At 72.1% G+C, this 57,671-nt stretch carries 46 protein-coding genes and 2 pseudogenes (2 of these 48 cut by a window edge); 15 read left to right on the forward strand and 33 right to left on the reverse strand.

The annotated features are described in order from the left end of the window. Nucleotides 1-1,074 carry the 5' portion of a histidinol-phosphate transaminase gene (locus tag ACXKR8_RS12720; RefSeq protein WP_458273010.1) on the reverse strand. Its footprint begins 24 nt before the window's first position, so 1,074 of the gene's 1,098 nt are visible here — the first part of the coding sequence; it begins with the start codon at nt 1,072-1,074; its stop codon lies beyond the left edge, outside the window. Further along, nucleotides 1,071-2,390: a histidinol dehydrogenase gene (gene hisD, locus ACXKR8_RS12725; protein ID WP_458273011.1), complete on the reverse strand. Its 1,320-nt coding sequence runs from the start codon at nt 2,388-2,390 to the stop codon at nt 1,071-1,073. The genes ACXKR8_RS12720 and hisD overlap by 4 nt, the downstream gene beginning before the upstream one ends. Nucleotides 2,391-2,468: 78 nt before the next feature. On the opposite strand from hisD, the gene ACXKR8_RS12730 reads away from it, so the two are divergent. Continuing rightward, nucleotides 2,469-3,212, forward strand: a complete 744-nt coding sequence (locus tag ACXKR8_RS12730) for an LON peptidase substrate-binding domain-containing protein (protein WP_458273012.1) — start codon at nt 2,469-2,471, stop codon at nt 3,210-3,212. 19 nt (nt 3,213-3,231) lie between these two features. On the opposite strand, the gene ACXKR8_RS12735 is transcribed toward ACXKR8_RS12730, so the two are convergent. Further along, complete coding sequence (locus tag ACXKR8_RS12735; RefSeq protein WP_458273013.1) at nt 3,232-3,990, reverse strand: hypothetical protein; 759 nt, start codon at nt 3,988-3,990, stop codon at nt 3,232-3,234. Nucleotides 3,991-4,136: 146 nt separating this feature from the next. Between ACXKR8_RS12735 and ACXKR8_RS12740 the strand changes: the two genes are divergently transcribed. The 5 genes from ACXKR8_RS12740 to dnaE all read left to right on the forward strand — a co-directional run bounded on the left by ACXKR8_RS12740 (nt 4,137) and on the right by dnaE (nt 11,590). Then, nucleotides 4,137-5,363 (forward strand): NYN domain-containing protein, encoded by a 1,227-nt coding sequence (locus ACXKR8_RS12740; RefSeq protein WP_458273014.1) that lies wholly within the window; start codon nt 4,137-4,139, stop codon nt 5,361-5,363. A 151-nt stretch (nt 5,364-5,514) separates the two neighbouring features. Beyond that, a complete protein-coding gene (locus ACXKR8_RS12745; RefSeq protein ID WP_462100481.1) occupies nt 5,515-6,480 on the forward strand; it encodes an ABC transporter ATP-binding protein in 966 nt (321 codons plus the stop codon). Beyond that, the gene (locus ACXKR8_RS12750; protein ID WP_458273015.1) at nt 6,477-7,280 is read left to right on the forward strand and encodes an ABC transporter permease; all 804 of its coding nucleotides are present in this window, start codon (nt 6,477-6,479) and stop codon (nt 7,278-7,280) included. The genes ACXKR8_RS12745 and ACXKR8_RS12750 overlap by 4 nt, the downstream gene beginning before the upstream one ends. Before the next feature lie 24 nt (nt 7,281-7,304). After that, nucleotides 7,305-7,976, forward strand: a complete 672-nt coding sequence (locus ACXKR8_RS12755; protein ID WP_458273016.1) for a hypothetical protein — start codon at nt 7,305-7,307, stop codon at nt 7,974-7,976. Between the two features lie 59 nt (nt 7,977-8,035). Next, nucleotides 8,036-11,590 (forward strand): DNA polymerase III subunit alpha, encoded by a 3,555-nt coding sequence (dnaE, locus tag ACXKR8_RS12760; RefSeq protein WP_458273017.1) that lies wholly within the window; start codon nt 8,036-8,038, stop codon nt 11,588-11,590. Nucleotides 11,591-11,968: 378 nt separating this feature from the next. Here dnaE and ACXKR8_RS12765 read toward each other — a convergent pair whose 3' ends face one another. The 3 genes from ACXKR8_RS12765 to ACXKR8_RS12775 form a co-directional block, all read right to left on the reverse strand. Then, nucleotides 11,969-13,303, reverse strand: a complete 1,335-nt coding sequence (locus ACXKR8_RS12765) for a M1 family metallopeptidase (RefSeq protein ID WP_458273018.1) — start codon at nt 13,301-13,303, stop codon at nt 11,969-11,971. Then, nucleotides 13,251-17,252 carry a Pls/PosA family non-ribosomal peptide synthetase gene (locus ACXKR8_RS12770; RefSeq protein ID WP_458273019.1) on the reverse strand — a complete coding sequence of 1,334 codons (4,002 nt, stop codon included), beginning with the start codon at nt 17,250-17,252 and terminating at the stop codon, nt 13,251-13,253. The genes ACXKR8_RS12765 and ACXKR8_RS12770 overlap by 53 nt, the downstream gene beginning before the upstream one ends. 242 nt (nt 17,253-17,494) lie before the next feature. Further along, the gene (locus ACXKR8_RS12775; protein ID WP_458273020.1) at nt 17,495-18,727 is read right to left on the reverse strand and encodes an MFS transporter; all 1,233 of its coding nucleotides are present in this window, start codon (nt 18,725-18,727) and stop codon (nt 17,495-17,497) included. A 138-nt stretch (nt 18,728-18,865) separates the two neighbouring features. On the opposite strand from ACXKR8_RS12775, the gene ACXKR8_RS12780 reads away from it, so the two are divergent. Continuing rightward, the gene (locus ACXKR8_RS12780; protein WP_458273021.1) at nt 18,866-19,336 is read left to right on the forward strand and encodes an Lrp/AsnC family transcriptional regulator; all 471 of its coding nucleotides are present in this window, start codon (nt 18,866-18,868) and stop codon (nt 19,334-19,336) included. A 36-nt stretch (nt 19,337-19,372) separates the two neighbouring features. Here the strand turns inward: ACXKR8_RS12780 and ACXKR8_RS12785 are convergent, their stop codons facing one another. The 5 genes from ACXKR8_RS12785 to ACXKR8_RS12805 form a co-directional block, all read right to left on the reverse strand. Next, complete coding sequence (locus tag ACXKR8_RS12785; RefSeq protein WP_458273022.1) at nt 19,373-20,965, reverse strand: Na+/H+ antiporter; 1,593 nt, start codon at nt 20,963-20,965, stop codon at nt 19,373-19,375. A 40-nt stretch (nt 20,966-21,005) separates the two neighbouring features. Next, entirely contained in the window at nt 21,006-21,473 is a 468-nt protein-coding gene (locus ACXKR8_RS12790; protein ID WP_458273023.1) for a GNAT family N-acetyltransferase, read from the reverse strand. Next, nucleotides 21,460-22,398 carry an RluA family pseudouridine synthase gene (locus tag ACXKR8_RS12795; RefSeq protein WP_458273024.1) on the reverse strand — a complete coding sequence of 313 codons (939 nt, stop codon included), beginning with the start codon at nt 22,396-22,398 and terminating at the stop codon, nt 21,460-21,462. Before ACXKR8_RS12795 ends, ACXKR8_RS12790 begins: the two co-directional genes overlap by 14 nt. A 39-nt stretch (nt 22,399-22,437) precedes the next feature. Then, entirely contained in the window at nt 22,438-23,145 is a 708-nt protein-coding gene (lspA, locus tag ACXKR8_RS12800; RefSeq protein ID WP_458274966.1) for a signal peptidase II, read from the reverse strand. Nucleotides 23,146-23,252: 107 nt separating this feature from the next. Further along, nucleotides 23,253-23,741 (reverse strand): TraR/DksA family transcriptional regulator, encoded by a 489-nt coding sequence (locus tag ACXKR8_RS12805; protein WP_458273025.1) that lies wholly within the window; start codon nt 23,739-23,741, stop codon nt 23,253-23,255. Between the two features lie 652 nt (nt 23,742-24,393). Between ACXKR8_RS12805 and ileS the strand changes: the two genes are divergently transcribed. Beyond that, complete coding sequence (gene ileS / locus ACXKR8_RS12810; RefSeq protein WP_458273026.1) at nt 24,394-27,540, forward strand: isoleucine--tRNA ligase; 3,147 nt, start codon at nt 24,394-24,396, stop codon at nt 27,538-27,540. Between the two features lie 70 nt (nt 27,541-27,610). After that, a complete protein-coding gene (locus ACXKR8_RS12815) occupies nt 27,611-28,156 on the forward strand; it encodes a Uma2 family endonuclease (RefSeq protein ID WP_458273027.1) in 546 nt (181 codons plus the stop codon). 19 nt (nt 28,157-28,175) lie between these two features. Here ACXKR8_RS12815 and ACXKR8_RS12820 read toward each other — a convergent pair whose 3' ends face one another. From ACXKR8_RS12820 to rsmH, 17 genes and pseudogenes are all read right to left on the reverse strand, one after another. Continuing rightward, the gene (locus ACXKR8_RS12820) at nt 28,176-29,228 is read right to left on the reverse strand and encodes an amidohydrolase family protein (protein ID WP_458273028.1); all 1,053 of its coding nucleotides are present in this window, start codon (nt 29,226-29,228) and stop codon (nt 28,176-28,178) included. 135 nt (nt 29,229-29,363) lie between these two features. Further along, nucleotides 29,364-30,626: a DivIVA domain-containing protein gene (locus ACXKR8_RS12825; RefSeq protein ID WP_458273029.1), complete on the reverse strand. Its 1,263-nt coding sequence runs from the start codon at nt 30,624-30,626 to the stop codon at nt 29,364-29,366. A gap of 46 nt (nt 30,627-30,672) precedes the next feature. Further along, nucleotides 30,673-30,963 (reverse strand): YggT family protein, encoded by a 291-nt coding sequence (locus ACXKR8_RS12830; protein WP_458273030.1) that lies wholly within the window; start codon nt 30,961-30,963, stop codon nt 30,673-30,675. 112 nt (nt 30,964-31,075) lie between these two features. Beyond that, a complete protein-coding gene (locus ACXKR8_RS12835; protein ID WP_380513064.1) occupies nt 31,076-31,657 on the reverse strand; it encodes a cell division protein SepF in 582 nt (193 codons plus the stop codon). 154 nt (nt 31,658-31,811) lie between these two features. Continuing rightward, nucleotides 31,812-32,570, reverse strand: a complete 759-nt coding sequence (locus ACXKR8_RS12840; RefSeq protein ID WP_458273031.1) for a YggS family pyridoxal phosphate-dependent enzyme — start codon at nt 32,568-32,570, stop codon at nt 31,812-31,814. Further along, nucleotides 32,567-33,313, reverse strand: a complete 747-nt coding sequence (gene pgeF, locus ACXKR8_RS12845; protein WP_458273032.1) for a peptidoglycan editing factor PgeF — start codon at nt 33,311-33,313, stop codon at nt 32,567-32,569. Before pgeF ends, ACXKR8_RS12840 begins: the two co-directional genes overlap by 4 nt. Nucleotides 33,314-33,392: 79 nt before the next feature. After that, nucleotides 33,393-34,643, reverse strand: coding sequence for a cell division protein FtsZ (gene ftsZ / locus ACXKR8_RS12850; RefSeq protein ID WP_458273033.1), 1,251 nt, complete (start codon nt 34,641-34,643; stop codon nt 33,393-33,395). A gap of 314 nt (nt 34,644-34,957) precedes the next feature. Then, the gene (locus ACXKR8_RS12855) at nt 34,958-35,749 is read right to left on the reverse strand and encodes a cell division protein FtsQ/DivIB (protein WP_458273034.1); all 792 of its coding nucleotides are present in this window, start codon (nt 35,747-35,749) and stop codon (nt 34,958-34,960) included. Then, nucleotides 35,742-36,836: an undecaprenyldiphospho-muramoylpentapeptide beta-N-acetylglucosaminyltransferase gene (gene murG, locus ACXKR8_RS12860; protein WP_458273035.1), complete on the reverse strand. Its 1,095-nt coding sequence runs from the start codon at nt 36,834-36,836 to the stop codon at nt 35,742-35,744. The genes ACXKR8_RS12855 and murG overlap by 8 nt, the downstream gene beginning before the upstream one ends. Nucleotides 36,837-36,842: 6 nt before the next feature. Then, entirely contained in the window at nt 36,843-38,210 is a 1,368-nt protein-coding gene (gene ftsW, locus ACXKR8_RS12865) for a putative lipid II flippase FtsW (RefSeq protein WP_458273036.1), read from the reverse strand. A gap of 40 nt (nt 38,211-38,250) precedes the next feature. Then, nucleotides 38,251-39,701: pseudogene (murD, locus tag ACXKR8_RS12870) on the reverse strand (UDP-N-acetylmuramoyl-L-alanine--D-glutamate ligase). Continuing rightward, on the reverse strand, nt 39,686-40,747 hold the full coding sequence (gene mraY / locus ACXKR8_RS12875; protein WP_458274967.1) for a phospho-N-acetylmuramoyl-pentapeptide-transferase: 1,062 nt from the start codon (nt 40,745-40,747) through the stop codon (nt 39,686-39,688). Before mraY ends, murD begins: the two are co-directional and overlap by 16 nt. Before the next feature lie 59 nt (nt 40,748-40,806). Next, a pseudogene (locus ACXKR8_RS12880) lies at nt 40,807-42,234 on the reverse strand (UDP-N-acetylmuramoyl-tripeptide--D-alanyl-D-alanine ligase). A gap of 7 nt (nt 42,235-42,241) precedes the next feature. Then, on the reverse strand, nt 42,242-43,894 hold the full coding sequence (locus tag ACXKR8_RS12885; protein ID WP_458273039.1) for a UDP-N-acetylmuramoyl-L-alanyl-D-glutamate--2,6-diaminopimelate ligase: 1,653 nt from the start codon (nt 43,892-43,894) through the stop codon (nt 42,242-42,244). A 16-nt stretch (nt 43,895-43,910) separates the two neighbouring features. Next, nucleotides 43,911-45,740, reverse strand: coding sequence for a peptidoglycan D,D-transpeptidase FtsI family protein (locus ACXKR8_RS12890; RefSeq protein WP_462100482.1), 1,830 nt, complete (start codon nt 45,738-45,740; stop codon nt 43,911-43,913). A gap of 193 nt (nt 45,741-45,933) precedes the next feature. Then, nucleotides 45,934-46,659, reverse strand: coding sequence for a cell division protein FtsL (gene ftsL / locus ACXKR8_RS12895; RefSeq protein ID WP_462100483.1), 726 nt, complete (start codon nt 46,657-46,659; stop codon nt 45,934-45,936). 41 nt (nt 46,660-46,700) lie between these two features. Continuing rightward, a complete protein-coding gene (rsmH, locus tag ACXKR8_RS12900; RefSeq protein WP_458273042.1) occupies nt 46,701-47,705 on the reverse strand; it encodes a 16S rRNA (cytosine(1402)-N(4))-methyltransferase RsmH in 1,005 nt (334 codons plus the stop codon). A gap of 478 nt (nt 47,706-48,183) precedes the next feature. Here rsmH and ACXKR8_RS12905 point away from each other — a divergent pair, with 478 nt between their 5' ends. The 5 genes from ACXKR8_RS12905 (at nt 48,184) to ACXKR8_RS12925 (ending at nt 54,389) form a co-directional block, all read left to right on the forward strand. Continuing rightward, nucleotides 48,184-48,732, forward strand: a complete 549-nt coding sequence (locus tag ACXKR8_RS12905; protein ID WP_458273043.1) for a beta-class carbonic anhydrase — start codon at nt 48,184-48,186, stop codon at nt 48,730-48,732. 8 nt (nt 48,733-48,740) lie between these two features. Next, on the forward strand, nt 48,741-49,355 hold the full coding sequence (locus ACXKR8_RS12910; RefSeq protein ID WP_458274968.1) for a HutD/Ves family protein: 615 nt from the start codon (nt 48,741-48,743) through the stop codon (nt 49,353-49,355). A 205-nt stretch (nt 49,356-49,560) separates the two neighbouring features. After that, nucleotides 49,561-50,547 (forward strand): AAA family ATPase, encoded by a 987-nt coding sequence (locus tag ACXKR8_RS12915; protein ID WP_458274969.1) that lies wholly within the window; start codon nt 49,561-49,563, stop codon nt 50,545-50,547. A gap of 1 nt (nt 50,548) precedes the next feature. Next, nucleotides 50,549-51,949 (forward strand): DUF58 domain-containing protein, encoded by a 1,401-nt coding sequence (locus ACXKR8_RS12920; RefSeq protein WP_458273044.1) that lies wholly within the window; start codon nt 50,549-50,551, stop codon nt 51,947-51,949. A 61-nt stretch (nt 51,950-52,010) separates the two neighbouring features. Then, nucleotides 52,011-54,389: a transglutaminase TgpA family protein gene (locus ACXKR8_RS12925; RefSeq protein WP_462100484.1), complete on the forward strand. Its 2,379-nt coding sequence runs from the start codon at nt 52,011-52,013 to the stop codon at nt 54,387-54,389. Between the two features lie 96 nt (nt 54,390-54,485). Here the strand turns inward: ACXKR8_RS12925 and ACXKR8_RS12930 are convergent, their stop codons facing one another. The 4 genes from ACXKR8_RS12930 to ACXKR8_RS12945 all read right to left on the reverse strand — a co-directional run bounded on the left by ACXKR8_RS12930 (nt 54,486) and on the right by ACXKR8_RS12945 (nt 56,792). Then, nucleotides 54,486-54,872, reverse strand: coding sequence for a DUF3040 domain-containing protein (locus ACXKR8_RS12930; protein WP_458273046.1), 387 nt, complete (start codon nt 54,870-54,872; stop codon nt 54,486-54,488). A gap of 238 nt (nt 54,873-55,110) precedes the next feature. Further along, nucleotides 55,111-55,863, reverse strand: a complete 753-nt coding sequence (locus ACXKR8_RS12935) for a methyltransferase (protein WP_458273047.1) — start codon at nt 55,861-55,863, stop codon at nt 55,111-55,113. 83 nt (nt 55,864-55,946) lie between these two features. Next, nucleotides 55,947-56,534, reverse strand: coding sequence for an SAV_6107 family HEPN domain-containing protein (locus ACXKR8_RS12940; protein ID WP_458273048.1), 588 nt, complete (start codon nt 56,532-56,534; stop codon nt 55,947-55,949). 33 nt (nt 56,535-56,567) lie between these two features. Continuing rightward, nucleotides 56,568-56,792: a DUF6504 family protein gene (locus ACXKR8_RS12945; protein WP_458273049.1), complete on the reverse strand. Its 225-nt coding sequence runs from the start codon at nt 56,790-56,792 to the stop codon at nt 56,568-56,570. Between the two features lie 253 nt (nt 56,793-57,045). On the opposite strand from ACXKR8_RS12945, the gene ACXKR8_RS12950 reads away from it, so the two are divergent. Then, nucleotides 57,046-57,315, forward strand: a complete 270-nt coding sequence (locus ACXKR8_RS12950; protein ID WP_462100485.1) for a Uma2 family endonuclease — start codon at nt 57,046-57,048, stop codon at nt 57,313-57,315. 13 nt (nt 57,316-57,328) lie between these two features. On the opposite strand, the gene pip is transcribed toward ACXKR8_RS12950, so the two are convergent. Then, nucleotides 57,329-57,671: the final stretch of a prolyl aminopeptidase gene (gene pip, locus ACXKR8_RS12955; RefSeq protein WP_458273051.1), read on the reverse strand. It continues 617 nt past the right edge of the window; the window shows 343 of its 960 coding nt (coding positions 618-960); its start codon lies beyond the right edge, outside the window; the stop codon is at nt 57,329-57,331.

The raw sequence follows: 57,671 nt of genomic DNA on the forward strand, positions 1-57,671 counted from the left end.
GACGGCGTCGAGGAAGGCGTCGTTCTCGGCGGGGGTGCCCGCGGTGACCCGCAGCCGCCCGGGGACGCCGTTGTCGCGGACCAGGACGCCCCGGTCGAGGATGGACTGCCAGACGGCGTGGGCGTTCTCGAACCGGCCGAACTGGACGAAGTTGGCGTCGGAGTCGGTGACCTCCAGGCCCATCGCCCGCAGCTCGACCACGATCCGGTCCCGCTCCGCCTTCAGCCGCTCGACATAACCGAGCAGGGTGTCGGTGAACTCCAGCCCCGCCAGCGCGGTGGCCTGGGTGACCGAGGACAGGTGGTAGGGCAGCCGGACCAGCTGCACCGCGTCCACCACCGCCGGGTCGGCGGCGAGGTAGCCGAGCCGCAGCCCGGCCGCGCCGAAGGCCTTGGACATGGTCCGGGTCACCACCAGCAGCGGACGGCCCTCGGTCAGCGGCAGCAGCGAGGGCTGGTGCGAGAACTCGATGTACGCCTCGTCGACGATCACCACCGTGGGCTTGACCGCCTGCGCCGCCTCGTAGAGCGCCAGCACGGTCTCGCGCGGGACGGCGGTGCCGGTGGGGTTGTTCGGCGAGCAGACGAAGAGCACGTCCGGGCGCTGCTCGGCGATGGCCGCCAGGGCCGCGTCGAGGTCGATGGTGAAGTCCTCGTTGCGCGGCCCCTGGCTCCAACCGGTGCCGGTGCCGCGGGAGATGAGGTCGTGCATCTGGTAGGTGGGGGCGAAGCCGAGCGCGCTGCGGCCGGGGCCGCCGAAGGTCTGCAGCAGCTGCTGCAGCACCTCGTTGGAGCCGTTGGCGGCCCACACCTGCTCCCCGGCCACCGGGAAGCCGGTGGAGCGGGTCAGGTACGCGGCCAGGCCCTCGCGCAGCTCCACCGCGTCCCGGTCCGGGTAGCGGTTGAGGCTGCGGGCGGCCTCGGCCACCCGCTCGGCGATCCGCTGGACCAGAGGCTCAGGGAGCGGATACGGGTTCTCATTGGTGTTGAGCAGCACCGGCACGTCCAACTGCGGTGCGCCGTAAGGGGACTTGCCCTTGAGCTCATCCCGGACCGGAAGGTCGTCGATCCTCATGCGCCGGGCACCGTCCAGTCGAAGCGGGCCCGCACGGCGTCGCCGTGTCCGGGCAGGTCCTCGGCGTTGGCGAAGGTCACCACGTGCTTGGCGACGTCGGCCAGGGCCTCGCGGGAGTAGTCCACGACATGGATGCCGCGCAGGAAGCTCTGCACGCTCAGCCCGGAGCTGTGGCAGGCGCAGCCGCCGGTCGGCAGCACGTGGTTGGAGCCGGCCGCGTAGTCGCCCAGCGAGACCGGCGAGTAGGCGCCGACGAAGACCGCGCCGGCGTTGCGGACCCGGGCGGCGACGGCGGTGGCGTCGGCGGTCTGGATCTCCAGGTGCTCGGCGGCGTAGGCGTTCACCACGGCCAGGCCCTGGTCCACGCTGTCGACCAGGATGATCCCGGACTGCTTGCCGGACAGGGCCGCGCGGACCCGGGCCTCGTGCCGGGTGGCGGCGACCTGCTGGACCAGCTCGGCCTCGACCGCGTCGGCCAGCGCGAGCGAGTCGGTGACCAGGATCGAGGCGGCGTTGGGGTCGTGCTCGGCCTGGCTGATCAGGTCGGCCGCGACATGGCGCGGGTCGGCGGTGTGGTCGGCGAGGATCGCGATCTCGGTGGTGCCGGCCTCGGCGTCGATCCCGATCCGGCCCTTGAGCAGCCGCTTGGCGGCGGCGACATAGATATTGCCGGGCCCGGTGACCAGGTCGACCTGCTCGCAGCGGTCCGCCCCCTCGCCCGCGCCGTAGGCGAACATGGCGATGGCCTGGGCGCCGCCGACGGCGTACACCTCGTACACCCCGAGCAGGGCGCAGGCGGCCAGGATGGTCGGGTGCGGCAGGCCACCGAATTCCTTCTGCGGCGGCGAGGCCAGCGCCAGGCTGGGCACCCCGGCCTCCTGCGCCGGGACCACGTTCATCACCACGGAGGAGGACAGCGGCGCCAGGCCGCCGGGGACGTAGAGGCCGACCCGGTCGACCGGCACCCAGCGCTCGCTGACGGTGCCGCCGGGGACGACCTGGGTGGTGTGGTCGGTCCTGCGCTGGTCCCGGTGGACCAGCCGGACCCGGCGGATGGACTCCTCCAGCGCGGCCCTGATCTCCGGGTCGACCTGCTCCAGCGCGGCGTCGACGGCCGCCCTGGGCACCCGGATCGAGCTGAGCCGCACCCCGTCGAAGCGCTCGGTGATCTCGATCAGCGCCTCGGTGCCGCGATGGCGTACGTCCTCGCAGATGGGCCGCACCCGCTCCACCGCCGCCTCGACGTCGAGCTCGGCGCGCGGGAGGACCGCGCGCGGGTCGTCGAGGGATCCTCTGAGGTCGATTCGCGAAATCACAGGCCCCAGTCTACGGAGCAGCGGAAACCTCCGTTCCGCTGTACCACTTTGTGGGACGCCCCGGTACGGGCCCGGCACATGGGGGGTCCGCCGACCCGTACTCTTGCGCTCGTGACCGAACGGCTCCCCCTCTTCCCCCTGGGCACGGTGCTCTACCCGGGCCTGGTGCTGCCCCTCAACGTCTTCGAGGAGCGCTACCGCCGGCTCGTGGCCGACCTGGTCGCGGGCCCCGAGCCGTACCGCTTCGGGGTGGTCGCGATCAGGGACGGCCGCGACGTCGCCCCGACCGGCGTGGACGCGGGCAACCAGGCCCTGGCCGGGCTCGGCTCCGACCCGGCGCACGCCCTGTACGAGGTGGGCTGCGTCGCCGAGATCGCCTCGGTCGAGCAGCGCAAGGACGGCGGCTACGACCTGATCGCCACCGGGACCACCCGGTTCCGGGTGGAGTCCTTCGACGCGACCGGCCCCTATCTCACCGCCGAGGTCGAACGGATGACCGAGGTGCCGGGCGACGAGGCGACCGTGCTCGGGCAGGCCGTGGAGCGGATGTTCCGGGCCTACCAGAAGCGCCTGGCCGGGGCCAGGGAGAGCAGCGTCGCCGGGCTGCAGGAGCTTCCGGACGACCCGATGGTGCTGTCCTACCTGGTGGCCGCCGCGTCGGTGCTGGACACCGGCGACAAGCAGCGGCTACTCGCGGCGGGCTCGGCGGTGGAGCGGCTCACCGACGAGCTGGCACTGCTGCGGCGGGAGAACGCGGTGCTGGCGAAGCTGCCCTCGCTGCCGGCCGTGGAGCTGACCCGGCAGGCCTTCAACCCCAACTGAGTCCCTCTGCGGCGGGCGGCTATTCGACGGTGACCTGGGCCGGGGTGGACCGCACCGGCTCGGCCCAGTAGGCCCCGGCGTAGATCAGGGTGTAGACCCCGGTCACGGTGGTCCTGACGTTGACGGCGATCATCCCGTTCTCGTCCGTGGTGGTCTCGGCGACCACGGTGGGGCTGACGCAGTTCTTGGGGCAGAACTGCACCTGCACCGGCTGCTTGGTGTTGGACACCCAGACCCCGCTGTCCCAGTCCGGCTTCTTCAGCTGGCCGCCGATGCCGATCAGGGAGCCCTTGGGCGCCGTGTGCGGCGCGCCGTACTCGGTGAGCACACCGTCCTTCTTGATCGAGAAGGAGCCCGCCTTCTCCTTGGTCAGCTCGTCCCCGTCGTGCGCGTGCACGGTCGCCTGGACGTACCACTGGCCGGCCATGTCGTCGAAGATCTGCTTCTTGGCGACGTCCACCGAGGAGGTCCCGGTGCACACCGAGATCTTGGCGGTCTTGGCGACGCAGTGGGTGGCACTGGCCGGGAGCACCGAGGTGCTCGGGCCCCACAGGCCCACCCGGTCGACCGAGCTGATGCCCGAGTCGTCCTCGGCGGTGATGCTGAAGACGATCTCCGAGCTGCCGGCCGGCCCGAGCACGACCGAGTTGTCGCCGTTGACCGAGACCCCGAGGATCCTGGCGTCGCCGCTGGACTCGTGCCGCTGGATCGAGGGGATCACCAGGACGCCCACCGCAAGCGCGCCCGAAAGCAGCAGCGCCGCCGACCTTCTCCGCATGATCTCCCGTACCGCCCTGTCGCCGATCCCTGTCGGAATCCATTGTCACCCGCGCGTACGGGTCGGCTCGCCTCCCCTGCCGGATACGCTGCGTTCGCGTTGGGTATGGGCCTGAAGTTGTGGACCCAAGAAAGCTGGTGTGGGACGTGGACCGCTGTGTCGTGCTGGTGGATGCCGGATACCTGCTCGGGGCTGCCGCCAGCCTGCTCGCCGGGGAGAGCTCGCGGTCCCGGATCACCGTGGAGCTCGGCGAGCTGATCGGACAGCTGCGGGAACGCGCCGAGGCCGAGACCGGGCTGCCGCTGCTGCGGATCTACTGGTTCGACGCCGCCCCCGACCGCCGTCCGCTGCCGGAGCACCGGCGGCTGCGGGTGATGCCCCGGGTGACCGTCCGGCTCGGCGCGCTGACCCGGGCCGAGGGCCGGATGGTGCAGAAGGGCGTGGACGCGGCGATGCACGCCGAGCTGTCCGAGCTGGCCCGCAACCGGGCCTGCGCGGACGTGGTGCTGGTCACCGGGGACGGCGACCTGCTGCCCGGGATGACCGCGGCCAAGGACTACGGGGTGGCGGTGCACCTGTGGGCGGTGCAGGCCGCCGACGGGGACTTCAACCAGTCCGAGGACCTGGTCGCCGAGGCCGACGAGCGCCGGGTGCTGGACCGCGAATGGATCACCCGTTCGGTGCGGCTGCGGGAGGTCGCCGCGTACTGCGCGCCGGCCGATCCCCGGCCCGAGTTCGCCAAGATCCTGTCCGCGCCGCAGCCGACCGCCGTCCCCGACCTGCCGCCGGAGTTGGCCGCCGCGGCCGGGAGCCAGACCGCGGCCAAACCGGTGCCGGCGGCGGTGTCGGCCGCTGCGGGGGCGTCGGCGGCGTCCAAGGTGCCGACGCCCAAGGAGATCGCCGCCGGGCTCAGCTCCGGGCGCGGCGCGGCCGCGCCGCCCGCTCCCCCGGCGCATTCGCTGCTGCGCTGGTCCTCCGAGCGCGGGCTGGTCGACCGGCAGGGCGAGAACGGCAGCCCGGCCGACGCCATCCCCACCCTGGCCCAGCTGACCACCGCCGAGCAGAAGTGGGCCGACCGGGAGGAGGACATCACCACGGTCGGCGGCGACCCCACCGAGGTCGGCCAGGTGTTCGCCCGGCGCTGGACCGACCGCCTCGGCGAACCGGCCCGGCTCACCGTGCTCTGGCCCGACTACCCGCGGATCCCGCACCGGGTGGACGGCGAGCTATTGCGGTACGCGGCGAGGTTCGGGCTCCTCGCCCACAAGGACGACCAGATCGACGAGCACGACCGCTACGCCATCAGGGCGGGGTTCTGGCGGGAGCTGGCGGGGCGGGTGCCGGGTGGGGACGGGGTGATGGTGGACGACTGAAGGTGACCGTCGCGGACGGTTGCTGTTCGCGCAGTTCCCCGCGCCCCTGGGGGGCTGCAGCGGTCCGTCGGGAATCGGACGGGGCACCGCTGGACGGGATCGTGCAAACCGGGCGGTACAGTCAGGCCCCGTGGACACCGAAGCTCCCCCCGTGGTGGCATGCGCAAGCGTCCGCGGCCTGACCAAGGAGTACCGGACCGGCCGCGGGGCGAAGACCCGCGCCGTCCTCGCCAACAGCGACATCTCCCTGGAGATCCGCCGCGGCGAGGTCTTCGGGCTGCTCGGGCCCAACGGGGCCGGCAAGTCCACCCTGGTCCGCCAGCTCACCGGGCTGCTCCGGCCCGATCGCGGCAGCATCGACATCCTCGGCCACGACATCGTCCGCCACCCGGAGCGGGCCGCCCGGCTGCTCGGCTACCTGGGCCAGGAGTCCACCGCGCTGGACGAGCTCACCGTCTCCCTCGCCGTGGAGACCACCGCCCGGCTCCGCGGCCTCAGCCAGCCTCAAGCCAGGGCCGAACGCGACGCCGTCCTCGCCGAGCTGGCCCTGGAACCGATCGCCGACCGGCCGCTGGCCAAGCTCTCCGGCGGGCAGCGCCGGCTCGCCTGCTTCGCCACGGTGCTGGTCGGCGAGCGCCCGCTGCTGGTCCTGGACGAGCCCACCACCGGCATGGACCCGGTGGCCCGCCGCGCGGTCTGGGCCGCCCTGGACCGCCGCCGCAGCGAGCAGGGCGTGACCGTGCTGCTGGTCACCCACAACGTCATCGAGGCGGAGACCGTGCTGGACCGGGTGGCCGTGGTCGACGAGGGCCGGATCATCGCCTGCGACACCCCCGGCGGCCTCAAGGCCCTGGTGGACGGCGACGTCCGGCTCGACCTGGTCTGGCGCGAGGAGGCCCCGCGGGACCTCCCGCTGGTGGTCGCCCTGGCCGCGCGCGCGGTCAGGAACGGCCGCCGCTGGACCGTGCGGACCACCCCGGAGGAGGCCCGCGAGCTGGTCGCCGAGGTCACCTCGGGCCCGGCCTTCGCCGCCCTGGACGACTTCTCGCTGAGCACCCCCAGCCTGGAGGACGTCTACCTGCTGCTCGGCGGCCGACACGAAGGACTCGCCCGATGAGTACCGCCCCGTTGAGTGCGGCCCCGACGAGCACCGCAGCCGTGCTCGCGCCCCGCGCCGCGCTGCTGCCCGCGCTGGGCGCGGTCTACCGGGCCCAGCTCTCCCGGGCCCGGGTGTCCAGGATCCCGCTGCTGTTCGTCGCCACCTTCCAGTCCCTCGGGATCATGGTGATGATGCGCGGGGTGGTCAGCACCGACGACACCGAGGCGGTCCGGGACGTGGTGGCCGGCTCCAGCGTGCTGGTGGTGGCCTTCGTCGCGCTCAACCTGCTGGCGCAGTACTTCGGCCGGCTCCGGGCCGGCGGCGGCCTGGACCACTACGCCACGCTGCCGGTCCCGGCCGCCTCGGTGGTGCTGGGGACGGCGGCGGCGTACGCCTCGTTCACCGTCCCGGGGACGCTGCTGACCGCCGCCGTGGGCTGTGTGCTGTTCCAGCTCAGCTGGGTCCACCTGTGGGTGCTGGTGCTGGTGGTGCCGCTGTCCGGGGCCGCGCTGGCGGGCCTGGGCGCCGCCTGCGGACTGCTCGCCGACCGGCTGGAGATCGCCACCCTGCTGGGGCAGCTCGGGATGTCGGCGGCGCTGCTGCTCGGGGTGCTGCCGCCGAGCCACATGCCGACCGCGATCCAGTGGGTCCGGGACCTGCTGCCGTCCACCTACGGCGTCGAGGCGCTGTCCCGTACCTTCGCGCCGCGGCCGGACTGGGCCGCGGTCGCGGGCGATCTCGGCGTCTGCGCGGCGGTCGGCGTGCTCTCGCTGGCCCTGGCCACCTGGGCCTACCGCCGTGCCGCCACCCGACCCTGAGGACGCCCGTGGGACGATGGCGCCGTGACGCTCCCTGACACCTTCCAGGACTTCCCCGCACCGCCCGACCAGGCCCCCGCCCGCCCGGCCCGCACTCTGCGCGCCCTGGGCGGCGAACTGCTGTGGGCCGTGCTGCTGATCGCCGGCGGCGCCCTGCTCGGCCTGCTGATGGGGCAGTGCTGGCACTGGCTGGCGCCCAAGGTGCCGCTGCACTCGGACACCACCGCGGTCTACCTGAACGACCCCGAGGGCGAGCAGGCGATCGGCGCCGACGGCACCTTCGCGCTGCTCGGGGCCGGCTTCGGGCTGCTGTCCGGAGCGCTCGCCTACCTGGTCACCCGGGCCCGGCAGGGCGGCATCGCGGTCGCCGTCGGCCTGGCCGCGGGCGGGCTGCTCGGCAGCTACCTCGGCTGGGGCGGCCCGAAGTCGGCCACGGCGTACCAGGCGGCGGTGCTGAAACTGGCCAAGTCGGTGCCCACCGGGCACACCTTCTACGGCCCGCTGCAGCTCACCACCAAGGCCGTGGTGCTGATCTGGCCGATCGTCGCGCTGATCGCGCTGATGGGCCTCACCGCCCTCTTCACGCCCCGTCCGAAGCTGCCCCCGCCGCCCTGGCAGGCGCCGGGACCGCCGGCCGAAAACCCTTCGCAGACGCCCTCCGAGACACCTGCTCCGGACGGTCCCGGCAGAGCCTGATCGCGCGCTAGGGTGGAGCCTTCCCCGCACCCGCCCCCAGCCCGAGGAGCGCCCTCACCGTGGCCGACAGCTTCGTTCACCTGCATGTTCACACCGAATATTCGATGCTGGACGGGGCCGCGAAGAACGGCAAGCTGATCGGCGAGGTGGAGCGGCTCGGCATGCCCGCCGTGGCCATGTCGGACCACGGCAACATGTTCGGGGCGTACGAGTTCCAGCAGATCGGCTCCAAGAGCGGGGTCAAGCCGATCATCGGGATCGAGGCGTATGTCGCCCCCGGTTCGCGCTTCGAGAAGAAGCCGGTGTTCTGGGCCCCCGGCGGCCAGCGCAGCGCCAACGCGGACGGTGAGGGCGGCAAGGACGTCTCCGGCGGCGGCCGCTACACCCATATGACGATGTGGGCCGAGAACGCGCAGGGGCTGCGGAACCTGTTCAAGCTCTCCTCGCTGGCGTCCATCGAGGGCTACTACATGAAGCCCCGGATGGACCGCGAGCTGATCGCCGAGAACGCCGCCGGGATCATCGCCACCACCGGCTGCCCCTCCGGCGAGGTGCAGACCCGGCTGCGGCTCGGCCAGTACGAGGAGGCGATCAAGGCCGCCTCGGCGTACCAGGACATCTTCGGCCGGGAGAACTACTTCCTGGAGCTGATGGACCACGGCCTGGACATCGAGCGCAACGTCCGCGAGGACCTGCTGCGGCTCGCCAAGGACCTGAACATCCCGCTGCTGGCCACCAATGACTCGCACTACGTCACCGAGGACCAGGCCGACGCGCACGACAACCTGCTCTGCATCGGCGTCGGCAAGAACAAGGACGACCCCAACCGGTTCCGCTTCAACGGCTCCGGCTACTACATCAAGACCGCCGAGCAGATGCGGGAGATGTTCCGCGAGCTGCCCGAGGCCTGCGACAACACCCTGGCCATCGGCGAGCGGGTGCAGTCCTACGACGAGGTCTTCACCTACGTCGACCGGATGCCGCAGTTCGAGGTGCCCGAGGGCGAGACCCAGTCCTCGTTCCTGCGCAAGAAGATCGAGGCCGGGCTGCAGGTCCGCTACGGCGGCAACCCGGGCCAGGACGTGCTGGACCGGATCGAGCTGGAGATGGGCGTCATCTCCCCGATGGGCTTCGACGCCTACTTCCTCGTGGTCGCCGACATCTGCCAGTACGCCCGCGACAACGGCATCCCGGTCGGGCCGGGGCGTGGCTCGGCGGCCGGTTCCATGGTCGCCTACCTGACCAGGATCACCGAGCTCGACCCGATCGAGCACGACCTGCTGTTCGAGCGCTTCCTCAACCCCGAGCGGATCAACCCGCCCGACGTCGACATCGACTTCGACGACCGCCAGCGCGACCAGATGGTCCGCTACGTCACCGAGAAGTACGGCGAGGCCTACACCGCGCAGGTCAACACCTTCGGCACGATCAAGGCCAAGGCCGCGGTCAAGGACGCCAACCGGATCCTCGGCTACCCCTTCTCCATGGGCGACCGGATCACCAAGGCCATGCCGCCGGACGTGATGGGCAAGGGCGTCCCGCTCTACGCGCTGTTCGACGACAAGCACCCCCGGTACTCCGAGGGCGGCGAGATCCGCGCGATGTACGAGAACGAGCCGGACGTCAAGAAGATCATCGACACCGGCAAGGGCATCGAGGGCCTGACCCGCGGCACCGGCGTGCACGCCGCCGCCGTGATCCTCTCGTCCACGCCGCTGCTGGAACTGATCCCGCTGCACCGCCGTGACAAGGACGGCGTGATCATCACCGGGTTCGACTACCCGTCCTGTGAAAACATGGGACTGATCAAGATGGACTTCCTGGGTCTGCGGAACCTGGGGATCATCGACCACTGCATCAAGATCGTCAAGCAGAACCGCGGCGTCGAGGTCACCACCGAGGGCCTGCCCCTGGACGACCCGACCACGTACGAACTGCTGGCCCGCGGCGACACCCTGGGCGTGTTCCAGCTGGACGGCGGGCCGATGCGGGCGCTGCTCAAGTCCATGCGGCCGTCCGAGTTCGCCGACATCTCCGCCGTCTCCGCGCTCTACCGGCCCGGCCCGATGGGCATGAACTCGCACAACAACTACGCCGACCGCAAGAACGCCCGGCAGGAGATCACCCCGATCCACCCCGAGCTGGAGGAGCCGCTGCGGGAGGTGCTCGGCCCCACCTACGGCCTGATCGTCTATCAGGAGCAGGTGCAGCGAGCCGCGCAGGTGCTGGCCGGCTACAGCCTGGGACAGGCCGACCTGCTCCGCCGGGCCATGGGCAAGAAGAAGAAAGAGGTCCTGGAGCAGGAGTTCGTCCCGTTCCACGCGGGCTGCAAGGAGCGCGGCTACTCGGACGAGGCGATCCAGGCGGTCTGGGACGTGCTGGTCCCCTTCGCCGGCTACGCCTTCAACAAGTCGCACTCCGCCGCGTACGGCCTGGTCTCCTACTGGACCGCCTACCTCAAGGCCAACTTCCCGGCCGAGTACATGGCGGCGCTGCTCACGTCCGTGTCGGACGACAAGGACAAGATGGCGATCTACCTCGCCGAGTGCCGCCGGCTGGGGATCAAGATCCTCTCCCCCGACGTCAACGAGTCCGTGGTCGACTTCACCGCCGTCGGCGACGACGTCCGGTTCGGGCTCAAGGCGGTGCGCAACGTCGGCATCCCGGTGATCGAGTCCCTGGTCGGCACCCGCAGCGAGAAGGGCAAGTACACCTCCTTCGCCGACTTCCTGGACAAGGTCGAGCTGCCGGTCTGCAACAAGCGCACCGTCGACTCGCTGATCAAGGCCGGCGCCTTCGACTCGCTGAACCACACCCGGCAGTCGCTGGCGGCGGTGCACGAGAACGCCATCGACTCGGTCACCGGGCTGAAGAAGCAGCAGGCCATCGGCCAGGACGACCTCTTCGGCTCGATCGACACCGGCGGCGACAGCAGCACCTCGATCGGCCTGGACTTCGAGCTCTCCGACCGGGAGTGGCCCCGCAAGCACCTGCTCAGCCTGGAGCGGGAGATGCTCGGCCTGTACGTCTCCAGCCACCCGCTGGACGGCGCGGAGCACATCCTCTCCCGCAAGCGCGACGTCTCCATCGCCGAGCTGCTGGGCTCCGGCCGCAACGAGGGCGAGGTCACCCTGGCCGGGCTGATCACCGGCGTGGACCGGCGGATCAACAAGGCCGGCAACGCCTGGGCCATCGTCACCCTGGCCGACCGCGACGGCTCGGTGGAGGTGCTGTTCTTCCCCAAGAACTACATGCTGATCCAGCAGGAGCTGATCGAGGACAACGTCGTCGCCATCAAGGGCCGGCTGAACGAGCGGGACGGCGCGCTGTCCATCTTCGGCTCGGAGATGGCCCCGCTGGACATCTCCTCGGCGGAGCACGGCGGCCGGCCGCCGATCCAGCTGAACATCCCGGAGCGGAAGATCACCCCGCAGCTGGTGGCCGAACTGCGCCGGACCATGCGGGCGCACCCGGGCGAGGTCCCGGTCCGGCTGCTGATGGAGGGCCGCAGCAAGAGCGTGCTCTTCGAGCTGGGCTTCCTGGTCGACCCCGAGAGCGGCTTCGCCAGCGACGTCAAGGGCCTGCTGGGGCCGGGGGTGTGGGCGGCGGCGTAGTCGCCGCGGCGGGGCGGGGGACGGAAGGCGTCTGCGGCAGAGCCCCCGTCCCGGGCCCGTGCTCCCCCCTCCCCTGCGCAGTTGGCGCCTTGCGGCGCAGCCGCGAGACGGCGCGGAACCGCCCCACCGGGAAGGCCGACCCCACGGCGGCGCGGTCGCGGGCCCTCGCTCAGCCCTCGGTGTAGAGCAGGAACGCGCCGGTGTCGAGCACCCACTCGCCGAGGTGCAGCGGTTCGCCGGACGTTGAGCTCGTGCAGGTTGCCCGGGGCCGTTCTCACGATGACGTTGTCCCCGGCGATCTCCACCGCCCATGACTCGGGCAGCTTCGCGAGCTCGTCGGCGAGCTCCACCATCCGGGCGTAGTCCATGACCGAATTATCACCCCAGCGGCGGCAGCGCCGTGGCGTAGAGCCACGCCGTGAAGAAGGTGTGCAGGGGTTGGGTGCTGTGGCGTTGGGCGAGGGTGGTGAAGTCGGCGGTGGTGACCACGCCGTGGCGGTGCAGGGTGGCCCACTCCCGCAGCAGGGCGAAGAAGGACGGGTCGCCGAGGACGCCGCGCAGCGCGTGCATGACCAGGCCGCCGCGCTGGTAGAGCCGGTCGTCGAACATCAGGCTGCGGCCGGGGTTGGCCAGCACCAGGTCCTGCGGGAGGGCGCGCAGCCCACTGTGGGCGTGGGCGGCGTGCTGGGCGGCGGTACGCCCCCCCGCGTGCTCGGACCAGAGCCACTCCGCGTACTTGGCGAAGCCCTCGTTCAGCCAGATGTGGCGCCAGTCGGCGATGGAGACGCTGTTGCCGAACCACTGGTGCGCCAGCTCGTGCGCGACCAGGCGTTCCGAACCGCGGTGGCCGTCCACGTGGTTGCTGCCGAAGGTGGACAGGCCCTGGGCCTCGACCGGGACGTCCAGCTCCTCGTCGGTGACCACCACGGCGTACTCGCCGAAGGGGTAGGGGCCGAACAGCTCGGTGAAGAGGTCCATCATCCGGGGCTGCCGGGCGAAGTCGGTGACGCAGGCGGCGGTGAGCCGGGCCGGGGCGTAGACGGTCTGCGGCACCGGGCCCGCCGCGAGCAGCAGCTGCTGGTAGTGGCCGACCTGGACCGTGGCCAGATAGCTGGCGGTGGGCGCCGGCTGGTCGTAGACCCAGGTGGTGGCCCCGGCCCGGACGGTGCGGGTGAGCAGCCGGCCGTTGCCGACCACGGTGTACGGGCTGGGGGCGGTCACCGAGACCTGGTAGGCGGCCTTGTCGGCGGGCCGGTCGTTGCACGGGTACCAGGACGGGGCGCCGATCGGCTGGCTGGCGACCAGCGAGCCGTCCTCCAGCTCCTCCCAGCCCAGCGTGCCCCATTCGCTGCGGATCGGGCGCGGGTTGCCGCTGTAGCCGACCTCTATGGTGAACGCCGCCCCGGCCGCGAGCGGGCGCGCCGGGCGCAGCCGCAGCTTGCCGGCCCGGTGGGTCCAGCGCGCGGCCCGGCCGTCGACCAGGATCTTGGAGATCCGGAAGTCGGAGAAGTCCAGCACCGCCTCAGCCAGCGGCGCGGACCCGTTGAGGCAGGTCAGCCGGGCGCTGCCGGTGAGCCGGTTGGGCGCGGGACGGTAGTCGAGCGCCAGCTCGTAGCGGTGGACGTGGAAGCGGGCGTCGCCGTGGCTCGGGAAGTAGGGGTCAGCGAGCAGCTGCGGTGAGTGGGGGGCCGGCGACGACTGCTTGGGGCTCAATGCTGTTCTGCTCCGCTGCGGGGGTGAGGGAGGGCTGCTCGGTGGCGGCGACCCAGGGGGCGATGGGGTTGCCGAGCCAGCGGCTGTCCGCCGGGACGGATTCGCCGCGCATCACCAGGGACGCGGGGCCCAGGGTGGTGCGGGCGCCGATGACGGCCCCGGGCAGGACGATACCGTGCGGGCCGAGCGTCGCGCCCTCCTGCAGGATCACCGTGTCCATCCGCATGATCCGGTCGTGGAAGAGGTGGGTCTGGATCACGCAGCCGCGGTTGACGCTGACCCCGTCGCCCAGGGTGACCAGGTCGGCCTCGGGCAGCCAGTAGCTCTCGGTCCAGACGCCGCGGCCGATCCGGGCGCCGAGGCCGCGCAGCCAGGCGTTGAGGATCGGGGTGCCGGGGACCGAGTTCAGCAGCCAGGGGGCGGCCAGCACCTCGGTGAAGGTGTCGGCGAGTTCGTTGCGCCAGACGTGGCTGCTCCAGAGCGGGTGCTCGACCGCCCGGAAGCGGCCGACCAGCAGCCACTTGGCGGCGAGCGAGACCGCGCAGGCGGCGAGCCCGGCGGCGAGCAGGACCGCGCCGGAGCAGACCGCGGCGAGCAGCAGCCCGCCGAGGCCGCCGCCGACACTGCGGATCACATCAGCCAGCACGGCGAGCACGCTCAGGCCCAGCGCGACCGAGATCATCACCGGGACGATCCGGAACAGTTCCACCGTGCCGCGCATCCGGCGGAGCCGGGCGGACGGGGCGTAGGTGAGGCTCTGGTCGCCGCCCTGGGCCCGGCGGGGCAGCTTCATCGGCGGCATGCCGAGGTAGGAGCTGCCCTTCTTGGCCTTCTTGGGGGTGGCCGAGAGCACGCCGACCAGGCCGCGATCGGGGACCGAGCGGCCCGGTGCGGTCATCCCGGAGTTGCCGAGGAAGGCGCGCTCGCCGATCTCGGCCTCGTCGATCCGGAGCCAGCCGCCGCCCAGCTCGTAGGGGGCGATCAGGGTGTCGTCGGCGAGGAAGGCGCCGTCGCCGACGGTGGTCATGCTGGGCAGCGCGAGCACGGTGGAGGCCTCGACGCCCTGGCCGACCTTCATGCCGAGCGCCCGCAGCCAGGCCGGGGTGATCAGGCTGGCGTAGAGCGGGAACAGGCTCCCCCGGGCCAGGTCCATCAGCTGTATGACGGTCCAGGCCTGCCAGGCGGTGCGGCTGTGCAGCGGGTGGTGCCCGGCCCGCAGGCCGATACCGAGCAGTCGGACGGCGACCAGGACCAGGGCGGCGTAGGTCAGGAAACCGGCCAGGGTGGCCAGCGGGACGGCCGGCAGCGCCTGCAGCAGCAGCGCGCCGGGGGTGCCGTGATCCGTGCCGTGGTCCACGAAGGCGCTGAGGACCAGCACCGCGGGGACGGCGGCGAGCAGCGGCAGCAGGGTCAGCGCGAGGCCGCTGGTCCCGTACATCGCGGCCCAGATGTTGGTGCGGCCGGGGCGGGCCTTGGGCCAGGCGTGGTCGGCCCGGCCGGTCTTGGTGGCCGGGGCGCCGGACCAGCGCTGGCCGGTGGGCACCTGGCCGGTGACGGCGGATCCTGCGCCGATCTCGGCGCGCTTGCCGACCCGGGAGCCCGGGAAGAGGATGCTGCGGGTGCCGACGGTGGCGCCCGCGCCGACCCGGACCGGGCCGAGGTGCAGCAGGTCGCCGTCCAGCCACCAGCCGCTGAGGTCGACGTCGGCCTCGACCGCGCAGCCCTTGCCGAGCTTGATCATGCCGGTGACCGGCGGCAGGGTGTGCAGGTCGACGTCCGGGCCGATCTTGCCGCCCAGGGCGCGGGCGTAGCGGGTCAGCCAGGCTCCGGAGAGCGCGGTGGCGCCGCTCAGCTCGACCAGCCGCTCGGCGGTCCAGAGCCGCAGGTGGACCCTGCCGCCGCGCGGGTGGCTGCCTGCCTCGACCCCGCGCAGCAGCAGCCGGGCGCCGCCGGCCGCGATCGCGATCCGGCCGAGCGGGCTCCACAGCAGCACGGCGGCGGGGACGACGGCCCACCAGGACGCGCCGAGGCCCCAGCCGAACAGGCTGCCGAGCGCGGCCAGGGCGACGGTCCAGCGCAGCCCGACCACGGTGAGCAGCGGGATGGTGAGCAGGGTCTGGATGACGCCGGCCCGGCGCGGGGTCGGCGTGATCTCGCGCACCGCGCCGCCGCCCTGGGCCGACTTCTCCAGCCGGCGGGCCAGGTCGCGCAGCACCGGGGCCTGGTAGAGGTCGCTGACCGCGATCGCGGCGTAGCGGGTCCGGATCAGGGTGACCAGCTGGGCCGCGCCCAGGCTGCTGCCGCCGATCGCGAAGAAGTCGTCCTTGGCCCCGCCGACCGGCACGCCCAGCACCTGGGCCCACTGCTCGGCCAGCCAGGCCTCGGTGCCGTAGAGCTCGGTGCGGCCCTTCTGCTCCAGCTGGGCCAGCGGCCAGGGCAGCGCGTTGCGGTCCACCTTGCCGGAGGTGCGCACCGGCAGGTCGTCCACCGGGGCGAGCAGCGGCACCATGGCGGCGGGCAGCTCGGCCCGGAGCCGGCGGACCGCCTCGTCCTGGTCGAAGCCGGCCTCGGTGACCAGGTAGCCGACCAGCAGCTGATTGCCGCTGCGGGCGGTACGGACCGCGGCGGCGGCGCCGGTGACCCCGGGCAGGGCCTGCAGCACGGCGTCGACCTCGCCCAGCTCGATCCGGCGGCCGCCGAGCTTGATCTGCTCGTCGGCGCGGCCGAGGAAGACCAGGCCCTCGGGCTGGGCCAGCACCAGGTCGCCGCTGCGGTAGGCGCGGTCCCAGCCGGTGGATTCCAGGGGCGCGTAGGTCGCGGCGTCCTTCTCCGGGTCGAGGTAGCGGGCCAGGCCGACCCCGCCGATGACCAGCTGGCCGCTATGGCCCATGGCGACGACCTGGCCCTGCTCGTCCACCACGGCCAGCTCCCAGCCGTCCAGCGGCAGGCCGATCCGGACCGGGGCCTCGCCGGTGAGCGGGGCGGCGCAGGCGACCACGGTCGCCTCGGTCGGGCCGTAGGTGTTCCAGACCTCGCGGCCCTCGGTGGCCAGGCGTTCGGCCAGCTCGGGCGGGCAGGCCTCGCCGCCGAAGATCAGCAGCCGGACGTCGCCCAGCGCGTCGGCGGGCCAGAGCGAGGCCAGGGTGGGCACGGTGGAGACCACAGTGATCTCCTGCTCCACCAGCCAGGGGCCGAGGTCGGCGCCGCTGCGGACCTGGGCCCGGGGGACGGTGACCAGGCAGGCGCCGTAGCGCCAGGCCAGCCACATCTCCTCGCAGGAGGCGTCGAAGGCCACCGAGAGGCCGGCCATCACCCGGTCGCCGGGGCCGATCGGCTCCTCCTGCTGGAACAGCGCGGCCTCGGCGTCGACGAAGGCGGCGGCACTGCGGTGGGTGACCGCGACGCCCTTGGGCTTTCCGGTGGAGCCGGAGGTGAAGATGATCCAGGCGTCGTCGGTCAGCTCGGGGCGGCCGGCGGGACGGGAGTCCACGGCGGGCGCGGCGACCGAGCCCGGCGTGGGGAACAGGGTCAGCTCGCGGTCGGCGCCGAGCACGGCGCGAACCCCGGCCTCGCCGAACACCAGCGCGGCGCGCTCGTCCGGATCCTCGGCGTCCACCGGGACGTAGGCGGCGCCGGCGGCGAGCACGGCGAGGATGCAGAGGTAGAGGTCGGCGGTCCCGGACGGGACCCGGATGCCGACCCGGTCGCCGCGGCCGACCCCCGCCGCGCCGAGGGTCCGGCGCAGCGCGTCCACCTCGGCGGCGAGGGCGCGGTAGCTGAGCGAGGTGCGGCCGTCGTCGAGCGCGGGCTCGCCGGGGTGGGCCGCGACGGCCGCGTCCAGGATGTCGATCAGGGTCCGCGGGGCGTGTGCGGGGCGTCCCGGGAACAGCGCGAGCCCGCTGGGAGCGGTGGCGTCTTCCAGTTCCGGGTCGTACACGGCCGTGGTCATGAATCCTCATCTCGTAAGCAACCCGGTCGATGCTAGCCCTCCCGGGGGGCGCACGGAATCGGCATTCATCGCGCAAAGTCCCTTTCGCCATGGGTATCTGACGCTGCGTCATCTTATGGATGCACTGACAACCCCCGGAGTTGACGGTGCGTCAGCCATTTCTGATGAACCATCAGGAAAATATGGAAATGTAACCCATGACACAAGGGGAACTATACCAAGTATACCGAATTGTCCAGTTTTCAGCGATGGCCGTCGTGGTCCGCGCCGGGCCGGGGACGGAGGCGCAGGCTGAGGACGATGCCCGCGGCGGCGCAGGCGCAGGTCATCCACCAGGTGGAGTGCCAGCCGCCGCTACGCGTGGCCAGCCAGGCGGCGACGGCGGGCCCGGCGAAGCTGCCGGCGTTGAAGAGCTGCTGGATCAGCCCCAGCGCGGCCGGCGCGGAGCCGCCGTCCGGGGCCAGTTCCGCGGCCATCCGCAGCAGGGTCGCCGGTATCGCGCCGCCGGTCAGCGAGAAGGCCGCGACGCACAGGAACTGCCCGGTGGCGCCGGTGGGCAGCGTCCGCCAGTCCGGGGCGAAGGCCAGCACGGAGGCGGCGGCCATCAGGGCGAAGGCGGGGACGAGCAGAGCCCGGGCGGGCGCGCCGCGCCGGAGGAGTGCCGCGGCGGTGATCGAGCCGACCGCGTTCGCCGCACCGACCAGCGCGCTGAGCAGACCCGGCCGACTGCCCGTCATCCCGCTGTCGCGGTAGATCGTGGGCAGGAACCCCACCACGGCCATCCACGGGAGGGTGTAGCAGGCGAAGACCAGGCCGGCGGTCCATGGGCCGGCCGAGCGCACGGTACGCCCGATGCGGCTGAGCGCAGGCCCCGCACCGCCCGCACCGCCCGCACCGCCGGTCTGGTCGCGGGGCACCAGGGCCAGGACCCAGGGCAGCGGCGCCAGCGCGACGGCGGCCATGGCCCACCACCACACCTGCCACGGGACCAGTTGCAGGACCAGCGCGCCCGCGATGAGCCCGGTGAAGGTGGAGATGCCCTGGAAGGCGGCCCAGAAGCCCATCACCGTGGTGAGCCGGGCCGCTGGGGTGCAGCGGCGGATCAGCCCCGGGCCGGTCACCGCCACCAGGATGAACCCGGCGCCCTCGACCGCCCGGGAGGCCAGCAGCGGGGTCGCCGACCCGGCGAATCCGCCACCGGCCGATCCGAGGGCCAGCAGGACCAGTCCCCCGCTCAGGCAGCGTCGCTCGCCGAGCGTCTCGGCCAGGAACGAGATGGCAAGGCCGCCGAGCATCCCGGCCAGCTGGATGATCCCCAGCAGGGTTCCGGACTGGACCAGGGTCAGCGACAGGTCGGCCCGCAGGAACGGGAGCGCGGGCGGCAGCTTCCACACCTGCAGTCCGGCGGCGATCCCGGCGGCCACGACCACGGTCCCGGATCCGCTCCGGCCGGCGGGGGGCGTCTTCGAGGCCATGGCGGCAGTCCTTCGTCCGAGGTGCAAGCTGCAAGGTCCCGCCATCTAGACCATGCGCCTGGGCATTCGCGCAATACAGTCCTCATTGAGTGCGACAGATGCTCAACAGAAGCTGAATCACATGACAAAATGCCTGGTATGACACTGCTGGACACCTTGGACGCCCGAATCGTGCTGGCCCTGGACGCCGATCCGGACGCGACGATCCTGGCGCTGGCGCAGACCCTGGGCGTGGCCCGGAACACCGTGCACGCCCGGTTGCGACGGATGGCCGCCGAGCATGCAATCAAGAACTTCAGCAGGCGCCTGGACCCCGCCGCCCTCGGCTACGGGCTGGTGGCCTTCGTCTCCCTGGCGATGAGCCAGTCCGAACCGGACGGCGTCCATGAGGGACTGCTCGCGCTCCCCGAGGTGATCGAGGTCCACTACATCACCGGGGACGCCGACCTGCTCGCGCGCGTCGTCGCCAGGGACACCGCCGACCTGCACCGGATCACCAAGGCGATCCTCGCCATCGACGGGGTCGAGCGGACCAGCACCGTCATCTCCCTCGCCGAGGCCGTCCCCTACCGGCCCCGGGCCCTGCTCGAACGCCTGGCCGACCGGTGAATCGCCTCGCGGTTCAGGCCTGAAACCTCGGGCCCGCTACCGCGGGGCGCTGCGGAGGTCGAGAGTGCGGATGACCCGGTCGACCAGTTCCGGGTCGGCGCCGGGCTCCATCCGGGCCAGCTGCATCTCGGCGCGACCGGCCGCCAGCATCTCCGCCTCGACCTCCTGGAACCGGCGGACCTGCTGGACCCGCTCCTTCAGCTCGCGGCGCTGGTCCTCGTCGTACATGTCCGGGCGGGCCCGGGCCAGCCGGTCGGTCTGGCGGGCCCTGAGCCGGTCGACCAGGTCGTCGGGCAGCTCGTCGGCCGAGGCCAGCTCCTTCAGCCGGCGCAGCCCGGCCTTGGAGACCCGGTACCAGAGCTGCCGCTCGGCGGCGTCCTCGGCGTCCTCGTCACGGCTGAGGTGGAGCTTGCGGACCACCCAGGACAGCGACATGCCCTGCACCAGCAGGGTGAACAGGACCACGCAGAAGGCGATGAAGACGATCTCGTTCCGGCCCGGGAACGCCGTGCCGTCCTTCACGGTGAGCGGGATGGCCAGCGCCAGCGCCACCGAGGCCACGCCGCGCATTCCGGACCACCACAGCACGGTGGACTCGCGCCAGCTCAGCGGGGTGGCCTCCTCGCGTTCGCCGCGGCGGCGGTCCCAGCGGGCGGTGACCCAGGAGCCGGGGAGCAGCCAGAGCAGCCGGACGCCGACCACGACCACGATCACCAGCGCCGCGTCGCCGAGCATCCCGGTCCAGTCGCTGCCCGCCTCGGCCAGGACGCTGGCCAGTTCCAGGCCGATCAGGCCGAAGGCCATGCCGGAGATCAGCAGCTCCACCACGTCCCAGAAGGCGGCGCCGACCAGCCGGTAGCCGACGTCGTCCGCGCCGACCGTCCGGTCGTTGATCCAGAGCGAGCAGACCAGCACCGAGAGCACGCCGGAGCCGTGCGCCTCCTCCGCCAGCGAATAGGCGGCGAAGGGGACCAGCAGGCTGAGCGCGACCTGCAGCGTCGGATCGTCGAGCAGGGACATCACCCGCCCGCTGAGCCAGCCCAGGGCGATCCCGATGACCAGGGCGAGCACCGCCGAGAGCACCAGCCGTTCGATCGCGCCCAGGGTGGAGAACTCGCCGCTGACCACCGCGTCCACCGCCAGCCCGTACACCACCAGTGCGGTGACGTCGTTGAACAGGCCTTCGGTCTCCAGGATGCCCATCAGCCGGCGCGGCAGGCCGACGCTGCCGGCCACCGCGGCGGCGGCGATCGGGTCCGGCGGGGAGATGATCGCGCCCAGCGCGATGGCCGCGCCGAGCGGCAGCACCGGCATGATCCAGTGCACGGCGAGGGCCACCACCGCCGTGGTGACCAGCACCAGGGCGACCGCGAGCAGCAGGATGACCCGGTAGTTGGCCTTGAAGTAGCGGGTGGTGGAGCGCTGGGCCGCCGCGTAGATCAGCGGGGGCAGCACCAGCGGCAGGATCAGGTCCGGTTCCAGGGCGATGTTGGGCACCCAGGGGATCACCGCGAGCACGATCCCGATCAGGGTCATCAGCACCGGCTGCGGCAGCCCGATCCGCCCGGCGAGCGGGGTGGTGACGATGGCGGCCAGCAGCACGAAGAAGAGAAGCATCAGCTGAGCCATGCTGCCGGCGGTTCCTCTCCCCTGCGCGGACTTGCTGCCTTCAGCCTGCCAGGGAGCGGGTCATCGTGCGGTGCGGAATACCGCCGTCGGGGTAGACCGGGCCCTCGGCGACATAGCCGAGGCGCTCGTAGAAGCCCAGCGCGTGGACCTGGGAGTGCAGCTCCAGCTCGGTCCCGCCGCGGACCCGGCCCTCGTCCTCGATGGCACGGACCAGCGCCGCGCCCAGGCCGGTGCCGCGGGCCCGCTTCAACACGGCGAGGCGGCCGAGCAGCACGACGCCCGCGCGGCCGGTGATCGCCAGCGCCTGCGGACCGTGGATCAGCCGGCCGGTGCCGAGCGGGGTGCCGTCCTGGTCCAGTGCCAGCACATGGACCGAGGTGGCGTCGAGCTCGTCCAGCTCCACGTCCTCGGGGACGCTCTGCTCGACGATGAAGACCTCGCGGCGGATGGCGTAAACGATCGCCAGGTCCGCGGCCGTGACCGCGACGCGGATGTCAGCTTTCGGCACTGATGATCTCCAGGGCGCGGGAGAGGTCCTCGGGGTACTCGGTGCGGAACTGCACCCACTCCCCGTCCGAGGGGTGCTGGAAGCCCAGCTCGACGGCGTGCAGCCACTGCCGGGTCAGCTTCAGCCGCTTCGACAGGGTCGGGTCGGCGCCGTAGGTGATGTCGCCGACGCAGGGGTGGCGCAGCGCGGACATGTGCACCCGGATCTGGTGGGTGCGGCCGGTCTCCAGCTTGATGTCCAGCAGCGAGGCCGCCCGGTACGCCTCGATCAGGTCGTAGTGGGTGACCGACGGCTTGCCGCTGGCGACCACGGCCCACTTCCAGTCGCTGCTGGGGTGCCGGTCGATCGGGGCGTCCACGGTGCCGGACATGGGGTCGGGGTGGCCCTGGACCAGGGCGTTGTACTTCTTCTCGACCACCCGGTCGCGGAACTGCGCCTTCAGCGAGGTGTAGGCGATCTCCGACTTGGCGACCACCATCAGGCCGGAGGTGCCGACGTCCAGGCGGTGCACCACGCCCTGGCGCTCGGCGGCGCCGGAGGTGGAGATCCGGTAGCCGGCTCCGGCCAGGCCGCCGATGACGGTGGGTCCGGTCCAGCCGGGGCTGGGGTGGGCGGCGACGCCGACCGGCTTGTCCACCACGACGATGTGCTCGTCGTCGTGCACGATCCGCATGTTGTCGATGCGTTCGGCGACGATCTGCACCGGCGCGGGCGGGGCCGGGATCTCGACCTCCATCCAGGACCCGGCCATCACCCGGTCCGACTTTCCGACCGGGGAACCGTCCAGCGTGACCTTGCCCTCCGCGGCCAGCTCGGCGGCCTTGGTGCGGGAGAACCCGAACATGCGGGCGATGGCGGCGTCGACACGCTCGCCCTCAAGGCCGTCGGGTACGGGAAGGTTTCGGATCTGCGGAACGGTGCTCACCTGAACGAGTATGCCGGACCGGCGGGGCTGGCCCCGCCATCAGGCCTGGGAATCAGGGGTCTGCCCGGGCTTGAGGACCGGCTCGGGCTCGGCGGCGGACTCGGCGACGGTCGGGGCGGCGGCCTTGGCGTCGCGCAGCATCGTCCCGTCCGGGTTGGTGCCCAGGAAGGAGAGCAGCACCACCAGGATGCCGCCGCAGACGATCGCCGAGTCGGCGAGGTTGAACACCGCGAAGTGCTTCACCGAGATGAAGTCGACGACCTCGCCGCGGAACACCGAGGGCGAGCGGAAGACCCGGTCGGTCAGATTGCCGAAGGCGCCGCCGAGCAGCAGGCCCAGCGCGATCGCCCAGGGCAGGCTGTAGAGCTTGCGGGCCAGCCGGCTGATCACCACGACCACGGTGGCGGCGATCAGGGTGAAGACGATGGTCATCGCCGCGCCCATGCCGAAGGCCGCGCCGGGATTGCGGGTGGCCGCGAGCATCACCCAGTCGCCGGCGATCCGGATCGGGTCGTGGTATTCGAGCTTCGCCACCACCAGCAGTTTGCTGCCGAGGTCGAGCAGATAGGCGAGCACGGCGACGGAGAGCAGGACGCCGATCCTGCGCTTGCGCCGACCCGGCGCCCGCGTCGCGCCGGTCTCGGCTGCGCCGGACTCAGTCACGCCGGACTCGACCGCGTCGGGCTCGCTCGCGGCAGCAGCAGCGTCGTCCGCCGGGGCCTTCTGGAAACCTGGGGTGCTGATGATGCGCTCCGCTGAACCGAGTCGGGTGGACTTCCGTGGTCGAGCGTACGGTACGCCCGAGCGGCGGCGCGGACGGGTCCGCGCCGCCGCCGAGGCACTGCCCGCGGAAGCTAGCGGCGCTCCTGCTTCTGCTTGCACTGCACGCAGAGGGTGGCCCGGGGGAAGGCCTGGACCCGGGCCTTGCCGATCGGCTCGGCGCAGGACTCGCACAGGCCGAAGCCGGTCTGCCCCATCCGCGCCAGCGCCCGCTCGGTCTGGGCCAGCATGTCGCGGGCGTTGGCGGCCAGCGAGAGCTCGTGCTCGCGGGAGATGTTCTTGGTCCCGGCGTCGACCTGGTCGTCGCCCGCACCGTCGCCGGAGTCCCGCATCAGACCGCTGACCGCCTCCTCGGAGGCGGTGATCTCGGCCCGCAGCTCCGCCGCCGCGTCCGCCAGCTCCTGGTGCAGCTCGGCGACCTCCGCGTCGGTCCACGGGTCCTCGCCCGGCCGGACCGGGAACGGCCCGGTGGGGGCTTCGGCCACGGCCGGCGACTCCGGATGCGCGGCCCTGGCCCGGGTGGCGCTGGGCCTGGTGGCAGCCTCGATCTTGTGACGGGTCACTGTGCCCTCCCCCGGGTCGGCCACGGACGTTCCCGCGCGGCGCGTTCCCGCGGCCCCGCTCCTTGCTTTGTCCGCCATGCGTCTGACCCCTTCGCGATTCATGCGACTGCGTTGCTGTCGGCACAACGTGGTGCCGGAACGATATTGCGTAACGAATCCCATCACAATGGGACATACCGGACGAAGCAGGCTTGGTTTTGCCGACCGGACGCGGTCGCTCGAACCCGGCTCCTCCCATGTGTGCCCAGAACGTGACCTGATAATCGCCATCCGTCATCGGAGTCCCGGGCGAGGTCGGCGCGGGGTCGGTGCGACGTCCTGTGCGAAGGCAGCGAAATCCGGTGGACCCAGGCCTATAGACTTTGCGCAGCAAGGCGTGGATGGGGACGAGTACCGCCGCACGCAGCCAGTAGCGACCCGGGGACGGTGAAAGCCCGGGGGCGTGCGCGACGGGAAGATCACCCCGGAGCCGCCGGAGGAACAGCCCCCACCGCGGGGGCCCAGTAGAACCGGCCGCAGCCCCTAATGAGGGGGCCGTGCGCGCACTCAGGTGCCGGACGGCCAAGGAGGGTGGTACCGCGGGGCCCGCGCATACGGCCTCGTCCCTCCGTCGGAAGCCGCACGCCGTACTCGCGCCCGCCGGAGGACCCGCATGACCCAGTACCGCCACGTCCCAGCCCAGGTCGACCTGCCCGTCCTCGAGCACGGCATCCTCTCCTTCTGGGGGGACAACAAGATCTTCCAGCGCAGCCTGGAGCAGTCCGAGGGCCGCCCCGAATGGGTGTTCTACGAGGGCCCGCCCACGGCGAACGGCATGCCCGGCGCGCACCACATCGAGGCCCGGGTCTTCAAGGACGTGTTCCCGCGCTACAAGACCATGAAGGGCTACCACGTGGCCCGCAAGGCCGGCTGGGACTGCCACGGGCTGCCGGTCGAGCTCGCCGTCGAGAAGGAGCTGGGCTTCTCCGGCAAGCAGGACATCGAGGCCTACGGGATCGCCGAGTTCAACGAGAAGTGCCGCGACTCGGTGACCCGGCACACCGACGCCTTCGCCAACCTCACCAACCGGATGGGCTACTGGGTCGACCTGGACGACGCCTACCGCACCATGGACCCGGACTACATCCAGTCGGTGTGGTGGTCGCTGAAGCAGATCTTCGACAAGGGGCTGCTGGTCCAGGACTTCCGGGTGGCGCCCTGGTGTCCGCGCTGCGGCACCGGGCTGTCCGACCACGAGCTGGCCCAGGGCTACGAGACCGTGGTCGACCCCTCCGTCTACGTCCGCTTCCCGCTCACCTCGGGCCCGCTGGCAGGCAGCGACAAGCAAAAGAGCGCCTCGCTGCTGGTGTGGACCACCACCCCGTGGACCCTGGTCTCCAACGTCGCGGTCGCGGCCCACCCGGGGGTGACCTATGTGGTCGCCACCGACGGCAATGAGCGGGTCGTCGTCGCCGAACCGCTGCTGGAGAAGTCGCTCGGCGAGGGCTGGACCCCCACCGGCGAGCGCTTCACCGGCGCCGAGATGGAGCGCTGGGACTACCAGCGGCCGTTCGAGCTGGTCCCGGTCGAGGGCGCGCACTACGTGGTCAACGCCGAGTACGTCACCACCGAGGACGGCTCGGGCCTGGTGCACCAGGCCCCCGCCTTCGGCGCGGACGACCTCGCCACCTGCCGTGCCTACAACCTGCCGATGGTCAACCCGGTGCTGTCCGACGGCACCTTCGAACCCGACGTCCCGCTGGTCGGCGGACAGTTCTTCAAGAAGGCCGACGAGGCCCTGGTCGCCGACCTGCAGGCGCGCGGCCTGCTGTTCCGTCACGTCCCCTACGAGCACAGCTACCCGCACTGCTGGCGCTGCCACACCGCGCTGCTCTACTACGCGCAGCCGTCCTGGTACGTCCGCACCACCGCGGTCAAGGACGCGCTGCTGCGCGAGAACGAGGGCACCAACTGGTTCCCGGAGAACGTGAAGTACGGCCGCTTCGGCGACTGGCTGAACAACAACATCGACTGGGCGCTCTCCCGCAACCGCTACTGGGGCACCCCGCTGCCGATCTGGCGCTGCGAGGAGAACCACCTCACCTGCGTCGGCTCGCTGGCCGAGCTGAGCGAGCTGACCGGGCGCGACCTCTCCGACCTGGACCCGCACCGGCCGTTCATCGACGAGGTGACCTTCGGCTGCCCCTCCTGCGAGGGCACCTCCGTCCGCGTCCCCGAGGTCATCGACGCCTGGTACGACTCGGGCTCCATGCCGTTCGCCCAGTACGGCTACCCGCTGAAGAACGCCGACCTGTTCGAGAAGCGCTACCCGGCCCAGTTCATCTCCGAGGCCATCGACCAGACCCGCGGCTGGTTCTACACGCTGATGGCGGTCGGCACCCTGGTGTTCGACAAGTCCGCCTACGAGAACGTGGTCTGCCTGGGCCACATCCTGGCCGAGGACGGCCGCAAGATGTCCAAGCACCTCGGCAACATCCTGGAGCCGATCTCGCTGATGGACCAGCACGGGGCGGACGCGGTGCGCTGGTTCATGGCGGCCGGCGGCTCGCCGTGGTCGGCCCGCCGGGTCGGTCACAACACCATCCAGGAGGTGGTGCGGAAGACCCTGCTGACGTACTGGAACACGGTCGCCTTCCAGGCCCTGTACGCCCGCACGGCCGGCTGGGCCCCTTCCGTCTCGGATCCTGCTCCGGCGGACCGGCCGCTGCTGGACAAGTGGCTGCTGTCCGAGCTGAACATCCTGGTCCGCGAGGTGGACTCGGCGCTGGACGGCTACGACACCCAGCGGGCCGGCAAGCTGCTCTCGGGCTTTGTCGACGACCTCTCCAACTGGTACGTCCGGCGCGCCCGGCGCCGCTTCTGGCAGGGCGAGCCGGCCGCGCTGGCGACCCTGCACGAGGCGCTGGAGACGGTCACCCGGCTGATGGCCCCGCTGACCCCGTTCATCACCGAGCGGGTCTGGCAGGACCTGGTGGTTCCGGTCTCGGCCGGCGCGCCCGAGTCGGTGCACCTGGCCGGGTTCCCGGTCGCCGACGAGGCGCTGATCGACACCGAGCTGTCCCGGCACATGACCCTGGTCCGCCGACTGGTGGAACTGGGCCGGGCGACCCGCGCCGACTCGGGGGTGAAGACCCGTCAGCCGCTGTCCCGCGCGCTGGTGGCGGCGCACGGCTTCGCCGAGCTGCCCGCCGAGCTGGTGGCGCAGATCGCCGAGGAGCTCAATGTCACGGCGCTGGAATCGCTCTCGGGCGTCGGCGGCTCGCTGGTGGACACCACCGCCAAGGCGAACTTCCGCGCCCTCGGCAAGCGCTTCGGCAAGGGCGTCCAGGACGTCGCCAAGGCCGTCGCCGCGGCGGACGCGGCGGAGCTGAGCGCCTCGCTCCGGGCCGACGGGACGGCGACCGTGCTGCTGGACGGCGCGCCGGTCGAGCTGACCCCGGACGAGGTGATCGTCACCGAGACCCCGCGCGAGGGCTGGGCCGTCGCCAACGAGTCCGGCGCGACGGTCGCGCTCGACCTGCACATCACCCCGGAGCTGCGGCTGGCCGGCATCGCCCGCGATGCCATCCGCCAGGTCCAGGAGGCCCGGAAGAACAGCGGCCTGGACGTCGCCGACCGGATCACGCTGCGCTGGACCGCGACCGACGGGGACACCGCCACCGCCCTCACCACCCACGCCGGCCTGATCGCCGACGAGGTCCTGGCCACGGACTACGCCTCCGGCGAGGCGGACTGGGCGGACGCGACACCGTTCTCCGACGAGAGCCTGAGCCTCACCTTCTGGCTGCAGAAGGCGTAACCCCCCGGCGGGCGCGGCGAACCGTTCGCCGCGCCCGCCGGACCAGGTGGGCCGCTTTATCATGAGGAGCATGCAGCCAAGACACCGCGAGCTCCTCGATCTGGCCCGGCAGTTCGCCGACTCCAACGTCAAGGTGGAGTTCTCCGGTGACACCGTCACCATGCAGGCATCGCCCTCGGCCATCCATCAGCGGAACCTCTTCATTGTGGCCCGGCAGTTCGACGCCCACCTGCCTGAGGGCTACCTGCCGTCACAGAACACCGACCTCGAGTCGCCCGCGATCAGCAAGCTGCGGAACCCGGATCTGACCTACCTCCCCGAGGAGGCCATGACCACCACCGACAGCGCGCTCCCGGCCGAGCTCGCGCTCATCGCCGTGGAGATCGTCTCCCCCTCCAACCCGGAGAACGACTGGGAGGGGAAGGTGCGCGACTATCCGCTGATGCACATCCCGCTCTATCTCCTGGTCGACGCACGGCAGAAGACCGTGACCCTGCTGAGCGAGCCCGAGAACGGGCGCTACCGCCGCCGCGAGGACGCCGCCTTCGGCGAGACGGTCCACGTCCCGGCCCCGTTCGACTTCGTCCTGGCCACCGACACCCTGCTGCCCTACTGACCCGGGCCTGCCGTCGCCGTCAGGCGACGACCCGGCCGCGGAGGATGATCCGGGTCGGGTGGGCCAGGACCGCGGGGTCGAGGGTCGGGTCGGTGGGGTAGACGGTCAGGTCGGCGGGGGCGCCGTCGACCAGGCCGGGCAGGCCGAGCCAGGAGCGGGCCGACCAGGACGCGGCCGCCAGCGCGGCCTCGGCCGGGAGGCCGGCCTTGATCAGCCAGTCGACCTCGGTCGCGATCGTGCCGCAGGGGTGGCTGTCGGTGCCGGCCAGGACCGTCACGCCGGCCTCATGGGCGGCGCGGACGTTGGGCAGCAGGCCGTCCCATCCGGTCAGCCACCAGTCCCGGCGGGCGCCGGGCTCCCGAGCCCGCATGCTCTCGGCCGAGGAGCCGAAGACGCTGAGGGTGGGGACGAACGCGGTGCCCTGGGCGGCCATCCGGTCGATCAGGTCCGGGTCCAGATGCATGCCGTGCTCCAGGCTGTCCGCCCCGGCCAGCACCGCGTTGCGACTGCCCTCCGCGGTCTGGCAGTGGACCGCGACCCGGCCGCCGATCGCGTGCACCGCTTCCACGACCCCGGTGAGGATCTCCAGCGGCAGCGCCGGATCGGTGTGCTTCCAGTCTCCGATCACCTTGCACCAGCCCGAGGAAGCCGTGGCCTCCTCCACCGCGGCCCGGACCACCTCGGCCTCGCTGACGTCCCGGCCGAAGCCGGGGAAGAACCGGCCGGGGGTGGCCAGCCAGCGTCCGGCCGAGCGGACCCGGGGCAGCTCCGGATCCTGGTCCACCCACTCCGGCATCCGCGCGGCCGTGCCGGGGGTGCGCACCAGCAGCACGCCGGCGTCGCGGTGGTCGGTCAGATGGCGGCGGAGCACCCCGTCGCTGAACGGGACGTCCAGATCCTCCGTCCCGGGATGGGTGTGCACATCGACCAGGCCCGGCAGCAGCCAGCCGCCGTCGACGACGGTCTCCGTGTCCGGACCCGCGGCCGGGCCGGACCGCAGCCGGTCCCCGTCGATCCAGAAGGTCCGCTCCTCGCGGTCGGGCAGGACCACGCCCCGCACCTGAAACACCATGGACAACCACCCCTCGTACCCGGTCGCTCGACCGGCCCGCCGATCCTATGCGTCGTGTACGACATGCCGCTGCCCCCTGCCGGAACGTTCCGGCAAGGGGCAGCGTGGCACTGCGGGCAGGGCGGTGAGGGAGCGTCAGCCCTCGTCGTCCTGGTCGATCAGAAAGCCGCGCATGGGCTGCGGGGCCTGCTGCAGCGGGGGCTGCGGACGGACCGCGGCCATCGGCTGGGTCATGGCCGGGGCCATCTGCTGCTGACCGCCGGCGCTCTGGTGCTGCTGGGCGCCGGGGTTGAAGCTGTTGCCGCCGAAGCTCTGCTGACCGCCGAAGGTCTGGCCGTTGCCGCCGAAGCCCTGCTGGCCGCCAAAGGTCTGGCCGCCCATCGGGGAGGCGCCGACCGGGGTCATCGAGGGCTGCGACAGCGGAGGCTGCGACATCGAGGACGGCGGCAGCGACGCGGTGGCGGGCTGGCGCGGCGGGGCGAGCGAGTCGTCCGCCTGCGACTCCAGCTGGCGCAGCTGGGTCTCCAGGTAGGACTTCAGCCGCGTCCGGTACTCGCGCTCGAAGGCGCGCAGGTCCTCGACCTTGCGCTCCAGCGTGGCGCGGGCGGACTCCAGGGAGCCCATGGCGACGCGGTGCTTCTCCTGCGCGTCCCGCTCCAGGGCGTCGGCCTTGGCACGGGCGTCGCGCTCCAGACCCTCGGCGCGGCTGCGGGCCTCACCGACGATCTTGTTGGCCTCGGAGCGCGCCTCGGAGATGGCCTGGTCGGCCGTCTGCTGGGCGAGCGCCAGGACGCGGGCGGCGCTGTCGTTGGCCGGAGCCTGCTGCTGCTGCGGGAAGTGCGGCTGCTGCTGCATCTGCTGCAGGCCGCCCATGTGCTGCTGCGGCTGCATCTGACCGGGCTGCTGCATCTGCGCGGGCTGCATCTGGCCGGGGCCCTGCTGCATCTGCCCGGGCTGCTGCTGCATCTGGCCACCAAAGGACTGCTGTCCTCCCATGGTGCCCATGCCGCCGCCCTGGAGCTGCGGCGGACCCTGCAGCTGCGGCTGGCCGCTCGGCAGCTGCGGCGGGCCGGGGTGGCCCATCTGCTGCTGCTGGGGCTGCTGCATCTGCGGGGGCATGCCCTGCTGGGGCACGGGCGGACCGGATATGGCCGCCGGTACGGGCGGGCCAGGACGCTGGTGCTGGTCCTGTTCCTTCCGCATGTTCTGCTGGTTCTGTGCGGCCGCACGAGTCGCCGCGGCCAGCTTGGCGCGCAGGTCCTCGTTCTCGCGGAGCAGTCGGGTCAGCTCTCCTTCGACCTCGTCGAGGAAGGCATCGACCTCGTCCTCGTCATAGCCTTCTCGGAGGCGGACGGTCGTGAACTGCTTGTTCCGCACGTCCTCGGGGGTCAATGGCATCTCTTCACCTCAACGTGATCGTCGGACAACCGGTGGCCTGCGGGGTTCACACGGCCCCCTGCACGACGCGGATCAGGATCGAAACAATGATGATCAGTACGAGGAAGGACAGGTCGAGGGCCACACCCCCGAAGCGCAGCGGACGGATGTACCGCCGCAGCAGCTTGAGTGGTGGATCGGTGACGGTGTAGACGGATTCGAGCGCGACGATCAGTCCGCGGTTGGCGGGACGCCACTCGCGGGCCAGTTGTTGCACCCAGTCCATCACCAGGCGTGCCAGCAGCACGATGAAGAAGCACATCAGGACGATGTACAGCACCTGCCATACAACGTTCACCGCACTTCCCCTCGTTTCGAACTCGTACTGTCGGCCTGCCCGCCGGGAGCGGGTGGCCCGCTACCCGGCGTCACGTGATCCTCACGTTTCGTCATACTTCGTCCCGCTGTGGTCAGCTCTGGTTGAAGAACCCACCCTCGGCGATCCTGGCCTTGTCCTCCGCCGTGACATCGACGTTAGCAGGAGACAGAAGGAAGACCTTCTGCGTCACCCGCTCGATGCTCCCGTGGAGACCGAAGACCAGCCCAGCCGCGAAGTCTACGAGGCGCTTGGCGTCCGTGTCGTCCATCTCGGTGAGATTCATGATCACGGGCGTGCTCTCGCGGAAGTGCTCCCCGATAGTACGGGCTTCGTTGTAGGTTCGGGGATGAAGTGTGGTGATGCGGTACGGCTCCCGCTCGGAGGCGGCCTTGGGCATGATCACCGGGGCACTCTTCTCCACGTGACGGCGTTCAGGTGTGATGGACGACACTGGCGCCATCCTGGGTTCCGCCCGCATCGGGGCCACGACCGCCGCCGGCTGCGCGACTGGCGCGGGGGCGGGACGGGGCACCTCCTCGGTGCGAGCGGTGTTGCGAAGCGGTTCGGGCTCGGGGCCGTAGTCCTCGTCGTCCGGGTCGTAGCCCTGAACGTCGTAGCGTTCGTCCTCCACGAGGCCGAGGTATTCCGCCATCCTGCGCAGTGCGCTGGCCATACTCCTGTCCTCCGCTCTGTGGTGGATCGGGTCCGTCGCCGGCACAGCCCCGCCATGGCGAGGTGGTTCTACGATCCACGGTCTGACCCCGCATTGCAGGGCTATTCCTACTTGTCCTGATTTGTTCTGCGATCTGATCTTCTAACCGGTGACGTTACCCGAGGGGTGGCCGGACACCCAGTACCGCCGTACCGACGCGCACATGTGTCGCCCCGGCTGCGACGGCCTGTTCGAGATCACCGCTCATACCCGCGGAGACCATCGTGGCAGCAGGATGGCCGTGGCGGAGCTGAGATGAGATTTCCCCGAGCCGTTCGAACGCCCGGCGCGGATCACCCGCGTAAGGACCGGTGAGCGGGGCCACTGCCATCACACCGTCAAGTCGCAGACCGGGCGCGGCGGCCAGCGCCTCGGCCAGGGCCGGGACCTCGGCCGGCACGGCGCCGCCCCTGGCGGCCGTCTCCTCTCCCTCGAGGGCGACCTGGATCAGGCATCCCAATACCGGTCGTTCCGACTTCTGAACTTCCGCCGAGAGTGCGGTGACCAGGCGGAGCCGGTCAATGGAATGCACTCGATCGGCGTACTTCAGAACGGAACGGACCTTATTGGTCTGCAATTGGCCGACAAAATGCCAGAGAAGTGGAAGATCCTTGCATTCCGCTGCTTTTGGCGCGGCGTCCTGGTCACGATTCTCAGCGACATCGGTGACCCCGAGCGCGGAGAGCAGCCGGGTGTCCGAGGCGGGATAGGTCTTGGTGACCACGATCAGGGTGACATCGGCGCGCGGGCGCCCGGCGGCGGCGCAGGCGTCGGCGATGCGCTGCTCCACCGTGGTGAGGTGGGAGCGCAGAACGTCCAGGCGCGCCGGGGCGGAGCGGTCGGAAGGGTCGGAACGGTCGGGTGTGTCGGTCATGGGGTGGGTCCGTCCAGCCAGACGTAGGCCGCGAGACGGCCGGTGCGCTGCTCGCGGCGGTAGGAGAAGTGGTCCGATGATTCCATGGTGCAGATGTGGGACATCTCATGCCGAGGTACCCCGAGTCGGGCCAGTTGGGCCCGGACTCCGGCCGGCAGATCGAGGGCCGGCGTGTCCCAGCTGGTCCGAGACCAGGCGTCCGGTTCGAGAGCGGTGATCTCGTCGCGGAGCGCTGCCGGCACTTCGTAGCACCGTCCGCACACCGACGGCCCCACTGCCGCGGTGATCCGCTCCGGGCTGGCGCCCAGCTCCACCATGGCGGCGACCGCGGCCGGGACCACCCCGGCGGCCAGGCCCGGACGACCGGCGTGCGCGGCGGCGACCACCCCGGCGACCGGGTCGGCCAGCAGCACCGGGACGCAGTCCGCGGTGAGCACCGCCAGCGCCAGCCCTGGCCGGTCGGTCACCAGCGCGTCCACCGTGGGGGCGGTTCCGTCCGGCTGGCGCTCCGTCACCACCGCGACCGCGCTGCCGTGCACCTGGTTCATCCACACCACGTCGGCCGGGTCGAGGCCCAGGCCGGTCGCGGCAGTGAGCCGCCGGTTCTCCCGGACCGCTGCGGCGTCGTCCCCCACCGCCCCGCCCAGATTCAGCTCCTGGAACGGCGAAGTGCTCACCCCGCCCCACCGGTCGGTGAAGGCGAAATGAGCACTGTCGTCGAAATCGATGCGCCGGCTGATCATGGTGATCAGCCTAGAGCCTGCGACCGGCGGGCCGGCCGGCCCTGGGGCCGCCGACCGCCCGGCTACTTCAGGAAGCTGCCTACTTCAGGAAGTCGGGGACGTCCAGCTCCTCGGCCGGGCTCTCCACGTACGGCGGGCGGGTCTGCGGCACGTGCGGCGGCTGCGGCGGAGCGGCCGGCTCGGCGTGGCGCGGGTTGTGCTCCTCGGCGCGCGGGACGCTGCCGATGGTGTGCACGCTGCGCCCGGCGGCGGTGGAGCCGGCCCGGTTGAACTCGCTGCGGTTGTACTCCCCCGCGCCGGAACGCTCCTGCGTCTGCTGCTGCGGCGGCGCGGCGGCCGCGTTGGCGGAGCGGACCACCGGGTCGCGGACGATGGTGGGGGGCGCCCCGCCGTCGAAGCCGGCCGCGATGACGGTGACCCGGACCTCGTCGCCGAGGGCGTCGTCGATCACGGCGCCGAAGATGATGTTGGCCTCGGGGTGCGCCGCCTCGGCCACCAGCTGCGCCGACTCGTTGATCTCGAACAGGCCGAGGTCGGAGCCGCCGGAGATGGAGAGCAGCACCCCGCGGGCGCCGTCGATGGAGGCCTCCAGCAGCGGCGAGGAGATCGCCATGATCGCGGCGGCCTTGGCCCGGTCCTCGCCTCGGGCGGAACCGATGCCCATCAGCGCCGAACCGGCGTCGGACATGACCGACTTGACGTCGGCGAAGTCCAGGTTGATCAGGCCCGGGGTGGTGATCAGATCGGTGATGCCCTGGACGCCGGAGAGCAGCACCTGGTCCGCGGAGCGGAACGCGTCGAGCACGCTGACCTGGCGGTCCGAGATGGACAGCAGCCGGTCGTTGGGGATGACGATGAGGGTGTCGACCTCTTCGCGCAGCTGCGCGATGCCGTCCTCGGCCTGGTTGGCGCGGCGGCGCCCCTCGAAGGTGAAGGGGCGGGTGACCACGCCGATGGTGAGCGCGCCGAGGGTACGGGCGATGTTGGCCACGACGGGCGCGCCGCCGGTGCCGGTGCCGCCGCCCTCGCCGGCGGTGACGAAGACCATGTCGGCCCCCTTGAGGACCTCCTCGATCTCCTCGCGGTGGTCCTCGGCGGCCTTGGCGCCGACGTCCGGGTTGGCTCCGGCTCCGAGGCCGCGGGTGAGCTCGCGGCCGACGTCGAGCTTGACGTCGGCGTCGCTCATCAGCAGGGCCTGCGCATCGGTGTTGATCGCGATGAACTCGACGCCCTTGAGCCCGACCTCGATCATCCGGTTGATGGCGTTCACGCCACCGCCGCCGATGCCGACGACTTTGATGACTGCGAGGTAGTTCTGGGGTGCTGCCACGTCGAAGGCCTCTCGCCTCGGATGTACGGTGCCGAAGGGACGGGAGACCCGACGGGACCCCGACCCGAACCCTGACCCTGAGGTTTAGGGTTAATGCTGTGTCACTCTTCCATCATCTTCTTCACAGGACACTAGGTCTCTGAGCCTGCCCGTTCAACGGACACGCCGAGCCTGCGTATTTTTCTTGTGAGCCTATGTGATCAAAGATCCGGACTTTCGCCCGGGGTGGCCCACCAGATTCGGGGAGGAGCTGGCACTTCGTCAACACCGCCACCCCTCCTACTACGCACGAGAATAGCCGCTCGGGGCCGGTCTCAATGCCTTACCGCAGGATCGTCCGGCGCGCTGACGTCGTAGGTCGTGCCCTTCTGCCGAAGAAGTGCGACGAGAACGACCGCTTTGCGGGAGTCCCGTTCCGAACTTCCCCACAGCACCCGTGAACCATCGGTGAGTTGCAGTTCCAGGTCGTCGTACGAATGCACGATCACCGAACTGGTCCTACCGGAGACCGGGGCCGGAAGCGCTTTGGCCACGTCCACCGCGGCCGCCACCAGTACGGGTTCGGGAAAACTCGCGAGCCCCGCTTTTCCCGCCGCGGAGAGCGCGAGTTGGACCACCGGGACGCCGGCCGGGGCGGTCGCGCCGGTGGCGAAGCGCACCCCGGACGCGTCGACCTGGGTGAACCGGCCGTCCGCGCCCTTCACCGCCGCGACCGCGATCCGCTCGGTGATCCGGACCCGGACCGTGTGCGGCAGCGAGGTGCTGACCTGCACCTGGGCCACCCGGGGCAGCGCCTTGAGCACCCGGGCCCGGGCCGCCCCGGTGTCCAGACGCTCCAGCGGACCGCCCAGCGGGACCTGCGCCGCCGCCAGCACCTGATCGGCCGTCAGCACCCTGGTCCCGCTGACCGCGACCGTCCTGACGTCCAGCACCGGGGAGAACCAGACCAGCCAGCAGACCGTGCCGAGCAGCGCCGCGAGCAGCCCGCCCAGCACGGCCAGGCCGCGCCGGGACAGCCGCAGCCGGGCCCGGGGCTCCGGCTGCGGCTCGGACTCCGCGGGCTGCTCGTCGAGGTCGCCGACCGGAGCGGCGCCGAGCTCAGGCACGGCGGTGCGCGGCGATGGCCTCGTACACCATCGCCACCAGCAGCTCGTCGGCGTCGCGGCGGCCGAACTCGGCGGCCGCCCGGCTCATGTCCCAGAGCCGCTGCGGGTCGGTGAGCACCGGCAGCAGATGTCCGAGCACCCACTCCGGGGTCAGCTCGGCGTCGTCCACCAGCAGCCCGCCGCCGGCCCTGACCACGGGCTGGGCGTTCAGCCGCTGCTCGCCGTTGCCGATCGGCAGCGGCACGTACGCGCCGGGCAGCCCGACCGCGGAGAGCTCGGCCACGGTCATCGCGCCGGCCCGGCAGAGCATCATGTCGGCGGCGGCGTAGGCGAGATCCATCCGGTCCAGGTACGGGACCACCCGGTACGGCGGCATCCCGGGGATGTCGTCGATCACCGGCAGCTCGTTCTTGGGCCCGACCGCGTGCAGGATCTGCACCCCGTACTGCTGCAGCCGGGGCGCGATCGCCTGGACCGTCTCGTTCAGCCGGCGCGCGCCCTGGGAGCCGCCGGAGACCAGCAGCGTCGGCAGCCGCTGGTCCAGGCCGAAGTAGGCGCGGGCCTCCGGGCGGGCCGCGTTGCGGTCCAGGGTGGCGATGGTGCGCCGCAGCGGGATCCCGACGTAGCGGGCGTCCCTGAGCTTGCTGTCCGGGGTGCTGACGGCGACGAAGTCGCTGTAGCGGGCCCCGATCTTATTGGCCACGCCGGGCCTGGCGTTGGCCTCGTGCACCACGATCGGCACCCCGGAGCGCTTGGCGGCGAGATAGGCCGACATGGCGACATAGCCGCCGAAGCCGACCACGGCGTCGGCCTTGGTCCGGTCGAGCACCTCCTGCACCGCCTTGACCGTGCCGCGCAGGCGGCCGGGCAGGGTGATCAGTTCCGGGGTCGCCTTGCGGGGCAGCGCGACCTTCGGGATCAGTGCCAGTTCGTAGCCGCGTTCCGGGACCAGTCTGGTCTCCAGTCCGCTCTCGGTCCCGAGCGCGGTGATCCCGATCGTGGGATCGTTCCTGCGCAGTGCGTCCGCAAGGGCGAGCGCGGGCTCGATATGACCGGCGGTCCCCCCGCCGGCGAGTACGACATGCACCGAAATTCACCGCTCCCTGCGCTGCCGGGCCTTCCCGAGCCGCGCGATGGTCCGTTGGGGCAGACCGAGGAGCCTGCCCCGGGTCTTCTTGTTCCTGGCGGCGAGCGCTGCCTTCGCGCCGGGTTCGCTGCGGGCGAAGCAGAGCAGCATACCGACCGCGAACATGGTCGGCAGCAGCGCCGAACCCCCGTAGGAGAACATCGGGAGGGGGACTCCCGCAATGGGGAGGAGTCCCAGCACCGCACCAATGTTGATCATGGACTGAGCCATGATCCAGGTGGTGGCGCCTCCTGCTGCGTACCTGATGAAGGGGTCCTTCGTGCGGCCTGCCACGCGGATACCCGCATACCCTAGTGCCGCGAAGAGGGCGAGTACCGACAGCGTCCCCGCCAGGCCCAGCTCCTCACCGGTCACCGCGAAGATGAAGTCGGTGTGCGGCTCCGGGAGTTGACCCCATTTCTCCACACTTGCCCCGAGTCCGCGGCCGAACAACTGGCCCCCGGCGAGGCTGGCCGCGCCCTGGAACGCCTGCCAGCAGGAGCCGTCCGCGGGCAGGCTGGTGATGCCGATGCACTGGAACCGGTCGAGCCGGTGCGGGACGAAGGCGATCAGCAGGGTGCCGATGCCCGCGGCGATGCCGCCGACCGCGGCGAACATCCGCATCGGCGCGCCGGAGATCCAGAGCAGGCCGAACAGCAGCGCACAGATGATCATCGCGGTGCCCATGTCGCCGCCGGCCAGCACCAGGGTCAGCAGCAGCACGCCCATCGGGACCAGCGGGATCAGCAGGTGCTTCCACTGGTCCAGCATCTTCAACTGCTGCTTGCGGGCCAGCAGGTCGGCCCCCCAGAGCACCAGCGCCAGCTTGGCGAACTCGGACGGCTGGATCTGGAACGAGCCGCCCAGGCTGATCCAGTTCTGGTTGCCGTTCACCGCCTTGCCCACGCCCGGCACGGCGACCAGCAGCAGCAGTCCGATCACCCCGAGCAGCAGCGGGTACGCCAGCGCCCGCAGCAGCCGCACCGGCAGCCGGGCGGCGACGTACATCAGCACCGCGCCGATGCTGACCGCGGTGAGCTGCTTGATGAAGAAGTAGGTGAACGGCAGGCCGAGGTTGCGGGCCTCGATCTGCGAGGCGGAGAAGACCATCACCAGGCCCAGCACCAGGATCAGCGAGGAGGACCCCAGGATCAGGTAGTACGGCGTCAGCGGCCGCTCCAGGCCCTGCTGGAAGCGTCCCAGCGGGGTGCCGGGACCGGTGAACCGGCCGCGGGCGCGGAAGACCGCCACGGAGGTCGTGCCGGGCCCGGTGCGCCGCTTGGCGGACGGTCCGGCCGACGGCCTGGTGCCGGCCCGTCCGACTGTGCCCGACATGGCGGTCCCCCTCTCCCCTGGTGCTGCTGGTGACGCCCGGTCAGCCCGCCAGTGCGCGGGCCGCGGCGGCGAAGAGGTCGCCGCGCTCACCGTAGTCGGTGAACATGTCCATCGAGGCGCAGGCCGGGGCGAGCAGGACGGTGTCGCCCGGACGGGCGAGCCCGGCCGCCGCGCGTACCGCCGCGTCCATGGCCGGGGCACCAGTCTGTCCGTCCGCGAGCTCGATCACCGGGACCTGCGGCGCGTGTCGCGCCAGAGCCTCCCGGATCAGCCCGCGGTCGGCGCCGATCAGCACCGCGCCGCGGAGCCGGGACGCCGCCCCGGCGACCAGCGCGTCCATGTCGGCGCCCTTGGCCAGTCCGCCGGCGATCCACACCACCGGTTCGTAGGCGGCCAGCGAGGCGGCGGCGGCATGCGGGTTGGTGGCCTTGGAGTCGTCGATGTACGCGACCCCGTCGGTCTCCACGACCAGGGCGATCCGGTGCGCGTCCGGCCGGAAGGCCGCAGCCCGTCCCGCACCGCGCGCGGCTCCACCCCGTACGCCCGGGCCAGCGCGGCGGCGGCCAGGGCGTCGGCGATGTTGTGCGGGGCCGGGGGGCTGACGTCGTCGACCGAGGCCAGTTCCGCGGCGTTCCTATGACGGTCGTTCACGAAGGCGCGGTCGACCAGCAGGCCGTCCACGACGCCGAGCTGGGAGACCGTGGGCGGGCCGAGGGTGAAGCCGATCGCCCGGCAGCCCTCCTCGACGTCGGCCTCGATGACCAGATCCTCGGTGGCCGGATCGGCGGTGTTGTAGACACAGGCGATCGAGTTGCCCTGGTAGATCCGGCCCTTGTCGGCCGCGTAGGCCTCCATCGAGCCGTGCCAGTCCAGGTGGTCCGCGGCCAGGTTGAGCACCACCGCGGAGTGCGGGCGCAGCGAGGGCGCCCAGTGCAGCTGGTAGCTGGAGAGCTCCACCGCGAGCACGTCGTAGGGATCCTCGGCTAGCACCGCGTCCAGCACGGACACGCCGACGTTGCCGACGGCGGCGGTGCGCTTCCCCGCCGCGGTGAGGATGGAGGCCAGCATCTGCACGGTGGTGGTCTTGCCGTTGGTGCCGGTGACGGCCAGCCAAGGGGCCGGCTCGCCGGTGGCCGCGAGCGGCCGGCGCAGCTTCCAGGCCAGCTCGACGTCGCCCCAGACCGGGAGGCCGGCCTTGTCGGCGGTGACCAGCAGCGGGGCGTGCGGGGGCCAGCCGGGCGAGGTGACCACCAGTTCGGTGCCCTCGGGCAGGCTCTCGCCGTCGCCGAGCCGTACGGTCACCCCCAGCTCGCGCAGCTCGGCGGCCTGGGCCTGCTGCCGCGGGCCGTCCCCGCCGTCGACCACGGTGACCTCGGCGCCCAGGCCTTGCAGCACCCGGGCCGCCGGCGGGCCGGACACGCCGAGCCCGGCCACGGTGACCCGCAGGCCCTTCCACTCAGGAATCTCCTGAGAGGTCAATTGGTCACCCATCCCGCGTAGAAGAGGCCGAGGCCGACTGCGACGCACAGCCCCTGGATGATCCAGAAGCGGACCACGATCAGGACTTCCGACCAGCCCTTGAGTTCGAAGTGGTGCTGCAGCGGGGCCATCTTGAAGACCCGCTTGCCGGTCATCCGGAACGAGCCGACCTGGATGATCACCGACAGTGTGATCAGCACGAACAGGCCGCCCAGGATGGCCAGCAGCATCTCGGTGTGGGAGCAGATGGCCAGCCCGGCCAGCGCGCCGCCGAGGGCCAGCGAACCGGTGTCGCCCATGAAGATCTTGGCCGGCGAGGTGTTCCACCACAGGAAGCCGAAGCAGGCCCCCATCAGCGCGGCCCCGACCACGGCCAGGTCCAGCGGGTTCTCCACCGAGTAGCAGTTGGGCCCAGCCGAGAGCTGGGAGCTGCAGGTCTGCCCGTACTCCCAGATGCCGATGAAGACATAGGCGCCGAACACCATCACCGAGGCGCCGGTGGCCAGACCGTCCAGGCCGTCGGTCAGGTTCACCCCGTTGGACATCGCCAGGATCATGAAGATGGCCCAGAGCGCGAACAGCACCGGGCCGAGCGACCAGCCGAAGTCGGTGACGAAGGAGAGCTTGGTGGAGGCCGGGGTGACCCCGGAGGAGTCCGCGAAGCGCAGCGAGCCGATCGCGAAGACGATGCCGACGATCAGCTGTCCGGCCAGCTTCGCCTTGGCCCGCAGGCCCAGCGAGCGCTGCTTGACGATCTTGATGTAGTCGTCCAGGAAGCCGACCAGGCCCATCCCGGTCATCAGGAACAGCACCAGCAGCCCGGAGGGCGTCGGCGCGGAGCCGACCAGCAGCTTGGTCAGGCCGTAGGCGACCAGGGTCGCCAGGATGAAGGCGATGCCGCCCATGGTGGGCGTGCCGCGCTTGCTGTGGTGCGCCTTGGGGCCGTCGTCGCGGATCATCTGGCCGTAGCCGTTCCTGGCCAGGATCCGGATCAGCACCGGGGTGCCGACCAGCGACAGCACCAGGGCGATCGCGGCGGCGAAGAGGATCTGACGCATCGGCGAGGCGCTGGACAGCGCCAGCTCGACGGTCGCGGGGTGAGCCGCGAGGGCGAGGCTCACAGGGTCTCTCCGTTCGACACCGCGGGCACATCACTGAGCAGGGCTTCGGCGACCCGTTCCAGGCCGACCGAAACGGGACGCCTTCACCAGCACCACGTCCCCCGGCCGGAGCTGTTCGCGCAGCAATTCGACTGCCGTATCCACATCGGGCACCAGCACCGACTCCTCACCCCAAGAACCTTCGTTCCTCGCGCCCAGTTTCCATGCAGGCCGCTTCCCTGCCGCCCACAGCCACCAGGGTCGCGATGTTCAGCCGAACCGCCAGCCGACCCACCGCGTCGTGCTCGTCGAGGGAATCCTCGCCAAGTTCCCGCATCTCCCCCAGCACCGCCCAGGTACGGCGGGCGTCGGGCCCCCTGCCCCGATCGCGGCGAGCGCCCGCAGGGCGGCCCGCATCGAGTCGGGGTTCGCGTTGTAGGCGTCGTTGATCACGGTGACGCCGTCCTGACGCTCGGTCAGCTCCATCCGCCAGCGGGAGAGGCTGCCCGCCTCCCCCAGCGCGGCCGCGACCTGCTGGACGTCCATCCCGCACTCGGTCGCCACCGCGGCGGCGGCGAGTGCGTTGGAGACGTGGTGCTCACCGTACAGACGCAGCGCGACCGGAGCCGAACCGGCCGGGGTGACCAGGGTGAACCCGGCGCGTCCCGCCCCGTCCAGGCGGACCTGCTCGACCCGGATCTGCGCCTGCTCGGACTCGCCGAAGTACAGCACCCGCGCCTTCGTCCGCGAGGCCATCGCCCGGACCAGCGGATCGTCCGCGTTCAGGACCGCGCAGCCTTCGGCGGACAGGCTCTCCACCATCTCGCCCTTGGCCTCGGCGATGCCCTCCCGGCTGCCGAACTCGCCCATGTGGGCCGTGCCGACGTTGAGCACCACGCCGATCCGGGGCTGGGCGATGCCGGTCAGATGGGCGATGTCGCCCTTGTGCCTGGCCCCCATCTCCAGCACCAGGAACCGGGTCTCCGGCGCCACCCGCAGCGCCGTGAGCGGCAGGCCGATCTCGTTGTTGAAGGACCCGGTGGTGAAGACCGTGGGCCCGGCCGAGCCGAGCACCTGGGCGATCAGGTCCTTGGTGCTGGTCTTGCCGGCCGAGCCGGTGAGGGCGACCACGGTGGTGCCGGTGGCCCGCAGGGTCACCGCGTGGGCGAGCAGGCTCAGCCCTCGACCACGTCGGCCACCACCACCGCCGGGACGCCGACCGGACGCGAGGCCAGCACCGCGACGGCGCCGCCCTCGCGCACCACGCGCTCGGCGAAGTCATGGCCGTCGACGCGTTCGCCGACCACCGCGGCGAACAGCGCCCCCGGCTCGACCTGGCGGGAGTCGTGCACCACCGGTCCGGTCACCTGGACCTGCGGGTCGGTCACGTCATGCAGTGTCCCCCCGGTGGCCTGGGCCACCTCGGCGAGGGTCATGGGGATCACGTTGGTTTTACTCCTTGGCGTCGCCGACGCGGTGCGACGCGAGGATCGCCTCGCCCAGCACAGCTCGGTCGTCGAAGGGTCGGATCTCGTCGCGCACGTACTGGCCCAGCTCATGGCCCTTGCCGGCGACCAGCACGCAGTCGCCCGCGTGGGCCAGCGCCACCGCGGCGGCGATCGCCCGGGCCCGGTCGGGCTCGACCAGGACCGCGCCGCGTTCGGCCTCGGGCACCTCGGCGGCGCCGCCGAGCATCGCGTGCAGAATCGCCAGCGGATCCTCGGAGCGGGGATTGTCGCTGGTCAGCACGGCGGTGTCGGCATAGCGGGCGGCGATGGCGCCCATCGGTCCGCGTTTGAAGGGGTCGCGGTCGCCGCCGCAGCCGACCACCACGTGCAGCCGGCCCTTGGTGACCTCGCGCAGCGAGCGCAGCGCGGCCGCCAGCGCGTCCGGCTTGTGGGCGTAGTCGACCACCGCGACATAGGGCTGCCCGGCGTCCACCCGCTCCATCCGGCCCGGCACCCCGGGGACCGCGGCGATGCCGGCCGCGACCTCCTCGAGCGGGAGTCCGGCCAGGGCCAGCGCGGTGATCGCGGCGAGGGCGTTGGCGACGTTGAACGGGCCCGGCAGCGGGACGCTCGCCTCCACCGAGGCGCCGTCCGGGCCGACCGCGCGGAAGGTCGACCCGGCCGGGCCGAGGTGCACGGCCTCGGCGCGCCAGTCGGCGGCGGGATCGCCCAGGGCCGAGTAGGTGGTGACCGGGATCCGGACCTCCCGGGCCAGCCGGCGGCCGTAGTCGTCGTCCAGGTTGACCACGGCCTGCCTGGCCCGGTTCGGGGCGAACAGGCGGGCCTTGGCCTGGAAGTAGTCCTCCATGTCGGGGTGGAAGTCCAGGTGCTCCGGCGTCAGGTTGTTGAACAGGGCGACGTCGTAGAGCACCCCGTCGACCCGGCCGTAGACCAGGGCGTGGCTGGAGACCTCCATCACCACCGTGTCCGCGCCGCGCTCGCGCATCACCGCGAGCAGCGCGTGCAGGTCGGTGGCCTCGGGGGTGGTCCGCTCGCTCTTGATCCGCTCGGTGCCGACCCGCATCTCCACGGTGCCGATCAGCCCGGTGGAGCGCCCCGCGCCGCGCAGGCCGCCCTCGATCAGGTAGGCGGTGGTGGTCTTGCCGTTGGTGCCGGTGACGCCGATGGCCAGCAGCTGCTCGGCGGGGTGCCCGTAGAGCGCGGCGGCCAGGTCGCCGAGGACCGAGCGCGGGTGCTCCACCACCAGCAGCGGCAGCCCGGCCGCGGCGGCCCTGGCCGCCCCGTCCTGGTCGGTCAGCAGGGCCACCGCGCCGTTGGCGGCGGCCTGGGCGGCGTAGTCCGCGCCGTGGGCGTGCGAGCCGGGCAGGCCCGCGTAGACGTCACCGGGGCGCACCGCCCGGGAGTCGTGGGTGATGCCGGTGACCACCGCGGCCGAGCCGGCGGGCTCGGGCAGGCCGAGCAGCGCGGCGACCTCGGCGAGCGGGGTCGCGCGGGGGGTCTGCGGACGGGGTGGAGCCGTCGCCCCGGACGGCGGGGCGGAGGACTCCTGATCACTTTGGCGCACGGCCGTGAGGTTACCGGTACCGGCCGGTCCGGGGCCAAGCCAGGGTCCGCGCGAGCGGGGGGAGGCACTCATCACAGGGTTCCGCCTTTCACCAGTTCACCGGCAGGTCTGCCGGGGCGGCGCCGGTCGGCGGCACCTGGAGGCTCTTCAGTGCGAACTCCATGACCTGCTTGAACACCGGGCCGCAGAGCTCGCCGCCGAAGTGCCCGTTGACCGGGTTCTGGATCACGCAGGAGACCGTCACCCGGGGCTTGTCGGCCGGGGCGAAGCCGATGAAGGACGAGGTGTAGCCCTTGTAGCGGCCGGTCTGCGGGTCCACCCGGTTGGCAGTGCCGGTCTTGCCCGCGACCAGGTAGCCGGGGATCTCGGCGGCCGCGCCGGTGCCCTCCTGACTGGCGACCACCGACTGCAGCATCTGGGCCAGGGTCTTCGCGGTCTGCGCGCTGACCACCCGGGTCTGCTTGGGCGCGGCGGCCGGGACGAAGCGTCCGTCGGGCCCGGTGGTCCCGGCGACCAGGCTGGGGGTGATCCGCACCCCGCCGTTGGCGATGGTCGAGTAGACCGAGGTGGTCTGCAGCGCGTTCACCGAGAGGCCCTGGCCGAACGGGATGGTGTACTGCTGCGACCCGGACCACTTGCTCGGCTGGGCCAGCAGGCCCTGGGTCTCGCCGGGGAAGCCGAGCCCGGTCGGCTGGCCGATGCCGAACTTGGTCAGGTAGTCGTACAGCACCTGGTCGGCCTGCTTCTCGGTGCTGCCGAGGTGCTCGGCGGCGAGCATGGTGCCGATGTTGGAGGACTGCGCCAGCACCCCGTTCAGGGTGAGGTGCTCGGTGCCGTGGGCCGTGTCGTCGTGGAACACCCGGTCCGCCCGGGGCAGCGAGCCGGGGACGGTGACATGGGTCAGCGGGGTGGCCACGTTCTGCTGGAGCACGGCGGCCATGGTCATCAGCTTGCTGACGCTGCCGGGCTCGTAGACGTCCTGGAGCGCCGAGTTGCCCAGGTTGTTCGGATCGGCGTGGGCCAGGTCGTTGGGGTCGAAACCGGGGGCGGTGGCCATCGCCAGCACCTTGCCGTTGGTGGTGTCCTGGACGATCACATAGCCGCCCTCGGCGCCGGCCTTGGCCACCTCGGCGCTGATCTGCTGCTGGGCGTCCCACTGGATGTCGCGGTCCAGGGTGAGCCGCAGGTCGGACCCGGGCACGGCGGGGACGCTGCGCTGCCCGGCGGTGGGCACCTCGCGGCCGCCGGACTGGGCGTAGGTGACCGTGCCGTCCTTGCCCTTGAGCAGGCTGTCGTACTGCTGTTCGAGGCCGCCCTTGCCGTCCCCGTCCGCGTTGACGAAGCCGATCACATTGGAGGCCAGTGTGGCGTCCGGGTAGACCCGCTTGGTGTGCTTGGCGTGGAAGACGCCGTTCAGGGTGTTGGCGCAGGCCTCGTCCACCCGGCCGTCGTCGCCTGCCTTGGCGGCCAGCCGGTTCTCGGTGCCGCAGTGGGCGTGGAAGGCCCGCTTGGTCAGCTGCGCCTGCAGCGCGGTGACCTGGTTCCAGGTCTGCGGCGACTGCTGCTTGGCCAGCAGGGCGTAGCGGTCGCCCTTGCCGGTGTAGGTCAGCGCCTTGGTCAGGGTGGCCACCGGGACCCCCAGCATCGGCGAGAGCAGCTGCGCGGCCTGGGCCGGGGCGTCGTCGATATGGGCCTGGCCGGGGGTGAACAGGTACGGGTCGGCGGTGACGTCGTAGGCGTCCACGGTGGTGGCCAGGGTGTGCCCGGAGGCGTCGGTGATCGCGCCGCGGGGCGCGGGCAGGGTCACCGTCTGGTAGAGGTTCACGCTCGCCTCGGCGGCGAGCGCGGAGGAGTCCAGGAACTGGAGCTGGACCAGCCGGCCGAAGAACAGCGCGAAGACCGCGGCGAGGGCGACCACCAGCAGCCGCAGCCGGCGCCGGGGGGTGGCCAGCCGCAGCGGGGCGGTCCGGGCGAGGGGGGACGGCGGGCCGGCGGGCGGGGCTGCGGGCGGGCGCCGGGGCGCACGCCGGGCCGGGCGCCGGGACGCGCACCGGGGCGCGGGGGGCCCTGGCGCGGGGCGCTCTGGCGCGGGCGCGGGGGGCGGGGGGTGGTCATGGTCGCTGTCTCCCCGTCAGTGGCCGCGGTGGGGGGCGGTGGGTGTGGCGGTGGCCCTGGCTCTGGGCTTGGTCCCCTGCGGCACGGTGAGGTGCGCCGCGGCGACGGTGGTCGCGGGTGGCGTGGTGGCGCTGGTGACGTTGGTGGCGTTGGAGGCGTTGGCGTTGGCGTTGGCGGCGGTGGTGCCGGCGGTCGGCTTGGTGCCGGCCGGTGCGGTGGCGGTGGCGGTGGGTGTGGCCGTGGGTGTGGCGGTGGCGCCCGTGGCGGATTTTGGTCGCCGTGGCCGAGGGGGTGGCCGTCGGCAGGGCCGAGCTGCCGTCCAGCGGGGTCAGCTTGCCGAGCACCGTGCCGTTGTCCTGGAGGAACGCCGGGGTGCCGCCGGGCACCATGCCCAGCTGTGCGGCCCGCGCGGACAGCGCGTCCGGCGCGGACCAGGCACTGATCTGCTGCTGCAGGCCCTGCCGCTCGTCGGTGAGGCTGTTGGTCCGCTGCTGGAGCTGGGAGAGCTGGAACGAGCCCTGGCTGAGCGCCGTGTTGAGCAGCAGAAGCCCGATCAGGCCGCCGGCGAGTATCAGCACCACCAGCACCACGAACGGAGCGCGTCCGGCCTCCCGGCCCTTCGCCCCGCCCCTGCCGCCGGACCGCCCGCCGGGCCTGGCCGCGGGGACTCCGGGCCGACGGCGCACCGGTGGCGTCCCGCCCGCGACTCTTCCCACAGCCACTGCCATCCGCTCCTTCGCTGCCTGTCGGGCCCGTCCGGCTGCTACCTGACGGAGGCTCTGATTCTCTCTGCCCCGCGCAGCCGGACCGACGCGGCGCGGCGGTTCTCAGCGATTTCCTGTTCCGTCGGCAGTTCCGCGCCCCTGGTGACCAGCTTCAGCCGGGGCTGGTGCTCCTCCGGCACGATCGGCAGGCCGGGCGGGGCGGTGGTGGCGGCGCCCGCGGCGAGGAACTGCTTGACGATCCGGTCCTCCAGCGACTGGAACGACATCACCGCGATCCGGCCGCCGACCGCGAGCACGTCCAGGGCGCCGGGGATGGCGCGCTCCAGCACCGAGAGCTCGCTGTTGACCTCGATCCGCAGCGCCTGGAAGGTGCGCTTGGCCGGGTTGCCGCCGGTACGGCGGGTGGCGGCGGGAATGGCGTTGCGCACCAGTTCCACAAGACGCCCGCTGGTGCTGAACGGTTCCTTCTCGCGCTCGCGCAGGATCACCGAGGCGATCTTCCCGGCGAAGCGCTCCTCGCCGTAGAACTTGAGGATCCGGGCCAGGTCGCCGTGTCCGTAGGTGTTGAGTACCTCGGCGGCGGTGATGCCGGTGCTCTGGTCCATCCGCATGTCCAGCGGGCCGTCCTGGGCGTAGGCGAAGCCGCGGTCTGCCTCGTCCAGCTGCATCGAGGACACCCCGAGGTCGAACAGGATGCCCTGGACCTGGCCTATGCCGAGTTCGGCGAGCACCTGCGGGATCTCGTCGTAGACGGCGTGCACCAGGGTCGCCCGCTCCCCGAACGGGGCCAGCCGCTGGCCGGCCAGCCGCAGCGCGACCGGGTCGCGGTCCACCGCCACCAGTCGGACCTCGGGGAAGTTCTTCAGCAGCGCCTCGCTGTGGCCGCCGAGGCCCAGGGTGCCGTCCACCACCACGGCGCCGGGGGCGGTCAGCGCGGGGGCCAGCAGGTCGAGGCAGCGCTGCAGCATCACCGGGATATGCCGGTCCGCGGGCTCCGGGCCGGCGCTCTCGTCGGGGGCGACGTCGTCCGGGCCGCTGGTCATGGGTACCTCTCGTAGAACGCACATACCGCCTGGTCCCCGCCCGCTCGCCTTGGGGAAGGGGCCCTCTGCCGCCGGGGAAGGGGCGGCAGCGGGTACGGAGCGGGTGGAGGCCGGGACGGTAGGTGTGTGTCGTGCGGGTGGAAAAGGGTCGCGCCGGTCGCGCTGCCCCGCATGTCCCAGGACCGCACTCGCTCGACGTCGCGTCACTTTACTCCAAGGCGGTCCGCGGTCAACCGGATGCGACGGCGCACGCCCCCCGCTCCACTTTTACGTATATGCAGGTCAGCAGTAGTTTGTTCACCCCATTGGGGGAGTGCGCCACGCCCTCGCGCGCCGTCTGCGCTCCCCCGCCGCCGCGAAGATCACGCGAATGGAGCAGGCGAACGCGCTCCCCCCGCGCTATGGAGTGCGTCACAGCGCCGTAGTACGCGCCCACGCGGCATGCCCGGGGACCGGAAATCCCACTACCGTCGAAGGTATGACCACGACACCCGACCTGCCTTCGCTCCAGGCCGCTGCGTCCGCCGGGGCCACTCCTTCGATCATCGACAGCTTCGTCGCCCGCAACCGGGACTACGCCGCCGCCTACCGCGACGGGGGCATGGACGCCCGTCCGGTCCAGCACGTCGCCGTGGTCGCCTGCATGGACGCCCGGCTCGACGTCCACGCCGCGCTCGGCCTGGAACTGGGCGACTGCCATGTCATCCGCAACGCCGGCGGGGTCGTCACCGACGACACCATCCGCTCGCTCACCGTCAGCCAGCGCGCCCTGGGCACCCGTTCGATAGCCCTGATCCACCACACCGGCTGCGGCCTGCTCAGCCTCACCGAGAACTTCCGGGTCGAGTTGGAGGAGGAGGTCGGCATCCGGCCCTCCTGGGCGCTGGAGTCCTTCACCGACCTGGAGCAGGACGTGCGCCAGTCGATGGCCAGGGTCCGCACCTCCCCCTTCCTGCTGCACCGGGACGACATCCGCGGCTTTGTCTTCGACGTCAGCACCGGGCTGCTCCGCGAGATCCAGCCGTAGACGCGGTGATGATCCTCCGCGCCGCCGACCGTTCCGCCGTCCCCTGGCGGAACGGCGGCGGGGTGACCCGCGAGATCGCCTGCCGCCCCGCCCTCGACCCTGCCGGCAGCCCGGCGGCCGGCTTCGACTGGCGGATCAGCCTCGCCGAGATCGACACGGACGGCCCGTTCTCCGCCTTCCCCGGCACCGACCGGGTGATCACCGCGGTCGACGGCGCCGGATTCGAGCTGACCGTGGACGGCAGCGTCCACCCGCTGCCGGGCCGCCACCGCCCGTTCGCCTTCCCCGGCGACGCCGACACCCGCTGCCGACTGCTGGACGGCCCGGTCACCGCCCTCAATGTGATGACCCGCTGCGCGCCCGCCGGCCCCGCCCGTGTCGCCGCCGGATTCGCCGCCGGGGTCGAGATCGTCCGCGCCCCGCTGACCCTGCCCGAGCGGGCTGGACGGACCCTGCTGCTGGTGGTGCTGGACGGACGGGCGCGACTGGGGAGTACCGTCCTGGACAGGCACGATGCCCTACTGACCGGCGGAACCGGCGACACTGGCCCCGCGTCACTGGAGTGTGACGAGGGAACGGGTGTCGCCGTCCTGGTCACGCTCGACGACATAACCGGTCCATAACGGACGAATAACGGGTGTGTCCGAGTCCGGTTCGTCCGGTTGAGTGACGCAGACGGTCCCGACAGGGAACAATGCATCTGCCGTGTCGACGCACACGGAGGGGCCCGGACCGGGGATGAGGTCAGGCCCCGTACACGGGCCAAGGAGTAACCGGGTGACGACCTTCAACGAGCACACCAGCCTCGACCAGCAGGCCGGAGTGATCATGCCGCCACCAGTGGCGGCCAGGGTGCCGCAGGCCGTGGGACTGGCCGAGCTGGGCGCTGTGGTGGAACGGGTGCGCGCCTCCGTGGAGAGCGTGCTCGAGGGCAAGCCGGAGGCGGTGCGGCTGGCGCTCACCGTGCTGCTGGCCGAGGGGCACCTGCTGATCGAGGACGTGCCGGGGGTCGGCAAGACGCTGCTCGCCAAGGCGCTGGCGCGCTCGGTGGACTGCACCGTGCGCCGGATCCAGTTCACCCCCGACCTGCTGCCCTCGGACATCACCGGCACCAGCGTGTTCGACCAGAACCGCCGTGACTTCGAGTTCAAGCCGGGCGCGATCTTCGCGCAGATCGTGGTCGGCGACGAGATCAACCGGGCCTCGCCGAAGACCCAGTCGGCGCTGCTGGAGTCGATGGAGGAGGGCCAGGTCACCGTCGACGGCACCAGCTACCCGCTGCCGTCCCCGTTCATGGTGGTCGCCACCCAGAACCCGGTCGAGATGGAGGGCACCTACCCGCTGCCCGAGGCCCAGCGCGACCGCTTCATGGCCCGGATCTCCATCGGCTACCCCAGCCCCGAGGCCGAGCTGCAGATGCTGGACGTGCACGGCGGCGCCTCCCCGGTGCAGGAGCTGCGTCCGGTCGCGCACGCCGACGACGTGGTCAAGCTGATCGAGATGGTGCGCCGGGTGCATGTCGCCGACGAGCTGCGGCGCTACGCCGTGGCCCTGGTCAGCGCCACCCGCACCTCCCCCGAGCTGCGCCTCGGCGCCTCGCCCCGGGCCACCCTGCACCTGCTGCGCGCGGCCCGCGCCGCCGCCGCCCTGGACGGGCGCGACTACGTCATCCCGGACGACCTGCAGGCGCTGGCCGTCCCGGTGCTGGCGCACCGGCTGCTGCCGACCGCCGAGGCCCAGCTGGGACGGCGCACCCCCGAGCAGGTCGTCCACGACCTGGTGCTCCAGCTCCCCATCCCGCAGCCGGCGCGCTGAGATGGCGGCCAAGCCCGGAGCGGGCTCCGGCCGCGCCGAGCGCGGCGCGGCGGCCAGGACCGCGCTGCACGGCCTGACCACCCGGGGCCGGTCCTTCCTGGCCGCCGGGATCACCGCCGCGCTCTGCGCCTACCTGCTCGGGCAGCCCGCGCTGCTCCGGATCGCGCTGCTGCTCGCGGCGCTGCCGCTGATCAGCGCGGTGATGCTGATGCGCACCCGGTACCGGGTCGCCAGCGGACGGCGGCTCACCCCCTCCCGCGCCCCGGCCGGGCAGGAGGCCCGGGTGCACCTGCGGGTCGACAACGTGTCCAGGGTCCCCACCGGGCTGCTGATGCTGGAGGACAAGGTCCCCTACGTGCTCGGCCCCCGGCCGCGCTTCGTGCTGGACCGGGTCGAGCCGCGCGGGCACCGCGAGGTGTCCTACCGGGTCCGCTCCGACCTGCGCGGACGCTATCCGCTGGGGCCGCTGCAGCTGCGCCTCGGCGACCCCTTCGGGCTGTGCGAGCTGACCCGCTCCTTCACCGCCGCCGACGTCCTCACCGTGGTCCCGCAGGTCCAGGCGCTGGCGCCGGTCCGGCTCAGCGGCGAGTGGACCGGCTACGGCGACAGCCACTCCCGCGCCGTCGCCCTGGCCGGGGAGGACGACGTGGTGCCGCGCGAGTACCGGCACGGCGACGACCTGCGCCGGGTGCACTGGCGCTCCACCGCCAAGTACGGCGAGCTGATGGTGCGCCGCGAGGAGCAGCCGCTGCGCAGCCGCGCCACCGTGCTGCTCGACACCAGGACCGTCGGCCACCGCGGCAGCGGCCCGGCCTCCTCGTTCGAGTGGGCGGTCAGCGCCGCCGCCTCGGTCTCGCTGCACCTGCTGGAACGCGGCTACGCGGTCCGGCTGCTGACCGACACCGGCGACGCCGTCACCGGGCCCGGCGGCAGCGGCCGCGGCGCCGCCTCCGCCGAGGCCTCCGGGCTGCTGCTGGACACCCTGGCGATGGTGCAGCCCTCCGACGGGCAGAGCCTGGTCCGGGCCGAGGAGGTGCTCCGCCTCGGCGGCGAGGGCCTGGTGGTGGCCCTGCTCGGAACGCTGGACGACGAGCAGCTGGCGGAGCTCTCCCGACTGCGCCGACGGACCGCGGCGGCGGTGGCGATCCTGCTGGACAGCGCCAGCTGGTCGCTGGTCCGCGGCGGCCAGAACGCCGCGGCGACCGGCCAGGGCGGCGCCGACCAGGCGGCCGGCAGGCCGGAGAGCGCCACCGAACTGCAGCTGCGGCTGCTGCGCGAGGCCGGCTGGACCGTGCTGACGGCCCGTTCCGGCGACTCACTGCCCGAGCTGTGGCAGCAGGCCGACCGGGCCGCCGCCGCGCCGGCCCCCGGCTCGTACTCCGCAGGAAGGAACACGGCATGAACGGCCGTACCAGGATCGCGTTCTGCGGGGCCGCCGCCACCATGCTGACGGCGCTGTGCCTGTGGCCGCTGGTCACCCCACCGGCTGGCTGGTCCAGGCGGCCTTCCTGGTGCTGGTGGCGGCCTCCGTGGGCCTCGGCCTGCGCCGGCTGCCGGTCCCGCGCCCGGTGGTGCCGCTGGTCCAGCTGGTGGTCGTGCTGCTGCTGCTGACCATGTTCTACGCCGGCGGGGACGCCATCGGCGGGATCCTGCCGGGACCGGCCGCGGTGCGGACGCTGAACGACCTGATCAACTCCGGCACCACCGACATGACCCAGTACTCGGCCCCGGCCCCGGCCCACCACGGGCTGACCCTGATCCTGGTCAGCAGCGTGGTGCTGATCGGCCTGCTGGTGGACCTGGTCGCGGTCACCTACCAGCGGGTCGCGCTGGCCGGGCTGCCGCTGCTGGCGCTGTACTCGGTCGGCACCGGACTGCACCCCCGCGACACCGTCTGGTTCTGGTTCCTGCTGGCCGCGTTCGGCTACCTGGCGCTGCTGATGGCCGAGGGCCAGGACCGGCTGTCCCGCTGGGGACGGGTGTTCCACGGCACCCCCGCCACCATGGCCGGAACCAGCGGCGGCAACCCGCTCAGCGGCACCGGCTACCGCATCGCCACCATGGCCGTGCTGGCCGGGCTGCTGCTGCCGCTCGGGCTGCCCTCACTGGACACCGGCCTGCTCGGCCGACTGGACGGCGGCCCCGGCATCGGCAGCGGTTCGATCATCACCGCGGTGAACCCGCTGGCCTCGCTGGCCTCCTCGCTGAGCAGCCAGACCAACACCACCGTGCTCACCTACACCACCAGCGCCACCGATCCGGGCGACCAGTACCTGCGGATCGTGGACGCGGACAAGTTCGACGGCATCTCCTGGTCGCCCAGCAGCCATGAGGTGGAGTCGGTGCCCACGCCGCTGCCGGCCACGGCCGGCCTCTCCTCGGACACCCTGGCCCAGTCGGAGCAGACCCAGATCACCACCGTCCCCGGCTACGTCCAGGGGTGGCTGCCGATGCCCTACCCGGCGGTCTCGGTCGCGGTCGACGGCAACTGGCGCTACGAGCCGGAGGGCCGGACCCTGGTCGGCGCGAACCACCAGAACGCCGGCGGCCTCACCTACAGCGTCAACAGCCTGGCGCTGCGGCCCACCGTCGACCAGCTCCGGTCGGCCGGCAAGGCGCCCGACGACATCACCAGCACCTATCTGAGCCTGCCCAAGAACTTCCCGGCGGCGATCGTGACCGCCGCCGAGGGCGTGACCAGGAACGCGACCACCCCGTACGACAAGGCGGTGGCCCTGCAGAACTGGTTCACCACCACCGGCGGGTTCAGCTACAACACCCAGGTCAAGGCGGACAGCAGCTCCAACGCCATGCTGGACTTCCTGCGCGACAAGCAGGGCTTCTGCGTGCACTTCGCCTCGACCATGGCGGCGATGGCCCGCGCGCTCGGCATCCCGTCCCGGCTGGCCATCGGCTTCACCCCGGGCACCAAGCAGAGCAACGGCACCTGGGTGGTCGGCACCAAGGACGCCCACGCCTGGCCGGAGCTGTACTTCACCGGGGTCGGCTGGCTGCGCTTCGAGCCGACGCCGGGCCGGCTGGCCCCCGACTACACCAGCGCCGCCGCGGCCGCCACCAGCGCCCCCAAGCCCAGCACCAGCGAGGCCCCCGGCGCGGCGGTCACCCCCGGCCCCAAGGCCAGCGGGGGCTGCACCGACCCGATCCAGCGCCGCACCGGCGCCTGCAGCGACCAGAGCGAGGGCCTGGGCGGCGGCCTCGTCAAGCAGGACAGCGGGCCGAACCCGCTGGAGCTGGCGCTGATCGCGGCCGGCGGGCTGCTGCTCCTGCTGCTGCTCACCCCGATGCTGTGGCGGCTCAGGGCCCGCAGCAGCCGGCTCAGGCGCCGGGGCGGCGGGAGTCGCGGGGGCGGCCGGGGCGGGCCGGGTGGGGCGAACGGGGCCCCGGGCTCCGAGGAGCTCAGCGAGAGACAGGTGCTGGCCGCCTGGCGCGAGCTGATCGACTCCGCCTGGGACATCGGCATCCCACCGGACGAGGCGGAGACGCCGCGCCGGATAGCGGCCAGGATCGTCGAGCTCGGCGAGCTCCGGGACGAGCCGCGGGCCGCGGCGGGACGGCTGGCGCTGGCCACCGAGCAGGTGCTCTACGCGCCCAGGACGGACGTCCACCCGGCGCTGCGGCAGGACGTCCGCGCGGTGCGGAGCGGGCTGCGGGCCTCGGTCGGCTGGAGCGCGCGGATCCGCGCGGTGGTGCTGCCGCCGTCGTCGGCGCGGCTCAACCGCAGCATCAGGGAGCGGCTGACCGCGGTGTTCGCAGCGGTCGGGCGGGGCTTCGGACGGACGTTCGGACGACTGCGGCTGCGCCGAGGGCGCGACGAGGAGTAGCCGGCGGTCACCCGTCACCCGTCATGCGGAAGCGGCCGGCGCCTGAGGCGCCGGCCGCTTCCTTGAGTTCTCAGTGGTTCTGGCTGAGTAGTGTCCTCAGGCGCCCTGCTGCTCGTCGTGACGACGCTGCCAGCGCTGCTCCATGCGGTCGACCACCCCGGTCTTGCGCCGGCGCAGCGGCTCACCCGTGCGCGGATCGGCGAGGCCGAGCCGCGGGGCCCGGCGCCATCCGGTCAGCGCGAGCACCGCACAGCCGAGCATGACCACAAAGCCCACCACGCCCACGTACCAGAGCTTGGTGACCATGCCCCCCATCAGGAGGGCCACGCCAACGACGAAGCCGAAGGCGGCCAGATAGACCGTCCGGCGGGTGCGAGCGCGCAGACCCGTTCCCTCAAGCGCTGTCGCGAACTTGGGGTCCTCGGCGTACAGCGCTCGCTCCATCTGCTCGAGCAGACGCTGCTCGTGCTCCGAGAGCGGCACGTCGTCCTCCTACTCTGGTCGCTCCGGCGACCACCGCCGTCCCCGTCAGGACTACAGTCCGCCGCAGGATCCTGCCTGTGATGCGTATGCCCCGACGGGTGGACTGTCATGCCTTGCTGGCTTTACCCGAATCATACGGTCGGGCGGGGAATTGTGAAGCGCGCTGGAGCATGTGCGCCATCTGGACAACGGTCGGGGTGGGGACGAAGGTTCCTGCGGGTCGCCCGGGGCTGCTGGGCTACCTGAGTTCGGCCAGGATGTGCAGCTGGGTGGCGACGGCGTGGAAGGCGGACTGATCGGCGGCGGCCCGCTCCAGGGCGAGCAGCGCCTCGACCGCGCCGGGCTCGGTGTCGACCAGGACGCCGGGCACCAGGTCCGCGAAGATCCGCACCCCGTGCACCGAGGCGACCTGGAGCCCGGCCGAGTCGGCCAGGGCGCGCAGCTCCTCGACGGTGAAGCGGCGCGGCGGGGCGGCGGGGCCGTCCGGGCTGCCGGCCGGGTCGCCCAGCATGGCGTGCGCCTCGGCGAAGTGCCCGGCGATGGCGCGGGCCAGCGCCGCGCCGTTGCGGTTGGCGGCGAGCAGGCTGACCACCCCGCCCTTGCGCAGGGTCGCGGTCAGCTGGCCGAGGGCCTCGGCCGGGTCGTCCACGACCTCCAGCACGCCGTGGCACAGCACCGCGTCGACGCCGGCCGGCTCGACCAGCTCGGCGAGGTTCTGGGTGTCCCCCTGCAGCCCCCGGACCAGGTCGGTGACCCCGGACTCGGCGGCCCGGCGCTCCAGCGCGAACAGCGCGTCCGGGCTGGGGTCGACCACGGTGACCCGGTGCCCGAGCCGGGCCACGGGCACGGCGAAGTTACCGGTGCCGCCCCCGGTGTCCAGCACGTCCAGGACCGGCCGTCCCAGCTCCTCCGCGCGCCGGGCGAGCGCGGCACGCAGCACCTCCCAGACGACAGCGGTCCGGAGGGAACTGCGGGGACGCGTCGGGTACACGGAAGGACTCCTCGGCAGGATCGGCGATGTGCTCCCACCTTAGTAGCCTTCGCTGAACAGAGGGGGTCAGCCGGCTCGCGGCGTCAGCCGGTCTGCGGCATCGGCGGGCGGCCCTCCCGGTCGGTGCGCTCGACCACCGGGTTGAGCGCGACCACCCGCTGCACCATGCGGACGAACAGCGCGGTGTTGCGGATCAGGTCGTCCGCCTCGCGCATGGTCGCCGCGGAGGCGATCCCGGCCTCGGCCGCGGCCCGCTTGGGCGCCCCGGCCGCGTAGTAGACGGCCCACTCGGCCAGCTCGGGGGCGACCTCGGGCAGGACCTCCCAGGCGCTGCGGATCCGGCCGCGCTTCCGCGGGCTCTCCTCCGGGCGGCCGCGGACCGCGAGCACCGCGGCGGAGGCGCGGAGCGCCGCGAGGTGCGCGGCGGCGTAGCGCTCCAGCGGGCCCTCCATGCCGCGGGCCGCGTCCAGGCCGCGGTAGGCCTGGGCCAGCAGGTCCAGCGCGGCCGGCGGGGCGCCGGCCCGGCGCAGCACCGGATGGATGTCCGACGGCGGCCGGTAGGGCTTGGCGGCGCCGCCGGTCGGGCTGGTCGTACTACTGGCCGTGCTGCTCTGTGCGGCCTGCAGGGGCAGTTGCAGCACCTGTGCTGTGGGAATCACCTTTTCGCTCATGGCTGTGTCAGTCCTCCCGTTCGATTCCAGCCGTCAGGCGTTCGTCGTACTCGTGAGGGTCCAGCGCCCGGCGGCGCGGTCGAAGCTGAGGTCGTAGACGTCCACGTCGAAGCAGCGGCCGGGGCTGGCCTGCACCCGCCACACCTCCAGGCCCCCGGTCCAGTGGCCGAGCACCTCGCGCACGGCATAGACCTTGTCCCGCCACAGGAAGTGCGTGGGCTGCTCCTGCCCACTCCTGACCTCGATCAGGTCCGCCATCACGACCACCTCCCCTTCGAACGTTTATTCGAACAACTTCAGAGTAGTCCCCACCTGCGGCCCGGCGTCAATGCCGTCGGTGCCCGAGGCCACGAGCAGCACCCTCACCGACATGCTGCACCCCACCACTGACAATCCAGCTGGACGACTACCCTCCGTCATCGTTCCCAAGCGGCGAAACGGTTCTTTCAGCTGGCCAGGAGGCCCGCGTTCCCCTGTTCGGGTGAGGACCCACCACTTCCCTCCGTAACCGATGGTGGTGGAGGTGGTCTCCCCCGGCTACGACGACCGCCAGCGGGACCGGGTCCGCAAGCGCCGCGCCTATGCCCGGGCGGGCATCCCGCTCTACCTCCTCATCGACGACCACGACGAGGACGGCAAGGTGACGCTGCTGACCCAGCCGGAACCCGGGCACTCGCGCTACGCGGGCGAGTTGAGCCTGCCCTACGGCACCGACCTGACCATTCCCACCGGCCCTGCCAAGGGCTTGGTGATCGGCGAGAGCATCACCGGGGGCCGCTGAATCCGGGAGTGGATCACCGGTTCTTGAACTCCTCGATGGCCGTCCGGACCGCCTGGTGCATCGCCTCGCTTCCGGCGTGCCCGGAGTCCTCGATGATGTGCAGCCGCGCGCCCGGCCACGCCTTCGCCAGCTCCCACGCCGTCTGCACCGGGCTGCCCATGTCGTGTCGGCCGTGCACCAGCACCCCCGGAATTCCGGCCAGTTTGTCTGCATCGCGCAGCAGTTGGTCCTCCTCCAGCCACGCGCCGTGGCTGAAGAAGTGGGCGCAGATCCGGACGAACGCGATCTGCGAGTCGAGCTCGCGATCGCTGTACATCCCGGGCGTGCCGTTGGGCTCGTCGGAGATGACCGCGTCC

The organism is Streptacidiphilus sp. PAMC 29251 (assembly GCF_054208735.2).

Coding starts and splice junctions, on each gene's coding strand:
- ACXKR8_RS12910 (WP_458274968.1), top strand. CDS start 48,741: ATGATCCTCCGCGCCGCCGACCGTTCCGCCGTCCCCTGGCGGAACGGC.
- ACXKR8_RS12950 (WP_462100485.1), top strand. CDS start 57,046: ATGGTGGTGGAGGTGGTCTCCCCCGGCTACGACGACCGCCAGCGGGAC.
- ileS (WP_458273026.1), top strand. CDS start 24,394: ATGACCCAGTACCGCCACGTCCCAGCCCAGGTCGACCTGCCCGTCCTC.
- ACXKR8_RS12775 (WP_458273020.1), bottom strand. CDS start 18,727: ATGGCCTCGAAGACGCCCCCCGCCGGCCGGAGCGGATCCGGGACCGTG.
- ftsW (WP_458273036.1), bottom strand. CDS start 38,210: ATGTCGGGCACAGTCGGACGGGCCGGCACCAGGCCGTCGGCCGGACCG.
- ACXKR8_RS12840 (WP_458273031.1), bottom strand. CDS start 32,570: ATGACCGACACACCCGACCGTTCCGACCCTTCCGACCGCTCCGCCCCG.
- ACXKR8_RS12905 (WP_458273043.1), top strand. CDS start 48,184: ATGACCACGACACCCGACCTGCCTTCGCTCCAGGCCGCTGCGTCCGCC.
- ACXKR8_RS12735 (WP_458273013.1), bottom strand. CDS start 3,990: ATGCGGAGAAGGTCGGCGGCGCTGCTGCTTTCGGGCGCGCTTGCGGTG.
- ACXKR8_RS12885 (WP_458273039.1), bottom strand. CDS start 43,894: ATGAGTGCCTCCCCCCGCTCGCGCGGACCCTGGCTTGGCCCCGGACCG.
- ACXKR8_RS12940 (WP_458273048.1), bottom strand. CDS start 56,534: ATGAGCGAAAAGGTGATTCCCACAGCACAGGTGCTGCAACTGCCCCTG.
- ACXKR8_RS12835 (WP_380513064.1), bottom strand. CDS start 31,657: ATGGCCAGCGCACTGCGCAGGATGGCGGAATACCTCGGCCTCGTGGAG.
- ACXKR8_RS12750 (WP_458273015.1), top strand. CDS start 6,477: ATGAGTACCGCCCCGTTGAGTGCGGCCCCGACGAGCACCGCAGCCGTG.
- pgeF (WP_458273032.1), bottom strand. CDS start 33,313: ATGATCAGCCGGCGCATCGATTTCGACGACAGTGCTCATTTCGCCTTC.
- ACXKR8_RS12820 (WP_458273028.1), bottom strand. CDS start 29,228: ATGGTGTTTCAGGTGCGGGGCGTGGTCCTGCCCGACCGCGAGGAGCGG.
- rsmH (WP_458273042.1), bottom strand. CDS start 47,705: ATGACCAGCGGCCCGGACGACGTCGCCCCCGACGAGAGCGCCGGCCCG.
- ACXKR8_RS12780 (WP_458273021.1), top strand. CDS start 18,866: ATGACACTGCTGGACACCTTGGACGCCCGAATCGTGCTGGCCCTGGAC.
- ACXKR8_RS12730 (WP_458273012.1), top strand. CDS start 2,469: ATGGGGGGTCCGCCGACCCGTACTCTTGCGCTCGTGACCGAACGGCTC.
- ACXKR8_RS12945 (WP_458273049.1), bottom strand. CDS start 56,792: ATGGCGGACCTGATCGAGGTCAGGAGTGGGCAGGAGCAGCCCACGCAC.
- ACXKR8_RS12785 (WP_458273022.1), bottom strand. CDS start 20,965: ATGGCTCAGCTGATGCTTCTCTTCTTCGTGCTGCTGGCCGCCATCGTC.
- ACXKR8_RS12915 (WP_458274969.1), top strand. CDS start 49,561: ATGCCGCCACCAGTGGCGGCCAGGGTGCCGCAGGCCGTGGGACTGGCC.
- ACXKR8_RS12825 (WP_458273029.1), bottom strand. CDS start 30,626: ATGCCATTGACCCCCGAGGACGTGCGGAACAAGCAGTTCACGACCGTC.
- mraY (WP_458274967.1), bottom strand. CDS start 40,747: ATGCGTCAGATCCTCTTCGCCGCCGCGATCGCCCTGGTGCTGTCGCTG.
- ACXKR8_RS12770 (WP_458273019.1), bottom strand. CDS start 17,252: ATGACCACGGCCGTGTACGACCCGGAACTGGAAGACGCCACCGCTCCC.
- ACXKR8_RS12920 (WP_458273044.1), top strand. CDS start 50,549: ATGGCGGCCAAGCCCGGAGCGGGCTCCGGCCGCGCCGAGCGCGGCGCG.
- ACXKR8_RS12815 (WP_458273027.1), top strand. CDS start 27,611: ATGCAGCCAAGACACCGCGAGCTCCTCGATCTGGCCCGGCAGTTCGCC.